The sequence below is a fragment of the Solitalea koreensis genome, assembly GCF_900182575.1.
GTDB classification, from domain to species: domain Bacteria; phylum Bacteroidota; class Bacteroidia; order Sphingobacteriales; family Sphingobacteriaceae; genus Solitalea; species Solitalea koreensis.
Genome location: NZ_FXSZ01000015.1, coordinates 1 through 41,320, shown reverse-complemented (window position 1 = coordinate 41,320; position 41,320 = coordinate 1). Strand labels below are relative to the sequence as shown.

General features: G+C 37.4%; 32 protein-coding genes and 1 rRNA gene. 15 read left to right on the top strand and 18 right to left on the bottom strand.

Translation table 11 applies throughout. The features are described from left to right. The first annotated feature begins 353 nt into the window (after positions 1 to 353). The 6 genes from FN756_RS14070 (at position 354) to FN756_RS14045 (ending at position 6,553) form a co-directional block, all read left to right on the top strand. Positions 354 to 1,259: an outer membrane protein assembly factor BamD gene (locus tag FN756_RS14070; protein WP_185955301.1), complete on the top strand. Its 906-nt coding sequence runs from the start codon at positions 354 to 356 to the stop codon at positions 1,257 to 1,259. A 25-nt stretch (positions 1,260 to 1,284) separates the two neighbouring features. Beyond that, positions 1,285 to 1,608 (top strand): DNA-directed RNA polymerase subunit omega, encoded by a 324-nt coding sequence (locus tag FN756_RS14065; RefSeq protein ID WP_142604755.1) that lies wholly within the window; start codon positions 1,285 to 1,287, stop codon positions 1,606 to 1,608. Positions 1,609 to 1,710: 102 nt separating this feature from the next. After that, a complete protein-coding gene (coaBC, locus tag FN756_RS14060) occupies positions 1,711 to 2,913 on the top strand; it encodes a bifunctional phosphopantothenoylcysteine decarboxylase/phosphopantothenate--cysteine ligase CoaBC (RefSeq protein ID WP_142604754.1) in 1,203 nt (400 codons plus the stop codon). Continuing rightward, on the top strand, positions 2,906 to 3,814 hold the full coding sequence (gene porD, locus FN756_RS14055) for a type IX secretion system protein PorD (RefSeq protein ID WP_142604753.1): 909 nt from the start codon (positions 2,906 to 2,908) through the stop codon (positions 3,812 to 3,814). Before coaBC ends, porD begins: the two co-directional genes overlap by 8 nt. A 43-nt stretch (positions 3,815 to 3,857) precedes the next feature. Then, the gene (gene recN / locus FN756_RS14050) at positions 3,858 to 5,522 is read left to right on the top strand and encodes a DNA repair protein RecN (RefSeq protein WP_142604752.1); all 1,665 of its coding nucleotides are present in this window, start codon (positions 3,858 to 3,860) and stop codon (positions 5,520 to 5,522) included. 215 nt (positions 5,523 to 5,737) lie between these two features. Beyond that, on the top strand, positions 5,738 to 6,553 hold the full coding sequence (locus FN756_RS14045; RefSeq protein ID WP_142604751.1) for an enoyl-ACP reductase FabI: 816 nt from the start codon (positions 5,738 to 5,740) through the stop codon (positions 6,551 to 6,553). A gap of 67 nt (positions 6,554 to 6,620) precedes the next feature. On the opposite strand, the gene FN756_RS14040 is transcribed toward FN756_RS14045, so the two are convergent. Next, positions 6,621 to 7,226: a DUF922 domain-containing protein gene (locus FN756_RS14040; RefSeq protein ID WP_142604750.1), complete on the bottom strand. Its 606-nt coding sequence runs from the start codon at positions 7,224 to 7,226 to the stop codon at positions 6,621 to 6,623. A gap of 227 nt (positions 7,227 to 7,453) precedes the next feature. Here FN756_RS14040 and FN756_RS14035 point away from each other — a divergent pair, with 227 nt between their 5' ends. Then, positions 7,454 to 8,008, top strand: coding sequence for a TlpA family protein disulfide reductase (locus FN756_RS14035; protein WP_142604749.1), 555 nt, complete (start codon positions 7,454 to 7,456; stop codon positions 8,006 to 8,008). 91 nt (positions 8,009 to 8,099) lie between these two features. Here FN756_RS14035 and FN756_RS14030 read toward each other — a convergent pair whose 3' ends face one another. Next, positions 8,100 to 10,637, bottom strand: a complete 2,538-nt coding sequence (locus FN756_RS14030; RefSeq protein ID WP_142604748.1) for an ATP-dependent Clp protease ATP-binding subunit — start codon at positions 10,635 to 10,637, stop codon at positions 8,100 to 8,102. Between the two features lie 229 nt (positions 10,638 to 10,866). Here FN756_RS14030 and ettA point away from each other — a divergent pair, with 229 nt between their 5' ends. The 4 genes from ettA to FN756_RS14010 all read left to right on the top strand — a co-directional run bounded on the left by ettA (position 10,867) and on the right by FN756_RS14010 (position 15,256). Beyond that, complete coding sequence (ettA, locus tag FN756_RS14025) at positions 10,867 to 12,552, top strand: energy-dependent translational throttle protein EttA (protein WP_142604747.1); 1,686 nt, start codon at positions 10,867 to 10,869, stop codon at positions 12,550 to 12,552. A gap of 193 nt (positions 12,553 to 12,745) precedes the next feature. After that, on the top strand, positions 12,746 to 13,618 hold the full coding sequence (locus FN756_RS14020) for a pirin family protein (RefSeq protein WP_142604746.1): 873 nt from the start codon (positions 12,746 to 12,748) through the stop codon (positions 13,616 to 13,618). A 119-nt stretch (positions 13,619 to 13,737) separates the two neighbouring features. Beyond that, positions 13,738 to 14,433 (top strand): aquaporin Z, encoded by a 696-nt coding sequence (gene aqpZ / locus FN756_RS14015; protein ID WP_142604745.1) that lies wholly within the window; start codon positions 13,738 to 13,740, stop codon positions 14,431 to 14,433. Positions 14,434 to 14,782: 349 nt separating this feature from the next. After that, positions 14,783 to 15,256, top strand: coding sequence for a ribonuclease H-like YkuK family protein (locus FN756_RS14010; RefSeq protein WP_142604744.1), 474 nt, complete (start codon positions 14,783 to 14,785; stop codon positions 15,254 to 15,256). A gap of 73 nt (positions 15,257 to 15,329) precedes the next feature. Here FN756_RS14010 and htpG read toward each other — a convergent pair whose 3' ends face one another. The 3 genes from htpG to FN756_RS13995 form a co-directional block, all read right to left on the bottom strand. Then, entirely contained in the window at positions 15,330 to 17,195 is a 1,866-nt protein-coding gene (gene htpG, locus FN756_RS14005; RefSeq protein WP_142604743.1) for a molecular chaperone HtpG, read from the bottom strand. Between the two features lie 164 nt (positions 17,196 to 17,359). After that, entirely contained in the window at positions 17,360 to 18,316 is a 957-nt protein-coding gene (locus FN756_RS14000; RefSeq protein WP_142604742.1) for a TIGR01212 family radical SAM protein, read from the bottom strand. Positions 18,317 to 18,490: 174 nt separating this feature from the next. Further along, a complete protein-coding gene (locus tag FN756_RS13995) occupies positions 18,491 to 19,246 on the bottom strand; it encodes an SDR family NAD(P)-dependent oxidoreductase (RefSeq protein WP_142604741.1) in 756 nt (251 codons plus the stop codon). A 702-nt stretch (positions 19,247 to 19,948) separates the two neighbouring features. Here FN756_RS13995 and FN756_RS13990 point away from each other — a divergent pair. After that, positions 19,949 to 23,320 (top strand): methylmalonyl-CoA mutase family protein, encoded by a 3,372-nt coding sequence (locus tag FN756_RS13990; RefSeq protein ID WP_142604740.1) that lies wholly within the window; start codon positions 19,949 to 19,951, stop codon positions 23,318 to 23,320. Between the two features lie 101 nt (positions 23,321 to 23,421). Here FN756_RS13990 and FN756_RS13985 read toward each other — a convergent pair whose 3' ends face one another. From FN756_RS13985 to FN756_RS13970, 4 genes are all read right to left on the bottom strand, one after another. Next, entirely contained in the window at positions 23,422 to 23,781 is a 360-nt protein-coding gene (locus FN756_RS13985; protein ID WP_142604739.1) for a hypothetical protein, read from the bottom strand. Between the two features lie 105 nt (positions 23,782 to 23,886). Next, positions 23,887 to 24,456: a dihydrofolate reductase family protein gene (locus FN756_RS13980; RefSeq protein WP_142604738.1), complete on the bottom strand. Its 570-nt coding sequence runs from the start codon at positions 24,454 to 24,456 to the stop codon at positions 23,887 to 23,889. Between the two features lie 225 nt (positions 24,457 to 24,681). After that, entirely contained in the window at positions 24,682 to 24,879 is a 198-nt protein-coding gene (locus FN756_RS13975) for a hypothetical protein (protein WP_142604737.1), read from the bottom strand. A 166-nt stretch (positions 24,880 to 25,045) separates the two neighbouring features. Then, a complete protein-coding gene (locus tag FN756_RS13970; protein WP_142604736.1) occupies positions 25,046 to 25,471 on the bottom strand; it encodes an SRPBCC family protein in 426 nt (141 codons plus the stop codon). Between the two features lie 149 nt (positions 25,472 to 25,620). Between FN756_RS13970 and FN756_RS13965 the strand changes: the two genes are divergently transcribed. Next, positions 25,621 to 26,682: a proline iminopeptidase-family hydrolase gene (locus tag FN756_RS13965; protein ID WP_142604735.1), complete on the top strand. Its 1,062-nt coding sequence runs from the start codon at positions 25,621 to 25,623 to the stop codon at positions 26,680 to 26,682. Positions 26,683 to 26,721: 39 nt separating this feature from the next. Here the strand turns inward: FN756_RS13965 and FN756_RS13960 are convergent, their stop codons facing one another. The 4 genes from FN756_RS13960 to FN756_RS13940 all read right to left on the bottom strand — a co-directional run bounded on the left by FN756_RS13960 (position 26,722) and on the right by FN756_RS13940 (position 31,327). After that, positions 26,722 to 27,924, bottom strand: coding sequence for a PAS domain-containing protein (locus tag FN756_RS13960; RefSeq protein ID WP_142604734.1), 1,203 nt, complete (start codon positions 27,922 to 27,924; stop codon positions 26,722 to 26,724). Between the two features lie 95 nt (positions 27,925 to 28,019). Then, complete coding sequence (locus FN756_RS13955; protein WP_142604733.1) at positions 28,020 to 29,219, bottom strand: PAS domain-containing protein; 1,200 nt, start codon at positions 29,217 to 29,219, stop codon at positions 28,020 to 28,022. A gap of 232 nt (positions 29,220 to 29,451) precedes the next feature. Next, positions 29,452 to 30,954, bottom strand: coding sequence for a YfcC family protein (locus FN756_RS13945; RefSeq protein ID WP_142604732.1), 1,503 nt, complete (start codon positions 30,952 to 30,954; stop codon positions 29,452 to 29,454). 151 nt (positions 30,955 to 31,105) lie between these two features. Then, positions 31,106 to 31,327: a hypothetical protein gene (locus FN756_RS13940; RefSeq protein ID WP_185955300.1), complete on the bottom strand. Its 222-nt coding sequence runs from the start codon at positions 31,325 to 31,327 to the stop codon at positions 31,106 to 31,108. 432 nt (positions 31,328 to 31,759) lie between these two features. On the opposite strand from FN756_RS13940, the gene FN756_RS13935 reads away from it, so the two are divergent. After that, a complete protein-coding gene (locus tag FN756_RS13935) occupies positions 31,760 to 32,746 on the top strand; it encodes an N-acetylmuramoyl-L-alanine amidase family protein (protein ID WP_142604730.1) in 987 nt (328 codons plus the stop codon). 405 nt (positions 32,747 to 33,151) lie between these two features. Here the strand turns inward: FN756_RS13935 and FN756_RS13930 are convergent, their stop codons facing one another. From FN756_RS13930 to FN756_RS13920, 3 genes are all read right to left on the bottom strand, one after another. Beyond that, the gene (locus FN756_RS13930) at positions 33,152 to 36,088 is read right to left on the bottom strand and encodes a M16 family metallopeptidase (protein WP_142604729.1); all 2,937 of its coding nucleotides are present in this window, start codon (positions 36,086 to 36,088) and stop codon (positions 33,152 to 33,154) included. Positions 36,089 to 36,306: 218 nt separating this feature from the next. Continuing rightward, the gene (locus FN756_RS13925) at positions 36,307 to 37,368 is read right to left on the bottom strand and encodes an outer membrane beta-barrel protein (protein ID WP_142604728.1); all 1,062 of its coding nucleotides are present in this window, start codon (positions 37,366 to 37,368) and stop codon (positions 36,307 to 36,309) included. Positions 37,369 to 37,484: 116 nt separating this feature from the next. Continuing rightward, entirely contained in the window at positions 37,485 to 38,870 is a 1,386-nt protein-coding gene (locus FN756_RS13920) for an ammonium transporter (protein WP_142604727.1), read from the bottom strand. Positions 38,871 to 39,377: 507 nt separating this feature from the next. On the opposite strand from FN756_RS13920, the gene FN756_RS13915 reads away from it, so the two are divergent. Continuing rightward, positions 39,378 to 39,905, top strand: coding sequence for a hypothetical protein (locus tag FN756_RS13915; protein ID WP_142604726.1), 528 nt, complete (start codon positions 39,378 to 39,380; stop codon positions 39,903 to 39,905). Positions 39,906 to 39,984: 79 nt separating this feature from the next. On the opposite strand, the gene FN756_RS13910 is transcribed toward FN756_RS13915, so the two are convergent. Beyond that, positions 39,985 to 40,965 carry an acyl-ACP desaturase gene (locus FN756_RS13910; RefSeq protein WP_142604725.1) on the bottom strand — a complete coding sequence of 327 codons (981 nt, stop codon included), beginning with the start codon at positions 40,963 to 40,965 and terminating at the stop codon, positions 39,985 to 39,987. Positions 40,966 to 41,242: 277 nt separating this feature from the next. Beyond that, positions 41,243 to 41,320 (bottom strand): 5S ribosomal RNA (rrf, locus tag FN756_RS14815); the annotation flags it as partial.

The following is a 41,320-nucleotide window of genomic DNA, read 5'->3' as shown; positions in this document are numbered from 1 at the left end:
GATGCCTAAACCCGATTGCAATGGAAAGCCCGCTACGAAGGCAGGGGTTCAGCGCGGCGTGAGAACTTGAAATGTAAAGCGGGGCATACTTAGATTGACAACTCTATTAGTAACGTTTACTGCTCCTTGTTATATTATACTAACGACATTACATTCCGAATAAACATGTACCTTAATTAGTCTATAGTGAAGAGATGAATTTTACCATATATATAACATTTAGTACACAATATAATATCACAATAATTACAACCATGCAATTTCAGAATAAAGTATTCGTTTTATGTATTCATTTAACTTATACTAGCAGATTATTACATTGATTTAATCAAATTAAACCATATCTTTGCATGATGTTTAAAAACGTGGATACTAAACGTAAATACATAATTGGTGCTTTGGCAATTGTACTTGCTGGAGGCTGTAAGAGTTCGTATGAAAAGTTAAAAGAAAGTCCTGATAGCTTAATAAAGTATGAAAAGGCTGTTGAGTACTTTAACAAAGGCCGTGAGTTGGTGAAAAATAAAAAAGGCGGAAGCTTTAATTATTTCCAACGCTCGCATGATTTATATGAATCATTATTGACTCCTTATAAAGGTACATCTAAAGCTGAAGATGTTTCTTATGGACTTGCTTACAGTACCTATTATTTAGGTACAGACTTGCTGGAAGCTCGTTTCTTGTTTAAAAATTTGGCAGATGAGTTCCCTACTGGTAAGTATGCTGAAGAAGCTCGTTTTATGGCTGCAAAATGTTTATACGAGGAGTCCCCCTCTTCATATTCTCTTGACCAAGCCAATACTTACAAGGCATTAGAAGCGATTCAGCTGTTTGTTGAGCTTTACCCTAATTCATCTAGAATTGAAGATTGCAATAAGATGATTGATAGATTAAGGGGTAAACTTGAATCAAAATCATTTCAAAACGCCAAACTATATCTGACTATTGGAGATTATAAATCAGCGATAATTGCATTTAAAAATTCATTGCGTGATTATCCTGATACTAAATACAGAGAAGAAATCGAGTTTCTAATTATAAAAAGCAATTATTTATATGCGAAAAACTCGATAGAGATTAAACAGGAAGAACGCTATAATAATACAGTTGATGCTTATGCATCTTTTACCGAAACATTTCCTGAAAGCAAGTTTGCAAAAGATGCCAAAGAAATTGTAGAAAATTCAAATAAGGAATTGGCCATTATTCAAAAACATAATCAATCTGCGCAAGCAGTTAGTCAATTAAATCATCAGTAATTAAATACAAAAATAAATATATAGTATGCCTAACACTAAAAGTAATGTAGCTAGCACAACCGTAACCAGAGACGTTAGACAGTTGGATACCCATACTGAAAACATCTATGAAAGTGTTGTAGTAATTGCTAAGAGAGCTAATCAGATCTCTGCTGCTTTAAAAGAAGAACTAGGTAATAAGCTTTCAGAGTTTGCTACTTCTAATGACAATTTAGAAGAAGTGTTTGAAAACAGAGAGCAGATCGAGATCTCAAAATATTACGAGCGTATGCCAAAGCCAACGCTAATCGCAACTCAGGAATTTCTGGAAGACAAGGTATATTTCAGAAATCCAAACAAAGAAAATTAACTTAAACAAAACGGTTGGCCTATATGTCCAACCGTTTTGTTTTATAGGTAGATCACATAAAGCAAAAAGTAATACCTTTGTTTTAAAAGTAATCTGCACCAAATGCTCAATAATAAAAACATACTACTTGGAATTTGCGGTAGTATTGCAGCCTATAAAGCGGCTGAACTTACGCGTCTTCTTATTAAAGCAGGAGCAAATGTTAAGGTGATCATGTCGGACAGTGCCACAGACTTCATTACTCCTCTAACCCTATCCACCCTTTCAAAGAACCCTGTAAATATTTCATTTGTTAAAAATGAAAATGGAGAATGGACCAATCATGTTGAATTGGGCCTTTGGGCAGATTTGTTTGTGATTGCACCGGCAAGTGCAAACACCATTGCCAAATTTGCGAATGGCATTTGTGATAACCTCCTAACGGCAACTTATCTTTCAGCCAAGTGTCCAATTTATTTTGCCCCTGCAATGGATCTGGATATGTGGAAACATAAGTCGACCCAAAACAATGTTCATCACTTACAATCTTACGGCAACCATTTAATTAAACCGACCTCGGGCGAATTGGCAAGTGGCTTGGTTGGAGAAGGCCGAATGGCTGAGCCTGAAGATATTTTAAACTTACTTATTAATTCGATATCTGTACAACAACAATTAACTGGTAAAAAAATTTTAATAACAGCGGGCCCAACCTATGAAGCCATTGATCCAGTACGCTTCATTGGAAATCATTCAACAGGCAAAATGGGATTTGCTATTGCTGAGGATGTGGCCAAACGAGGTGCAGATGTAATATTGGTAACTGGACCGACATCACTTAAAGCTGAACATAAAAACATAAAAACAATAGCGGTTACTTCAGCAGAAGAAATGTATACCCAAGCTGTTTCATTTTTTAATACAGTCGATGCGGCGATATTAAGCGCAGCCGTAGCCGATTATAAACCAACTCAACCAGCCCAGCAAAAAATTAAAAAGTCGGATGATTCCTTTAATCTTGAGTTAACCAAAACCCGAGACATTCTTGCGGACTTAGGCAAAATGAAAGAAAATGGGCAATTGTTGATCGGTTTTGCATTAGAAACCAATAATGAGATTGAAAACGCAAAAATCAAACTCAAGAAGAAGAATTTAGACTTTATTATTCTAAATTCGCTGAACGACAAAGGAGCAGGTTTTAAAACTGACACTAATAAAATCACGATCATTGATAAAGATGAGAAGATTGAAGAGTATGATCTAAAATCAAAAGCCGAAGTTGCACACGACATTGTAAATAAAGTAATATCGATTATCCATGGCTAAAAGACTACTATTTGTTGCAATTACTCTTCTTGGTTTTACCTTGAGTGCAATTGCTCAAGATCTTTATTGCAGAGTTTCAGTTGTGCATCCGCAGATACAAACCAGTGATGAACGCATTTTCAAGGCATTGGAAAAACAAATACAGGATTTTCTAAATAACAGAAAATGGGCTATTGATAACATCCAACCACAAGAAAAAATTGAAGCCAGCATAACCCTTAATGTGAGCAACTGGGATGGCAACTCAAAGTTCGAGGCTACAGCTCAAATTCAATCATCTCGTCCGGTTTTTGGAGCTTCTTACAATACTCCTGTTTTGAATATTAATGATAAAGACTGGAATTTTAATTACCAAGAAATGCAATCGTTGGAGTACAATGAAAGTGGTAACAATAATAGCAATCTGGCTCTTTTACTTACTTACTACGCGAATGTAATCGTTGGACTTGACTATGATACGTTTGCATTAGAGGGAGGCACATCTTATTTCAACAAAGCACAAAACGTAGTAAATAATGCTCAAAACTCTATTTATGCCGGATGGAAGGCTTTTGAGAGTAATAAAAACCGTTACTGGCTAGCCGAAAATCTGCTAAATAATACTTTTAAACCTGTCCGCGACATGAGCTATACCTATCATCGTCGTGGATTAGATTTGTTTTATTCGAATATTGATAAAGGACGTACAGACCTTCTGACTTCTTTAACTACCATAGAAAGGGCTTACAATGAGCGGCCGACAGGATATTTCTTCATTGTTTTCTTCACTGCAAAATCAGATGAAATAGCGAATATTCTTCAAAAAGCTGATCCTACACAACGTTTAAAAGTTTTGCCAATTCTTAAAACAATAGATCCGGCTAATTCTAATAAATACGAACAGGTTGCAGCGGCTAAATAATCATCATTTTATATTATAACAACAAACTTTATACTGAATAATTGTGATATATAGACTTTCCATTAAAAACTACGCAATTATTGATCAGCTCGATATTTCATTTTCTGATAATTTAACAATTATCACAGGAGAAACAGGAGCTGGTAAATCTATTATTTTAGGCGCATTAGGTTTAATTCTGGGAGAGCGTGCTGATACGAAAGCACTCTTCCGACAAGAAGAAAAATGCGTTATTGAGGGCTCATTCAAAATAGGAAAATACGAGCTTAAAGAATTCTTTCGTGAAAACGATATCGATTACGACCCAAATACTATTATCCGTAGGGAGATTACAACCGATGGTCGTTCGAGAGCTTTTGTTAACGATACGCCAGTAAATCTTACGTTATTAAGAGAATTAGGTGAAAAGCTGATCGATATTCACTCTCAGCACCAGACCCTTCAGATAAACTCTGCCGCATTTCAATTATTTGTAGTTGATGGTTTCGCTCAACATGCGGAACTGCTCCTGGAGTACAAACAGAAATTTAAACAGTATCGTAAACTCAAGGTAAAACTTGAAGAGTTTATTGAACAAAGCAATTCCGGAAAAGCTGAAACAGACTACATACAATTTCAATATAATGAACTCGAATCAGCCAAGTTAATTGATGATGAACAGCATGATTTGGAGCAAGAACAACAAACTTTATCTCATGCTGAAGAAATAAAACGCAACTTAAACCATGCCCATTATTTATTAAACGAAGGCGAAGCGCCTATTATAGTTCAGCTAAAAGAAGCCATCAGTGTAGTTGCATCTCTTGAAAAATTAAATGATCAATTAAATGCTATTGGAGAACGATTAAAAAGTGCTCAAATTGAATTAAAAGATCTTTCAGGTGAAGTGGAACAGTTGGCAGAAAACACAATTGTGAATCCTTCCCGCTTAACTGAAGTTAATGAGCGCCTGGATCTTATTTATCGTCTTCAGCAAAAACATCGTTTAGGTTCAATTCCGGAATTGATTGCCTTAATGAATGAACTCGGCACAAAACTCAATTTATTCAATAACCTGGATGAAGAAATTGAGCAATTAAAAATTCAAATAGGTCAGCTCGCAAAAGAACTTTCAGTCGTTGCTGTAAACATTTCTAAGAATAGAAACAAAGCAATTGACGAGGTTGAAAAAGAAGTCACCTTTTTATTAAAAGAAGTGGGAATGCCAAATGCTGTATTCAAAATTGATAATACTTTATTGCCCGAAGATCAATTCACGCAAACAGGCATCGATCAAATTCGTTTCCTGTTTTCTGCAAATCAAGGATATCAACCGATCGATTTAAGTAAGGCAGCTTCAGGAGGTGAACTATCCCGTTTGATGCTGGCTATTAAAGGCCTTTCAGCTCAATATAGTGCTTTGCCAACAATCGTTTTCGACGAAATTGATACTGGTGTTTCGGGAGAAGTGGCTAGAAAAGTAGGGAACGTAATGCACAAATATGCTGAAAACATGCAGGTAATAACCATTACTCACCTCCCCCAAATTGCAAGCAAAGGACAGACGCATTTCTTTGTTTATAAGGAAAATAAAAATGGTCAAACATCAACAGGTGTACGTAAGCTTAATGAAGACGAACGCGTTCGGGAAATTGCTACAATGTTAAGTGGTGAAAACCCTGGAGAGAATGCGATTCTCAACGCTAAGGAATTGTTGCTAACTAATTAAATCTAATAGAGTTTAACCGGAGTATATAAAAACTGTGTAAAAAAGATTCGGGTCAAAAACCGAATCTTTTTTGGCAAGTAATATCGAATAAAAGTCCAATTATTTGAAAACCAAAAAATTAAAAACCAGCCAGTACTGAGTTTAAATTTCAGCCTCACTTAAACCAAATAATAAGCATATATTTGAGTCGAAAAAACCATAAATAGTTTATACACATGGGATACAATTTATTAAAAGGTAAACGCGGTATCATTACAGGCGCATTAGACGAAAACTCAATTGCTTGGAAGGTAGCTGAGAAAGCGCATGAAGAAGGTGCTACATTTGTTTTAACCAATGCACCTATCGCGATGCGCATGGGCGAAATTAAAGTATTGGCAGAAAAAACAAATTCGCAGATTATACCGGCTGATGCTACCAATGTTGATGAATTAACTAATCTATTTACTCAAGCTCAAGAAATATTGGGCGGCAAAATTGATTTTGTACTTCATTCAATCGGAATGAGTGTTAACATTCGCAAAAACGTTCCATATACAGAATCTAACTACGATTATTTCATGAAAGGTATTGACGTATCAGCAATGTCATTACACAAAATGTTGAGCGTAGCTAAGAAATTAGATGCGATTAACGAATGGGGAAGCGTTGTTGCTCTTACCTATATGGCAGCTCAGCGTACCTATCCGTTTTACACAGATATGGCTGATATCAAAGCAATGTTAGAATCAATTGCGCGTAGCTTTGGATATCATTACGGATTAGAGAAAAAAGTACGTATTAACACTGTATCACAATCGCCAACCAAAACAACTGCCGGAACTGGTATAAAAGGTTTTGGTGATTTTTATGATTTCGCAAATTCAATTGCTCCTTTGGGTAATGCCGATGCTGAATCATGTGCTGATTACTGTATTACCTTATTCTCTGATTTAACGCGTATGGTAACGATGCAGAACTTATTCCATGATGGTGGATACTCCTCAACTGGAGTAAGTAATGAAGTGATGGCTAAATTAGGCGTTGAATAAGATTCAAGACCAAGAGTAAAGACACGAATACAATAAATAAGGCTTTCAGGATATCTGGAAGCCTTATTTATTGTAAAATACCAAATACTTCTGCTTTTACCTTCTTCTGCCATTTAGCTTGTGCTTCTTTATCAAGCCCATGCCGGGTTTCTGTATCGTATGCATCCTGAAGCTTATTCATTTCTCTATAGGCTTCCAAATATTCATATTGCATTATACTATCCGCATCTTGATAGTTAAAATCTTCCCTGACTTTCAATTTATTTTTAAAGTTTTCAGCTGCAATTCTGGCAATGTCAAAATGCAATTGTTCATGGGCCAAAACATAATCAGTATGATAACCAGAAAGCACCCATGAGGCTGATTTCTGAAAATAAACCATAATTTCAATTCTTATCCGTAGTGTGTCTTCCCTTGAAGAAATCCGCGCTTGGTAACCAAACCCTGTAAAGGACATTGCAGCGTTATTATTTTGAGATCTGGATTTCCCTGAAAAATCGTTCCAACTCAGCGGTCTGTCAAATGAATAAAAAACAGTATCACCTACCTCTTTTTTAGAATTATTCACAAAAACTTCAAGCTTAATAGTCTTTGCTTTTAACTCACTCTTTGTATTCTGCCCATATATAGGAAGGCCAATAGATATTAACAAACCTATTAAGAGTATTTTCATTCAATGAATTAATTTATCCAAAATAAAAGTACAAACCAATAAAGGCCATCTATTGAGATGCCCTTTATTGGTAGATAATTATCTTCCCTGTTGACTAAAATCCTTTCATTTATCCATATAAACAGATTAATTTTCTTGTAGCGATATGAAACTATACTCTCCTATTAACAATTTTAATGGAATAATGCTTGCGGGTATAGAAGCTGAAATTGTTTAGGTTGCACCCGATGAGAAAAAAGAAACTGATATTAAGTTTATTAATTCTAGTAATAGTCTGCTCGGTGGGCTATTCTACTTATCGCATATTCAATTACTCAGGCAATAAAAAAATTCATTTTCTTGATCATTCCTTAGCTTCGAAAAACATTGAGGAGGTTTTAAAAAGTCCTGAATTCAAAGGCAAGGTGGTCTATGTAGATATTTGGGCAAGTTGGTGTGGAGAATGCATCAAACAGTTTCCTTATGCAAAGTCTCTAAAAACACACTTCAGGGCTGAACCAATTGCGTATCTCTATATTTCGTATAACAATAAATTTAGAATTGACCATCAGACAAAATGGAAAGCATTAATCAAGAAAAATAATTTAGAAGGATATCATCTCGAAGTAAATAAAGATTTCTATGAAGATTTATGGAGCAGAATAAAAACAAGTACTACTGAGAAAATAACAATTCCTCGGTATTTAATTGTTGGAAAGGATGGTAAAATAGTAAATAAAAATGCAGCTAATCCAGAATCAGAAGCAATAGTTTATGAGCAAATACAGAAAGCATTACAGTAGTTATTGGAGAACGGTTATTAATTATTGACCCTATTTTACAATCGGAAACATAATTTAATAAAAAAGCTCCCGGGTTTCGGGAGCTTTTTTATTAGCTTAAATTATCTTCTTCTTTTTTCTTACGCTTTTTTGATTCTTTGATAAGATTAACAGTTATTAAATCCTTTTCCTTATCGTAATCGACTTCCATTATATCTCCTTCTTGAATTTCTCCTTTAAGGATTTCTTCAGCAATTGGATCTTCAAGGTATTTTTGGATAGCACGATTCAATGGGCGCGCACCGAAACTCGGATCATATCCTTTATCAGCAATGAATTCTTTAGCATTATCGGTAAGCTGAACGCTATAACCCAAAGCGTGAATCCTGCCAAATAATTGACCCAATTCAATATCGATAATCTTAAAGATATCTTCTTTTGAGAGTGAATTGAACACTATTACATCATCAATGCGATTTAAGAACTCAGGAGCAAATGCACGTTTCAATGCCGTTTCAATTACACCGCGAGCATGACTATCAGCATTCATTGCTTTTGTATTCGTTGTAAACCCAACTCCTTGTCCAAAGTCTTTTAATTGGCGAGCACCAATGTTTGAGGTCATAATAATTACCGTATTCCGGAAATCCACTTTGCGACCTAAACTATCAGTAAGAACACCTTCATCCAGCACTTGCAACAGAATGTTATATACATCAGGATGAGCTTTTTCAATCTCATCAAGAAGAATAACTGAATATGGTTTACGACGAACTTTCTCGGTTAATTGCCCACCTTCTTCATAACCAACATAACCTGGAGGCGCACCAACTAAACGTGACACAGCAAATTTCTCCATGTACTCACTCATGTCAATTTGAATCAATGAATCATCTGTATCAAACATGAAACGAGAAAGTGCTTTGGCTAACTCTGTTTTACCTACCCCTGTTGGGCCTAGGAAAATGAATGATCCAATTGGTTTTTTAGGATCTTTCAAACCGGCACGTGTACGTTGAATTGCTCTGGTAAGTTTCTTAATGGCTTCGTCTTGACCAATGATTTTGGTTCTCAATTCATCGCTCATGTTAAGCAGTTTAGTACTATCTGCTTGCCCAACACGTTGAACAGGAATTCCTGTCATCATGGCAACCACTTCAGCAACATTATCTTCTGAAACAATATAACGTTTAGTTTTAGTTTCAGCTTCCCACTCCGCTTTTGCAATTTCAAGTTGTTCTAACAGTTGTTTCTCTGTATCACGAAGTTTTGCCGCTTCTTCATATTTCTGACTGCGTACAACCCGATTTTTTTCAACTTTGATATCTTCTATTTTCTGTTCAATATCAATGATATTTTCAGGAACATGAATATTAGTCAGGTGAACACGTGAACCAGCTTCGTCTAAAGCATCAATTGCTTTGTCTGGCAAGAACCGATCAGTAATATAACGAGCAGTAAGGTTTACACAAGCATTAATTGCTTCAGGAGTATACGTAACACCATGATGATCTTCATATTTCTCTTTAATGCGATTTAAAATTTCCTTAGTTTCATCGATCGTAGCTGGTTCAACCATAACTTTTTGGAAGCGACGATCAAGTGCTCCATCTTTTTCAATGTATTGACGGTACTCGTCTAAGGTAGTAGCTCCAATGCATTGGATTTCTCCACGTGCCAAAGCAGGCTTGAACATGTTTGAAGCATCGAGTGAACCGGAGGCTCCACCCGCGCCAACAATCGTATGAATCTCATCGATGAAAAGGATAACATCAGGAGATTTCTCCAGCTCATTCATTACGGCTTTCATACGCTCTTCAAATTGTCCTCGGTATTTTGTACCGGCAACCAATGAAGCCAGATCCAAGGTTACAACACGTTTATTAAACAATACCCGTGAAACTTTACGTTGAACAATACGCAAGGCTAATCCTTCGGCAATAGCCGATTTACCTACGCCTGGCTCTCCAATTAAAATTGGATTGTTTTTCTTACGGCGCGAAAGGATTTGAGAAACACGCTCAATTTCTTTTTCACGACCAACAATAGGATCTAATTTACCGTCTTCAGCAGCTCTTGTTAAATCACGACCAAAATTGTCAAGTACCGGAGTTTTTGATTTTGAATCCCCTGTCTTTTTACCTGAACCATAATTTTCCTCTTCGCGATAGTTTTCCTCATCAGAAGAACTCTGAGGAGCTTCGCTACGAATGCCGTTAATATTAACTTCTAATTCAGTTTTGAAGATTTCATAATTAATATTGAACTGATTCAACACTTGTGAAGCAATGTTATCTTCATCGCGTAATATTGAAAGCAATAAATGCTCTGTACCAATAACTTCGCTTTTGAAAATCTTAGCTTCCAAATAGGTGATCTTCAATACTTTTTCTGCCTGCTTAGTCAATGGAATATTACCTAAATTAACGGTAGTACCCGAAGTTCCCTTCACAGCATCTTCAATCGTTTTGCGCAACTTATAGGTATCAACAGCCATTCCTTTCAACAACTTGATAGCGATACCATCACCCTCACGGATTAGTCCCAGAAGCAAATGTTCGGTACCTATATAGTCGTGCCCTAATCGTAAAGCCTCCTCTCGGCTGTACGATATGACGTCTTTAACTCTCGGTGAAAATTTCGCTTCCATATCTTATGATATATATGAAATAATAAGTTATTTAATCTTTAAAACGCCTAAATGTATTAAAATGTTTATACATGTCAATAGCGTTTTATTTTTATATTACACAAACAAGTTCAACAATCAAGCCAATGGGACAATTACGTTAAATTATGTCAGAAAGTTACAGAAAATTTATTTTTTGAACCATCTTTCTTATTTACCGATATTTGTCGCCATTAAGTTTCAGTAAAAAATGTCAGACGAAAAAATAATTTTCTCAATGGCGGGAGTAAACAAAATCTACCCCCCTCAAAAACAGGTATTAAAAAACATTTACCTCTCCTTTTTTTACGGAGCAAAAATCGGTGTTATCGGTTTAAATGGTTCCGGAAAGTCATCTTTATTGAAGATTATTGCCGGTTTGGATAAATCGTATCAAGGTGAAGTCGTTTTTTCGCCGGGCTATACGGTTGGATATCTTGAACAAGAGCCCACTTTGGATCCAACTAAAACAGTATATGAAGTAGTTCAAGAAGGCGTACAGGAAATTACGGATATTCTTAAAGAATACGAAGAAATAAATGAAAAATTTGGTTTACCAGAGGTTTATGAAAATCCGGATGCGATGGATAAACTTATGGCTCGCCAGGGTGAACTTCAGGATAAGATTGATGCATTAGGTGCCTGGGAAATCGACAGTAAACTGGAGCGAGCAATGGATGCATTACGTTGCCCTGACCCGGATACCAAAATTGCCATTTTGTCAGGTGGAGAGCGCCGTCGTGTGGCATTATGTCGCTTGTTACTTCAGCAACCGGATGTATTATTGCTGGATGAACCAACCAACCACTTGGATGCTGAATCCATTGATTGGCTAGAACAACATTTACAAAATTATCAAGGAACGGTAATCGCTGTAACACACGACCGTTATTTCCTTGATAATGTTGCCGGTTGGATTTTGGAACTTGACCGTGGAGAAGGCATTCCTTGGAAAGGGAACTACTCATCATGGCTGGACCAAAAATCAAAACGTTTGGCACAAGAAGAGAAAACAGAAAGCAAACGACAAAAAACCCTTGAACGCGAGTTGGAATGGGTGCGTATGGCTCCAAAAGCTCGTCATGCAAAATCAAAAGCGCGTTTATCTGCTTATGATAAATTGGTTAGTGAGGAGACTAAAGATCGCGAAGAACGCTTGGAATTATTTATACCTCCGGGTCCACGTTTAGGAAATGTAGTTATCGAAGTTCAGAATGTTACGAAGGCTTATGGCGATCGTATCTTGTTTGAAAACCTTAACTTCTCATTACCTCCTGCCGGTGTAGTTGGAATTATTGGACCAAACGGTGCCGGTAAAACTACCTTATTCCGATTGATCACCGGTCAAGAACATGCTGATTCAGGTTCATTTAGGGTTGGTGAAACCGTAAAATTAGGCTACGTTGATCAAAGTCACGATAAACTGGATGCTGAGAAATCAGTATTTGAAAACGTTACAGGCGGTACCGAATCAATGATGTTGGGTAACAAATCAGTTAACTCAAGAGCTTATGTATCGAAATTTAATTTTAACGGTGCTGATCAGCAGAAGAAAGTAGGTGTACTTTCTGGGGGAGAACGTAACCGTGTGCACTTGGCGATGACTCTAAAAGATGGAGCAAATGTACTTCTACTCGATGAGCCAACCAATGATATCGACGTAAATACCTTACGCGCCCTCGAAGAGGCAATTGAAAACTTTGGAGGTTGCGCGGTAATTATTTCCCACGACCGTTGGTTCTTAGACCGCGTTTGTACCCACATTCTTGCATTTGAAGGTGATTCACAAGTTTACTTCTTCGAAGGTGGTTACACTGAATACGAAGAGAACCGTAAGAAACGTACTGGAGATATTACTCCTCACCGTATCAGGTATAAGAGTTTGGTAAAGAATTAAGGTTTTGATTTGAGATATGCCTATAGTGTATTGAGACAGAAAAACAGATTAGGTCTGAGATCTGAACTGTTCGATGATTCACAAATGCCCCGAATGATGAGTTTGGGGCATTTTGTTTATACGACAAATTAACAGAATAAAGCATCTGGCACAAAATATGTGTTTAAACACACAATCAAAAAAGGGAATTAAAATGAAAAAGAACAGAACAGTGGCAGCAGTCTTATATGGCCATGAATATGATATGGGAGGAATGCCAATTCGCCAGCTCTTCCCTACTCAAAAACTAGATCAAATTGATCCGTTTATTTTACTTCATCATGCTGAAGTAAAAGCCCCTACTCACCTACCGCCCGAAAAGGCAGGAGTTGCACCTCATCCACATCGTGGCTTTTCTCCGGTTTCTTTCATTTTTAAAGGGGGAGTACATCACCGTGACAGCAGAGGGAATAACAGCGTCATTTATGCCGGCGGAACGCAATGGATGAATGCAGGAATGGGCATTATGCACAGCGAACGTCCTCCTAAGGACATTCATGAGCTTGGAGGAGTTCAGGAATTAATTCAATTATGGGTGAATACTCCAGCCGTACATAAAATGGATCAACCTCAGTATTTTCCATTAAGTGAGGAAGATACTCCACAATTCATAAGTGAAGATGGGGAAGTAAGGCTTAAAATTGTTGCCGGTAAAATTGGGGATATCGCAGGACCAATTCCGACTTTTAGCCCGGTTAATGCATTTGTTGTAACAGCAAAAGAAGGTGGCGAAATCTCGATTCCAATTCCTGAAAATCACAATGCATTTATCTACCTACTTGATGGACAGTTAAAAGTCGAAGGCTTTGGATTAGTAGACGGTCATAATGCTGTGCAATTTAATAATGATGGCAATGCAATTACCTTCATCGCGACAAAAGACACCCGTGCTCTCTTAATGACTGGCGAACCACTGAATGAAAAGGTTGTTTCACATGGCCCTTTTGTAATGAACAGCGAATCAGAAATTATGGAAGCCATGCGTGATTATCAGATGGGGAAAATGGGAATTCTTATCGAAGATTAATTTATAAACATTGATTATTTGTTTTTAAAGGCGAACCTAAAAGTTCGTCTTTATTTTTTTGCTTATCTGAATTAAATAATTATTTGTATTTTAATCATCATACATTAAATCAATCTATTATGAAAAAAAACATGGCCGAATTAATCGGCACTTTCGCGCTTGTCCTTTTCGGTTGTGGCGCAGCCGTAATTAGCGGTGTATCACCTTCAGGACCTTCTGGAATAGGCTTGTTAGGAATTGCATTTGCATTCGGATTAGCGGTTGTTGCTATGGCCTATGCAATTGGACCTATTTCAGGTTGTCACATCAATCCAGCAATTACAATTGCAATGATGGTTGCTGGTAAAACCACAACGAAAGATGGTATTGGTTACATTATCTCCCAGTTCATTGGTGCTTTACTAGGAGCTTTGGCATTAAAGATAATTGCTAATGGCAAACCTGATTTTACTATGCAAGAATGGGCTCTTGGATCAAATGGTTGGGGTGATGGCTATGGCGGAGCTTATTCAATGACCTCAGCATTTATTACAGAAACAGTTTTAACCTTTCTATTTCTCATGGTTATTTTCGGAAGTACGGCTAAAAACGCATCACCTGCTATGGCAGGCTTGGCAATAGGCATTACTTTAGTTTTAATTCATTTAGTAGCAATTCCTATAACGGGCACTTCAGTAAATCCAGCCCGGAGTTTTGGCCCTGCAGTTTTAGCCGGAGGCAAAGCATTAAGCCAATTATGGTTATTCATGATTGCTCCGGTTTTAGGCGGTTTAATTGCTGCACTATTTTGGAAAGGTGTATTTGAAAAAGCATGACTCAACAAAACGGGTATTTAAACCATTAACGGCTGTCCAAAAAGCCGAATTAATCAATTTGGGTCACGTTGAGTCTCGACAACTATCAGGAAAACATCTGTTTCATGACATTACAGACCTTCGTCTCTGCTCAGGGCGACATGGGAAAGTGCCTTTTGGGGGACAGCTGTTTTCTTTTTATTAAGACTTCATTTCCCGTGATTTTTCCAAAAACAAAAAAATAACTATTTGTTAACAAAACTTTACCATAACTAATTGGTTTTTAATGATTAAAAAGACGTATCTTCATGAAACCACGCAAAATTCATGTTTCGTGAATATTTAGGCTCAATTTTAAAAACTCAATTTTATGGCCTGGAAAAAATTTAATGGGGATATACTTAAGCTCTCCATCCTCGATGAAGTGGAACAGACCATCGAGAAAGAAAACTCACTGGGTAACAAACTCAAGGTTTGCATTGGAACTGATTCACAAGTTAAAGCAGATCATACTGATTATGCTACTGTGATCGTGTTTTTGCGCGAACACAAAGGTGGATTTATGTATATCCATCAAGAAAAAGCCCACAAAAAAATGAGTATTCGCGAACGAATGCTTAGTGAAGTTCAAAAATCAATTGATATTGCCTATGCACTTTGTCCTTTACTAGATCTTTATGAAGTCGATATGGAAGTCCATGCTGACATTAATACCAATCCTCATTTTAAATCCAATATAGCTCTTCACGAAGCAATGGGCTATATTTTAAGTATGGGCTTTGTTTTTAAAGCCAAACCTGAAGCGTTCGCAAGTACTTATTGTGCTAATAAAATGGTTCATTAGGTTCGAGGTTGATCAAAAAATAAGATTTAGGCCCAAGGTTTCAGCCCTGAACCTAAATCCTTTAAACCTATAATTAATCTACCATTGCAACTGAGCGGTGAATAAAGTTGCTCAGGGCTTCACCTTTCAGCATTCCTTGGGCTAAAAGTGCCAGATCATAAGCTTGGCGAGCTACTGTTTCTTGCTTATCTTCATCAGCTTGAAGTAACTTACTAATAAGTGGATGATTACCATTTACCATAACTTTCTCTGCTCCAAAACCATTGAATCCAAACATACCGTTGTTTCCACCTTGCAATTCAGCCATTTCCTGCATACGACGCATAAATTCAGGGCGAACAATCATAACTGGAAGTTCATCTCCGCTTAATGCTGTAATTTCAAGATCAAGTTGCTCGTTCTTCACTGCTTTTTTGAAGATTTCAGAAACCTTAGTCTTTTGATCATCTGTCAAAATCGTTTCTACCTTCTCATCTTTCTCCACGAGTTTATCAACCGTATCAGCATCCACACGTTTCATGCGAACTTTTTCAAGTTTGTACTCTACATTGCTGATGAAATGATTGTCGATAATTGAATCCATCTGCAATACATCGAATCCACGGTTCTTTGCAGCGCGGATAAACATATTTTGTTCATCAGGTTTTGAGGTGTAAATAAAGGTTGAATTTCCGTCTTTATCTACCTGATTGAGCTGAATTTTCTCTTTGTATTCATCTAAGGTAAATAATGCTCCTTCAATGTTTTTATACAAACAATATTTTTGAGCTTTCTCGAAGAACTTTTCATCCGAAACCATTCCGTATTTGATAAACAGTCCGATACTCTCCCATTTTTCTTCAAATGTTTTACGATCCGTTTTGAACAATTCGTCCAAACGATCTGAAACCTTACGGGTAATGTAGTTGCTGATTTTCTTTACGTTGCTGTCTGATTGTAAGTAAGAACGAGATACGTTTAACGGAATATCAGGAGAGTCAATAACACCATGCATCAAGCGTAAAAACTCAGGAACGATATCTTCAACGTTATCGGTAATAAATACCTGGCGAGAGAACAGCTGGATTTTATCCTTGTGTAAAGTGATGTCATTTTTCACTTTCGGGAAGTATAAAATACCGGTAAGGTTAAACGGATAATCAACGTTTAAATGGATCCAAAATAACGGATCTTCTGCCATTGGATATAGCTCGCGATAAAAGTTAAGATAATCTTCATCTTTTAAGGTTTGCGGATCACGTGCATATAAAGGCTGAACAGCATTTACAACATGATCTTTTTCAATCGTTTTTTCTTCTTCACCTTCTTTTACTTTCTCAGAGTCTTTACCGAAAATAATCGATACCGGCATGAAACGGCAATAACGTTTCAAGATATTTCCAATACGGAAATCTTCTAAAAACTCTTCTGAATCGGCATTTATGTAAAGAACTATATCCGTACCACGAGTGGTTTTATCAGCAGGTTCGATGCTAAATTCAGTACTGCCATCGCAACTCCAAACTACAGCAGGCTCATCTTTGTATGATTTAGTAACAATCTCTACTTTTTCAGCAACCATGAAGGCTGAGTAAAAGCCTAAACCGAACTTACCAATGATGCTCGTCGTATCGATATCTTTAAATTTCTCAACAAACTCCGTAGCGCCGGAAAAAGCAACCTGATTGATATATTTCTGAACTTCTTCTTCTGTCATTCCGACACCGCTATCAGAAATAGTCAGCGTTTTTTTCTCTTTATCTAGGCTGATACGAATACTTAAATCGCCAAGTTCTCCTTTAAATTCACCGATCCCTGCTAGTTTCTGCAATTTCTGAGTAGCATCAGTAGCGTTTGCCACTAATTCACGCAGAAAAATATCATGATCAGAGTATAGGAATTTTTTAATGATTGGGAAGATGTTTTCGGTATTTACTGAAATTGATCCTTTAACTGACATATAATGAATATTAAGTTATTACGAATGAACAAATATTTTATGCTGTTTATCAAGGAACATACCAAATGAAAACAGAATGAAATTTTGTCAGGTTTAGTTTGACATTAAGAAAAAAGGAAACAACACGATGTCATTTCCTTGTGCATATTTGGCTATGAAAAATTTTAAGCAAGCGTCAATTCGGGATGATAGGCCGAACCTTGTTTAACACCCTTACGTTCCAGATAATTTTCAAAATAACTTTGAATCTCACTTTTCTTCATTCCCCAATTTGGTGCGATTAACAATTCCTGATCAGAAATACCAAACAAACGCTGAACTACAATATCAGGACGAAGACGTGGTAAAAACAGACAAAGGAACTCTGCGTATTCATCAATAGTAAATAGTTTAAACGGCTCACGTTTGTATTTCACGCCCATTATTGAACCTTCAACAATGTATAAATGATGAAGTTTCACAAATTTGATTTGCGGAAAACGATTGATCTCATCGGCATACGCCAGCATCATTTCAGTAGTTTCGCCCGGAAGGCCAAAGATAGAATGTACGCAAAGATCGAATTTGGCATCCTTTGTTTCCGTCAATACTTTTACCAATTCAGCATGGCTACATCCTCTGTTTAACTGAGCTAATGTATCTTCATAAATTGATTCCATACCGATCTCCAAATCCACATCGAAACGATCGGAATAGCTTTCAATAAGCGCGATCTTTTCGGCATCTAAACAGTCGGCACGCGTACCAATGGATAAACCAACAATATCTTCAGTATTATAAGACAAAGCCTCGTCATACATCATTTTCAGATAATGAGTCGGAGCATAGGTATTGGTATTAGGCTGGAAATAAATGATGAATTTATCGGCTTTGTACATTTTACGTGTGCGCGCCATGCTTTCAAGCACCTGCTCACGAATGGTTGGCATTTCGCGCGCTAGTTGTGGCGTAAAGGAATCAACATTACAATACGTACAGCCTCCGTAACCCTTACTTCCATCACGATTTGGACAAGTAAAACCACCGTCCACAATCACCTTGAACACTCGTTGTCCGTTGTACTTTTCACGCAACCACGGGCCGTAATTATTATATGTTTTAAAATTTGAAGTCACTGACATAGAACCGCAAAGGTACAATATTAGTTTAAAGTGGTAAGTTTTAAGTAATAAGTTTGGATTGGCGGGATGCAAGTTACATGTTTATGAGGAAATATTGAGGTTCCATTTCCCATCGTCTATCCTAATTCCCACATTCTATCACTCTTTCATTCTTTCTTTCCATCATTCTATCATTTACTTCGACGGTACTTCATTTCTAAAAAAACGCATCACATTTACAAACAAGCGATTCATAAAGCCTTCTACCGCCACCGTTTTACCTTCAATCATGGAATGGAAACCAAATTCGGCCACTTCCCAATCTTTAGGCAGTTTTCTTTTCCTTAACATTTTTTTCACCTCTTGTTCAGCAATCGCCTCCAGGCCGCACTGACTCGGATCAGGGCAAAGCGCTGTTACCGTAACGCCCGTATCTTTAAGTTCATTGGCGATCGATTCTGAAAACGATAACACGAATGCTTTGGTGGCATGAAAAACCGCCGATTGCGGACCAGGTTGAAAAGCCGCCGTAGAAGCCACATTTAAGATTCGGCCTTTGCCCCTTACGACCATTGCGCTGAGAAACAATTTTGTAAAATGAACCAGATTCACCACATTTAAGTTGATCATTTCTTTTTCACGCTGCCAATCGGTCTCATGAAAATTTCCATAGTCGCCAAAGCCGGCGGTGTTGATCAAATAATCTATCTTAATACCATCCTTCACAACGTCATTATAAACAACGAAAGCTAAATTTTGATGGGTAAGATCGAGGGGAATAAATTTAACGTATGTTCCGTAGCGCTCGTAAAGCATAATGGCAATTTCAAGCAACACCTCTTCCCGGCCCCCAACCAAAACTAAATCAACCTTATTACGAGCCATAATTCTTGCAAACTGATAACCAATGCCGGTAGTAGCACCGGTTATCAGTGCGGTTCGCTTATTCATACTTGAGCGTTTAAGAGCGTATAAATAGCAGAAAGCTATCTCTTAAGTTACGAAAATTATTTACAACTAACTGATAATCAACAGTAAAACAGAATGATCAATTATAAAAGACAGGTATTTGATTGCTTTGAACGAATCAGGATTAGAATAACAAGTTCTTGCTGGCTAAGAGAATTATTAACAGATTTTTCTAAACAAACTTCCTAATGTTCATCATTAAGCCTAAATGAAGCCCTTCGCGGTAATTATTAAATGCTATCGCATCAGTTATTGATCCCTCCAGTACTTAATGTACGCTCTGTATAGGTGATAAACTTCCCGCTGGCGAAATCCGTTTCCATTTTTTCAATTAGAGAAATTAACAAGAGGCCAACATTTTAGGTACTGAGGCTAAAATTTTAGGGCACATAGGGTAAATTTTAGAGCACTGAGGTTAAAATTTTAGAGTACGTGGGTTAAAATTTAGGTTCACGACCAAAAAGATTAGGCTCCAAAGTTAATGCATTAGGTTCCTGAGCAAACTCTTTAGGCTCCCGACTTAACACATTACGATCCAAAGCTAATTCCTTAGGTATTTATGACCTAATGCATTAGGCTCCAATGCTAATTCTTTAGGCTCATGCCCTAATTCATTAGGTTTCAAATCACCACTATCTACAAGCAAAAAATACCTAAATTTGCTCGCGATCAATAGAACCAGTAATGAATCCCGTAGAAGTTTATAAACCTAAAAACAAGATCCGTTTTGTTACAGCAGCAGCGTTGTTTGATGGACATGATGCCTCGATTAATATCATGCGTCGTATTCTTCAGTCATCAGGCGCTGAAGTGATTCACCTTGGCCACAACCGTTCGGTTGATGAGGTGGTAAATTGTGCTATTCAAGAAGACGTTCAAGGTATTGCCATGACCAGCTACCAAGGAGGCCATGTGGAATATTTTAAATACATGCGTGATTTACTCAACGAACGTGGAGCATCACACATTAAAGTATTCGGCGGTGGCGGTGGTGTAATTCTTCCTGAAGAAATCGAGGAATTACATCAATATGGTATCAATCGTATTTTTTCTCCGGATGATGGCCGCACGATGGGCTTGCAAGGCATGATCAACTTTTTAATGAAAGAATGTGATTTTCCGGTAAAAACAAATGTAAACGGTGAATTAAAAGGAATAAAAATTAAAGAAGCAACCAAAATTGCCAATGCCATTTCCGTTGCCGAAAACTTCCCTGAAGAAGCTGAACAGTTTCTGAAAGAAGTAAAAAAATTAATCTCAGATAAAAAAATTCCTGTTTTAGGGATCACTGGAACAGGTGGCGCGGGTAAATCATCGTTAGTAGATGAATTAGTTCGTCGCTATCTATTGGAGACGGATAAAACCATCGCCATTATTTCGGTCGACCCATCGAAACGTAAAACCGGTGGAGCTTTGCTTGGCGACCGTATCCGTATGAACGCCATCAATGATCCTCGCGTTTACATGCGTTCATTGGCAACTCGTCAGGCTAATCTGGCGCTATCAAAATATGTACAAGAAGCGGTTGATATCTGCAAAGCAGCTGCCTATGATTTGATCATTGTTGAAACTTCGGGTATCGGACAATCAGATACTGAAATCACTGAACATTGTGATGTTTCATTATATGTAATGACTCCTGAGTTTGGTGCAGCTACCCAGTTGGAAAAAATCGATATGCTCGATTTCGCCGACTTAGTAGCGATCAACAAATTCGATAAACGTGGCGCTTTGGATGCGGTTCGTGATGTAAAGAAACAATACAAACGCAACCATAACCTTTGGGAGGCAGCTGATGACAACCTGCCTATTTACGGCACCATTGCATCACAGTTCAACGACCCTGGAATGAACAATTTGTTCGTAGCCCTGATGAGCAAAATCAAAGAAAAAACCGGTATTGATTTTCAGGCTCACTATGAACTTACTCCAGAGGTGTCAGAAAAGGTATTCATTATTCCTCCTGATCGTACCCGTTACCTGGCCGAAATTGTTGAAGCCAGCCAGGAGTATAATCAATGGGTGAACAAACAATGCGACATCGCTCAGAAAATGTTCCAATTAAAGGGTACCATTGATCTGCTTGAACAAAACACAGGCAATGAATCAACCGTTGAACAATTAAAAGTCCTTTACACCAAACTAGAAGAAGATCTTGCTGGTGAATGTAAACGCTTATTGCGTGAATGGCCTGAAACCGTTCGCAAGTTCAAAGAAGATTTCTTTGTGTACAAAGTGCGTGACAAAGAGATTAAGCAATCACTGTACTATGAATCGCTCTCGAAATTAAAAATCCCTAAAATTGCTTTACCTAAATATGAAGCTTGGGGCGATATTCTTCGCTGGTTATTAACTGAAAACCTGCCAGGTGAATTCCCTTACGCCGCCGGAGTGTTTCCGCTTAAACGTGAAGGGGAAGATCCTACCCGTATGTTTGCCGGTGAAGGGGGACCGGAGCGGACCAACAAACGTTTCCACTATGTTTCATTGGGTCAGCCTGCGCATCGTTTATCGACCGCGTTTGACTCTGTGACTTTATACGGTGAAGATCCGCATATTCGTCCTGACATTTACGGCAAAATCGGAAACTCAGGTGTATCAATTGCCACGCTTGATGATTGCAAAAAACTGTATTCAGGCTTCGATCTCTGCAATTCTTCAACCTCGGTTTCAATGACTATTAACGGACCCGCACCGATGTTGTTGGGCTTTTTCATGAATGCAGCCATTGATCAGCAATGCGAAAAGTACATTCATCATCACGGAATGGTGAAAGAGGTAAAAGCTAAAATCGAAGAGATTTATAAGCAAAAAGGTGTTGAACGCCCTACTTACAACGGCGATCTTCCGGAAGGTAACAACGGATTAGGCTTGATGCTTTTGGGCGTTACCGGCGATGAGGTTTTACCTGCCGATGTGTATGAGAAAATCAGAGCACATGCTGTATCAACCGTTCGAGGTACCGTTCAAGCCGATATTTTAAAAGAAGATCAGGCTCAAAACACCTGTATTTTCTCTACTGAATTTGCACTTAGAATGATGGGCGATATTCAGCAGTATTTTATCTCGGAGAAGGTTCGTAATTTCTATTCGGTATCTATTTCGGGCTATCACATAGCTGAAGCCGGAGCTAACCCAATTTCACAATTGGCCTTTACGCTCGCTAATGGGTTTACTTTTGTTGAATACTACCTAAGCCGCGGAATGAACATTGATGATTTCGCACCGAACTTATCGTTCTTCTTCTCCAATGGTATCGATCCCGAGTATTCAGTAATCGGACGTGTGGCCAGAAGAATCTGGGCAAAAGCGATCAAAAATAAGTACAAAGGAAATGATCGTTCTCAGAAACTAAAATATCATATCCAAACATCGGGTCGCTCATTGCATGCACAGGAAATCGATTTCAACGATATCCGAACTACATTGCAAGCTTTGTATGCCATTTACGACAACTGTAATTCACTGCATACCAATGCTTATGACGAAGCCATCACCACTCCTACCGAAGAATCGGTTCGTCGTGCAATGGCTATTCAGTTAATCATTAACCGTGAGTTGGGTCTGGCGAAAAATGAAAATCCTTTACAGGGTTCATTCATCATCGAAGAGTTAACAGACTTAGTAGAAGAAGCAGTATTAACTGAATTTAAGCGTATCAATGATCGTGGTGGTGTGTTAGGTGCAATGGAAACCATGTATCAACGCAGTAAGATTCAGGAAGAATCATTGTACTACGAAACCTTGAAACATAACGGTGATTACCCAATTATTGGTGTGAATACGTTCTTAAACAGTAAAGGTTCACCAACGGTTGTACCTTCTGAAGTAATTCGTGCGACTGAAGATGAGAAGCAATATCAAATCTCAACGGTTCATGCGTTCCAGAAACGTAATGAAGATAAAGCCGAACGCTTATTGAAAGAACTGCAACAAGCTGCTATCCATAATGAAAATATCTTTACTAAACTGATGGATGTAACCAAGTACTGCTCACTAGGACAAATCTCGAATGCGCTTTACAAAGTAGGTGGCCAGTACCGTAGGAATATGTAATTTTTTAGAATTGAGATAGGTGTATTGCGATATACGATCTGATATAAAAAACGCCTTGCTGAAAAGCAGGGCGTTTTTTTATATCTATCAACTATATTTATTCAATTAGCTTTTGACATAGTTGCAGGAACTGAACTCATGGTAACCAAATATTTCAAAATTGACTCTTGAGTTTTTGCATCAATTGCTACACCCCCCGCTTTACGGTTCGCTCTTTTCACCATATTTGGCACGATAGTGTTCCATTGTGCTTCAGTTTTTGAAGAAGCACTTTTTAACGCGTGGCAACTGCCACAATAGTTTTCATTTGCTGTTTTACCGGCAGTAAACTCAGCAGCAGTATAGCCTGGATATTTCAATGCTCCCCTGGCCACATCTGCATTAATACTATTTGTTGAAACTTTAGAAGTGCCGCAAGCCACCAACGCAATTGCACTTAAAATCAGTAAACTCTTTTTCATTATTATTTTATTGTTTAAGTTGAATTCTGTTAACCTTGACATAGGAGTTGAAACACTAAATTAATATTTTGCACTTATTATAAAACACAGAAACAACTTTGTTACTTACTCATTTTTCTGGTAATGAAGACAAACAACGCCACTTGGAAACACCATACTCGATTCCAATTTCAGTTGTATTTTTTCTTTTACTCCCTTGAACAAAGAAATACCTTCTCCAAGTATAATCGGATTTACAAATAACCAATAATCGTCAATTAAATTTCCCCGCATTAAGGCATGAGCAACAGATGGGCTACCAAACATTAAAATGTCTTTTCCATCGTTCTTTTTTAGCTGAGCTATCTTATCTTCAATATCATTGCTAATAACCGTAATATTATTCAACTCTGCATCTATCATTGTTTTGGATACAATTACTTTCTCAACCTTGTTGTACCATTGGGAATGTTCAATATCATGCTTAGTTGCATTAGATTGTTCTCCTGCTGCTGGCCAATAACTTTCCATCATTTGATAAGTTATGCGTCCGTACAATGCGGTATCTGCCTCATTTGTTCGTTTACCAGCATAGTCAAACATTTCATCATCAATCTTAATCCAGTCCATTTCGCCCTTAGGGCCTGCAACAAAACCATCTAAGGTGGTGTGCATAAATAAAACAAGTTTTTTCATGATGTATATGGTTATATCCTATCCAATTAATAAAAAAGACTGTCTCAAAAGCGCTTTCCCCTGCCACCTTGAACCAGTCAAAAGGTCTGTAACATTATGAAACAGATATTTCGACTCTGCAACATGTCAAAACAGGTTAGTTCGTCTTTTAAGACAGCCTCTAAGTACTTTTAGATAAAAAAATGAAAAGTTAAATACTGCCCTGGTTTACTCTTTCGCTTATCATCAATGGTTAGTTTTTATGCTATATCCATATGTTAATGTGTCCGATTTTGTATCACTTAATTTTTGTCTCAATTCGGTTTGTTCATATTGAGCATAATGAAATGCATCAGGGTTTTCAACTTTTTGAGTCCAGGCATAGGCAATTACTGCAAATACCATCCAAGCCATTAAATAATAAAATCTTTTTTCCAGAAACATTGTTTTTTTTTCAAATCCCTCAAAACTATTCGCTTGCAATCTGAGAGATTCAAAGCTATAATAGACGTTTTAAAACTCGGAAACACTTACTTTTTTGTCAGTTTTTTTTCAGAATGTAATTAACTATTAATGTTTTAGAAAAACAAATAGATGGCAAAAAATATTATTAATTGGTTTCGGTGTACTCTTTAAAATTGTTTAGAATAGCTTGCCATCCATCACGTTGCATTTCAATAGAATTAACCTCTTCAGCCTCAAAACTTTCCACCACCTTGGTTTCATTGCCATTACCGGTGAACTTAATTTCAACTTTCCTTCCATCGGCCATAGCGTAAGCAATAAGTTCATTTGTTTTTACGTCGCTATAAACACCTTCAAAGTCAAAACCGAAACTACCATCCTTAGCTTCCATTCTGGAGAGAAATTTTCCTGCTGGCCGCAAATCATTTTCTGCTTTGGTTGTATGCCAATCGTTACTTGCCTGATTCCATTTCGTAATGTGTTCAGGAGAGGTCCATACTTCCCATACTTTTTCTACCGGAGCATTTACAATAGCTTGAATTGTGATTGTTGTTTTATTTGTTTTTTCCATTGCTGATGTTTTTTGATAAAAACAAATTTAATAGAATGACAGAACATTCATTATAGCAGCAGGTCACACAAAGATGATTTACAAAATTTGCATTGGCAAACCGAGCATATCACTGAATTTATCATTAAATTCAATCAAATGCTTCTTCTATGAAAATCATCACAAAACCAGTGGCATTTCTAGTTGCCGCCTTAACAGGATTTATCATTTCCTGTTCCAACCAGCCCTCTAAAACAAAAGATTCAGCTAATGAATTGGCCTACTTTTTACCTGTAGATACAGGTGTACAAACGGGTGGCGTGAAAATAATCCCGATAGAAACCCCAAAAGGAAAATTTAACATCTGGACCAAAACCATTGGGAATAATCCCCATATAAAAGTTTTGTTGCTTAACGGAGGACCAGGTGCTACACACGAATACTTTGAATGTTTCGAAAGCTTCTTCCCGGCAGAAGGCATTGAATTCATTTATTATGATCAATTAGGCTGCGGAAACTCCGACAATCCAAAGGATACTTCCATGTGGGATTTACCCCGTTATGTTGAAGAAGTGGAACAAGTAAGAACTGCCTTAAACCTGAATAAGGATGATTTTTACCTGCTGGGTCATTCATGGGGTGGCATTCTGGCTATGGAATATGCACTGAAATATCAGCAAAATTTGAAAGGGCTCATCATTTCGAATATGATGTCGAGCTGCCCTGATTATGGCAAGTATGCAGAAGATGTATTAGCCAAACAAATGGACCCAAAAGTATTGGATTCAATCAGAGCAATAGAAGCAAAAGGTGATTTCGAAAACCCGAAATACATGGAGCTGTTGATTCCGTTTTTTTATGCCAAGCACATTTGCCGCATACCGGTAGCAGACTGGCCCGAACCCATGAATCGTTCGTTCGGCAAGATAAACCAGTCGTTATATGTGACCATGCAAGGGCCCAGTGAATTCGGGCTTGGAGGAAAATTAAAGAATTGGGATCGTAAGGCTGATTTAAAAACATTAAGAGTTCCAACGCTAGTCATTGGCTCCACTTATGACACCATGGATCCGAAACACATGCAATGGATGTCTACCCAGGTGCAAAATGGCAGCTTTTTACTATGTCCCAACGGCGCCCACATGAGCATGTACGACGATCAGAAAACGTACATGAAAGGGGTTATCAAGTTCATTAAAGCATTAGAAGAAGGAAAGAAAAAGGTGGAATAATGAATTTAGAGAGGGTGGAAAATGAAGCCTATTCTTGTTTTAGTCTTTGTGCAAACTACTTTGCACCATAGGCTTAATTTCATTCGTTTTATCGACTATTTCTCGTATAACGGCATCAAGTTCATTTGAGGCTATTTTAAGTTGTGGGATCAATTCAATATTCAATGGATCTGCCGGATCATCTTTGTTAATTAGGTTGATCAATCCAAGAACATTTGATACGGGCCTGCGTACGATATGCGACTGAAGGAAGGCAATGTCTCTTAATTTTTCATTTTGCAGTTTTAAAAGATCTTCAGCCCTTTTACGCTGGGTGATATCATGCACAGTACCCTCAATTGCTTTTGGTTTGCAATTATTTTCATACAGAACATGGCTGGAGATAATTGCATTGATTACATTACCATTTTTAGCCAGCAAGGATACCTCGTCATTAAGAACCTTTCCACTCTCCTTTAACTGTGTAATAAAATCTCTCCTTTTTTTAGGTTCGAGATAAAATACATGTACATTTTTACCAATCACTTCCGACGGCTCATAACCTAAACGTTGCTGTATAGAAGGACTGACTAAAATAATTTTACCTTTTATGTCCGTTTGGTAGTAGATATCCTGAAATGATTCAAAAATTAAGCGATACTTTTCTTCCGATTGTTTTCGTAAAGCAAGCTCTTGCTCAGAAGCATTCAACGCTTTACTCAATCTGTTAACCGACAAATTTTCTATATAGCATAGAAAAAAAATATTGCATATAATATAGATCCAATACATAAATGGTGATTTGCTGAGTGGTTCTGTAACGGGTAGTAGGTGAGCATGATCGGCAACTACCAGGGCCAATGCACAAAGAGCAGAAATTATACCGAATAGCCATACTTCCCTTCTTCCGACTGTTAAACCGGAAAGTAAAACTACTATAGGCAAAAGCCTCATCCCATGGCTCTTAATCCCTCCTCCTGACCAGGAAAATCCAAAAATCATAACTAAAAAAAAGGTGATGTACAGAATGGCTATGGTTCGAATATTTCCCTTTTGCATTGAATAAAGCAGGGCAAGCGATACAAACCATACAAGGGAAGTCATTACAAGGAATCGAGGCAAATATTCCGGTTGTCTGGACAGCGCAATAGAATCGGCAATGGTTATAATCAGGAGAAAGCCCCAAATAACTTTAAAAAGAATATACGCTTTGCTATTCAAGTCAGCACTTTGAAGCTTTGGCGGTGAAAACAGTTGAAACATGACTATAAGAGTTGAATTGCTAATTTAATCGACCTTTAGATACTGTGTATTAATACTAATTCAACATTTCTCAAATCTCCTACTATAAAAATGAATTAATCCTTTGCCAACCCTGATTCAACCTTTGGTCTAATTTCATCCGTTTTTTTGACTATTTCTCGTATAATGGCATCAAGCTCATTCGTTGCAGTTTCAAGCTGTGGAATCAATTCAATATTCAATGGATCAGCAGGGTCATCCATGTTAAGCAGGTTGACTAATCTCTGCACATTTGACGCGGGCCTCCGTACGATATGCAATTGTAGGAAAGCGATATCTCTCAGTTCTTTATTTTGCAGTTTTAAAAGTTCTTCAGCTCTTTTTCGCTGGGTGATATCATGTACCGTGCCCTCAATTGCTTTGGGTTTACCGCCGTTTTCATAAAGAACCTGGCTTGATACAAGGGTATTGATCACTGTGCCATCTTTAGACAATAGGTTTAACTCGTAATTAAGAAATGTCCCATTCTTCATTAGTAAACGCTTAAAGTCATTTTTGTTCTGTTCAAGGTAAAATTCATTTACATTTTTGCCGATCACTTCGGATGGATCATATCCTAAACGTTGTTGTACGGAAGGAGTAACTAAAATGACTTTGCCTTGCATATCCGTTTGATAGTAGATATCCTGGAATGATTCAAATATCAGGCGATACTTTTCTTCTGATTGTTTTCGTAAGGCAAGCTCTTGCACAGAAGTATCCAACGCTTTACTCAATCTGCTAACAGACAGATTTTCGATATAACAAAGCAACAAAATATTGGTAATTAAATAGATCCAATACGTCATTGCAGAATCACCGATGGGTTCGGTCACGGGTAGCAGCTGAGCATTAGCGGCAAAAACCAGAACCAATCCTCCAAGAGCTGCCAAAATACCGAATAACCAGATTTCTTTCCTACCTACTGTTAAACTAGAAAGTAAAACTGCAACAGCCAAAAACCTGATCCCATGCCCTTTAATCCCTCCTCCTGTCCAGGAAGAAATTAAAAACATAGCCAGTATATAGATGATAAAACAAATGGCAATGGTCCGGATACTTACCTTCCTCATTGAATAAAGCAAGGCAATGCATACAAGCCAGTTGATGGCAACTCTTGACATGTAACGAGGCCAAAATTCCGGTTGTCTGAACATTGCAATAACAAAAGTTATTGTAATGACCAGTAAATACCCCCAGATAACTTTAAACAGAACTGAAGCTTTGTCATTCAATTCAGCACTTTGAAATTTGGGCGGTGAAAATGGTTGAGGCATTACTTCAAAAGTTATTGTGCTAATTTAGTCACTTTATGAATAGGATTGTTTACAAAATAAATGGCCGAAATAAGCTTTTCTCTTTAAGTAAGTTTTTATGGAACTCATTTTCCGGTCAGCAAATTTCAACCTTATCCTTGCCTCCTTACCATTTCATTAATCCAAATCGGAGCGAATGGCGATGTACAGCCTTTAGAAAAAGAATAATCACGATAGATGTCTAACTTCTCACCTATAGCAAATAAATACCAATCACCAGTACCAGCATGCAAATGATGGTTAGCACAATTAACAGCGGCGTAATAAACTTAATCCAGGTTTTAAGGCTGATGTTTACCATTGCCAACGAAGGCAATATCAGTCCGGTAGGAGCCAAAAACGACATCAGGCCCATGCCGTACATGTATGAGTTTACAATTTCCCTTCCCGGCAGGTTCACTAAAATAGACAGTGCACCGATAATCGGCATCGTTAATACGGCCATACCTGAAGAGGATTGAATGAAAATTGAAAAGACTACATAAAACAGCAGCAACAACAAGATAAAAAATATAGGCTGTATGCCATTCACCAAATTTGCTGTGTAATATAAAACCGAGTCACTAACATGCCCGTCGTTTAATACGATGGTAACGCCTCTTGCTACACCAATGATGAATGCAACCGATAATAAACTTTCTGCCCCTTTTATAAATTCCCGAACGAATACTTTTTCATTGATGCGCGTTATAACGGCTATCAGGACGGATGAACCCAGAAACAGTGCGGACATTTCGGTTGTCCACCAATCCAAAAACACCACGCCGGCAATCATGCTAAGGAAGGTCGCGATATAGATGAACAGTAACAGCTTTGTTTTCCATTCCAATGTGGGCAAGTTATTTTCATCACTGATATGTACTTCATATAATGGTTTTACGTGGCCATCAATTTTATAGACCAACGAAGCCGTGGGATCTTTTTTTATTTTGGCTGCATAGCGTAAAATGTACCAAATCAATAAAGCCGTAAGAATTACCCATAACAGTAATCTTTCCTGTAATCCATCCATCCAGTTTATACCGGCAGCGTTAGAAGCAATGATGGTTGAAAATGGATTGGAGAAAGCAGGTATTACACCTAAAGAGGTACCACCAAAAATAATGGCCAAGGGGATAAGTAAGTCGTAACCGGCGGCAAGAAACAAGGGTACTAGGATAGGATAAAACACCAGGGCTTCCTCTGCCATTCCGTATGATCCGGCCAAGAATGAAAATATACTCGTAAGTATAATGATCAACCAATATTCACGTCCTTTCATGGCATGGGCCAGCCAGGTAATACCCTTTACCATGGCACCGGTTTCGTTGAACACATACATAAAACCACCAATGATGAGCACGAAGAGAATAATATCAATGCTGTCGACAATTCCTTTTACAGGTGCCTGTAATACGCTGATGAAGCCCTGCCCGTTTCTCTGCTGTTTGGTAAATGTGCCCGGTACCGATATGGGTTTGCGGATATCACCATGAATGAATTTCTCAATCTTTATCTGGATACCCAGGCTGTCTAATGTTTTCTGCGATAGCGGAAGATTTATTTCACTGCTATCGGTGGTCATCTCGAAATTTTTACCATTTACAGATAGCTTATTGTACTGACCAGCCGGTAAGAGCCAGGTGCATAAAGCAGCAAGGATAATAACCATCATTAAAATGGGAATAGGCCCCGGGAAGGATCTCTTTTTTGACATGTTTCTATTTTAATTCTTTTTTGTGTTAATGTTTTTAATCTGCCTTTATTTTAAATAAAAAATCCTTGAAAATTCTCAGGAAAAATTTCCAAGGGCTTTTTTGAGCAGGCTTGTGCGCCCTTGGCTCTATTAAAACTTCCGAAAGGATGTCTTAATAGTTCTTATAAAACAGAGGTCTCCGACCTGGATAAAATGGCCACCAGGTTTCAAGCGGCCAGACAGCCTCTCTGTACGCTCCAACCCCTTCAAAATTTAGTTCAGCTTTAACTGGTCTTGGGAAATTTGATAGATTTGTCAGCCAACCTTTATCTTGTTCTTTACTAATTTCTCTTACTCTTGTTACGTTGTCCCATTTTTTTTTCAGCAGGAGCATTATGTCAATGTAGGTATATGTCGTTAAGCACCAATGTACAAGGGGTAACAACAATGCATAAATTGTCGGAATTAGATGATTTTTAATATTTTAACAATTTTCTGTTTTTCCATTGCCAAATAAACGCAATCCATTGCCTCCATCTCCCAAATATAAAAATTGACACTCCCCTATTCGCATAAGGTTTTCCACATAGTGCTTACCAATTAAGTATATGCCCATTTGAGCACTAAAACTTTTTAATTACACATGTTTCTTTCATATTCCGGCTATATCATCTTTTAAATCTGTACTTGAGGAGAGAACAAATTTTTCAAGCTTGTCTTGTTAATGTAAGATTTCATCATTTTCAATGAATTAAAATGAGATATGCCTAGATTTGTAATCTAAATCAATTAAACTCAATTATTCAAACATTTAATATTCATGTAAATGGTGAAAAAATTTGCTTTCAATGGAAAAACTGCGCTCTCTCTATTATTATCAGCTTTTTCAGTGTTCATTTGTCTTCAGGTATCTGCCCAGACGAGTAAACCCAAAGCAATAAAAACCATCATAATTGATCCAGGCCATGGTTATCCAACCTTAAATGCGCATGGAAAGTACAGCTATGAATCCGACCTTACCTTAAGTTTTGGACAAGCTCTGGCAAAAAAATTAAGAGATTCCATACCCGACTGCAAGGTATTGTTAACACGAAACGACAGGAATGATGCCGGAGGATTCAGTAGTGCGCGCGACGCCAACCGTTATCGTGCAAAATTTGCCAATGAAAATCATGGCGATCTGTTTATAAGCATCCATTGTAACTGGGCTCCTGGGCAAAAGAGTTCTCAAATTGTAAGTTACAAAACCACCACTTATTATACAGGAAAAGGAAGCGGAAGAAAAAAGCACACTAAAAAAGTACCTGTTTATCGTACTTATAGCAGCCCAAGTAATACAAATGGCGTAGAAACCTTTGTTTGGGCCGTTAATAAAAATGATTCGAAAGTACAGTTTGTGCAGACCAGTTCCGATGACTCATTGGAACTAACTGGAGAAGGCGGCAATAATGGCTCAGCTGATGACGTCTTTGACTCGCCTGAAGCCAAAATCATGGCCTCTTTAGTTACCAGAAAATATTTTGATCAGAGCCTGATGCTTGCAGATTTAGTTCAGAACCAATTTGTGAAGCAAGGGCGTGTAAACCGTGGAGTAAAGCAGCGAAACAATGAAGGGATTTGGGTGTTGCAAGCCACCGCAATGCCAAGTATCCTGGTAGAAACCGGTTTCATCTCCAACATGGAGGAGGAAGATTACATGAATAGTGAAAAGGGAAAGAATGAGATCGCTTCGGCCATCTTCAATGCAATAATGGCTTATAAAAAAAATGTAGAGTCAGGCCTTACTTACAATTACGTTCACACTATCGATTAACTCCCTTAAAAGCGAAAGTTTTAACCTAAAACTTTAATCAACCAAAAAGCCGCTGAAAATTGTATATTCAATGCTCAGCGGCTTTTTAATATCATAGGGATTCTGCAGGAATTTCATCCGGGTCAACTTTCGTCTTTGAAAATACTAACATTGGTAACTGATTTAACTTAGTGAATCCCGGAGGGATGGCATGTTTATAGAAAATCAGTACAACAACTAAAATTTCGTCCCTATGGATTTATAGTAGTTTATGTCATTGGTAGACATGAGGAATCTTTAAGTTCAATACATTTAGGCTTAGATGTTTCGTTCCTAAAAGATGACACAAGTAGCACAACGATTTCAAAAGCAAAGCCCTAATACCGAATGGCATTAGGGCTTTTACTTTTGAAAAAATTCATGAGGTTAGTATCCAAAGATTTCTTCTAAACTTAAGGTTTTCAGGTCTCCGATGTTCTTTAAATCTTCCATATTAACCTTTTTATCAGAAGCCATAATGCAATAGGTGTATGGCTTATTGGCTAGTTCTTGTTGATGGAATTTTGTAATATCATCAAGGCTGATTTTATCTAATGCTTCATATTCTTTTTTACGAGGATCGTAATTCAGGCCTTTCTTTTGAACATTCAAGTAAGCGAAAATAACTCCATCCTGCGTAATACGTGAGGTTTCGATGTTATTTTTCTCACCCACTTTAGCTACTTCAAAGGATTTGTTTACCTGCGGTAAGGTATTCAACAACTCGTTCATACCTTTAATCGCCTCTTTCATTTTATCAGCCTGGCAACCCACATAAGCCGAAATGGTATAAGGCTCTTCTTTCTTAGAAGGGGTACGATAGCTGGCATAAGTTGAATAAGCTAATGCTTTTGATTCACGAATAGTTTGGAAAACAATTGAACCCATTCCTCCTCCAAAATAATCATTGAACAAATCAATCATCGGTTGCTTTTCTGCATTGAAGAGTGAAGTGTTACGCACCCAGTTAATTTCTGATTGAACCATATCATAATTAGCAAACAACACTTGATTTGCAGTTTGAGATGTGCGATTAAACTTAACGGCTGCCGGGCAATCTTTGAATGTTGCAGGCATTTTATGTAAACCAGCTAAGGTGGTTGTAAATTTCGATAATGACTCAGGTCCGAAGTAAATTATGGTATGCTTATAATTCATCAAATTATGCAATAGATCAACCAATTGCTCAGCAGTAATATTGGCAATCTCTTGATCAGTCAGGCTATAATTAAATGGATTTTTAGCACCATAAACAGCATAGCTTGTAAGCCCTTTCATGATAGCGCCCTTGTTTGATTTGGCGTCGCTACGTGATTTCATTATACGATTTTTAAATGCTGCAAGTGCTGCATCATTCGCTTTACAATTGTTGATGATCTCCTCAAACATTGTTACCGCTTTCGTAAAATTCTCTTGCAAACCAGTAATGGTTACCATACTCTCATCGCTTCCGGCTGCTAAATTAAAGTTGCTCGCAATGCTATAGTACGCTTTACTAATTTGCTCAGGAGTGTATTTTTCAGTTCCTAAAAACGACAGGTACGAAAATGCAAATGGCAACAATTTGTTATTCCAGCTACCCATATCAAACTTATAATACACACGGTATAACTGGTTATCTTTATTTTGAGTGTACAATACGCTTGCATTTCCAATTTTACCGTGCTGAATGTCTTTGTTAAAATCCATCCATTGAGGCTTAACAGGCGTTGAAGGCATGTTTTTAATCATCGTTACAAAAGCCGATTGTTTACCTGCATTGGTTTCAACAGGAGTAATAGGTGGCTTCTCAACTTTCAAACTGTTTTTATCTTCACCTTTACGTTTATAAAGTATTAAGTAGTTATTCTTAAAGAAGGTATTGGCAAAATCAACCACTTGTTTTTTGGTAATTTTAGCCTCGTCATCTAACCACGAAACACTCTTATCCCATCCTTCTCCTTTGTTTTGGATAAAGCAGGTCATTAAAGCTTGAGCCCTGTTATCATTTCCTTCAAGACCTTGTATTTCTCCAAGCTTACTGTTCGCCACTACAGCTTCAAGCAATGATTCATCAAAATCACCTTTTTTCAGTTTTTCGATCTGCTCCATTAACAGATCTTTCACCTCTTCTAAAGACTGACCTTGTTTTGGACTTCCTGTAAGACAGAAAGCGCCATAGTCTTTGAATTGATTAAGTCCAGCACCTGCACTTTGCAACTTTTGTTGCTTATTCAAATTAAGGTCTAATAAACCAGCTTTCCCGTTACTCAAAATCGTGGAAATCAAATCGATCATTAATACATCATGCGTACCTTCAGCAGGGGTTCTGTAGCAAATGCGCATACTTTCAGCACTAGGACCGTAAATATCGTGAATAATCGGAGCTGAAATTGGTTGTTCAGGAGCCGGTTTGTATTCTTGAACCGGTTTGGCTTGCATATAAGCAAATTGCTTATCGATCTCCTTCACTGCTTCATCCGGATTGAAATCACCTGAAAGAATAATAGCCATATTGTTCGGTACATAGTACGTGTTGTAGAACTGACGAATGGCTTTTATTGAAGGATTTTTCAGGTGCTCAATGGTACCAATAGTAGTTTGCTGACCATAGTTATGGGTCGGGAAAAGATAATAATTTGTGGCTTCATACATTTTCTTACCATCATTATCCAAACCACGATTTTTCTCTTCATAAACAGCTTCCAGCTCGGTGTGGAAAATACGGAAAACAGGATAACGGAAACGTTCGGCTTGTATCAGCAAATACTTATTTAAAGAACTAGCCGGAACATCTTCTTCATACACGGTTTCTTCAACCGAGGTATGCGCATTAGTTCCTTGTGAGCCTATAGATGACATTAATTTATCATATTCATTAGCAATGGCATATTTAGATGCTTCGCCTGAAACCTTATCTATTTCCTTGTAAATTTCTTTACGTTTAGCAACATCAGTAGTAGAATTGTATACTTCATACAAATCTTCAATTTTATCCAATAATGGTTTTTCTTTAGCCCAGTCTAAAGAACCATACTTGTCTGTACCTTTAAATAATAAATGTTCGAGGTAATGCGCCAAACCAGTATGATCTTTTGGATCGTTATTACTACCTGCTCTTACAGCAATTTTTGCAGTAACGCGAGGGTCTTTGTGGTTAACACTTAAAATAACACGCATTCCATTTTTCAAGGTGTAAAAACGTGTTTGCATAGGATCATTGGTTACATACTTATAGGTGTAACCAGCTGCTGAAGCCTGTTTCCATTCATATTTACTTTGAGAGTAAGTAAATTGATACGAAAAGACAAATGCTACCAGGAGTAGTAATGATTTTATTTTCATACTATTTGTAAAAATTGAATAAAGATTAAAATTCAAAAATATACTTAGTAATCATTAATTAGTATATTATTTTGGTTACAATAGAAGAAACGATATAAAATACTTCACAATTTTTCTTTCTAAGGCAGCAGCTTAGGAATATTTCGTAGTCAGTATAACTAACAAATCCGGGCTTAATTCCCTGATTTTCAACAACACAATAGAAAGTATTATCTATTCTAAAACTGATAAACAGCCGCCAGCAAGAAATTAGTGTCGTGATTTTTAACTCCGCCCTCAAGGTTAGAAAAAATCGGTTTGTTGGCATATTCATAACGCATTTCGGGAACGATGGTAAGCGCACTCAATTTAAAATTAAGGGATAAGGTATTGGACAACACGCTTCCACCAGAAGCAGTATTACTAAATACATTTAACCGTTCACTGTCATTGAAGTATTCAGTTCTTAGAGTTGCACCCCACAATTTAGCTGCGTCATAATTTACATACAAGGCCGTTCCCCACCACTTCTTTGTATCCTCCACATCGTATTTCGAATTACTAACCGTAGCATTCAGTCCGAGAGAAAAATGATCGTTAACCTTTTGAGTCATCACCACATCCAATTGAGATACTTTGAGCGAATCGTCCTTTTGTTTTCCGGCTAGCAGATTAAAATACGATTTGAAATTACCATTCCCAGTGGTGTAGCTGTATTGCCCGATAAAATACTTGGTACTGGTACTCAAAGCCGATTTCAAGTCAGTAGGGTTAGTTAGGCCGACCATAAATGCATGCTGCCCAAATGCAAAATCGGCTTTTAAACCCGTATGAAAAAACGGTCCGTAGGAAAACATATACGACATGCTGTAATTACGATTTAAGTAAGGATCAACCAATTCATAGCCTACATGCGTACCCCAGCTCCCCATTGATAATTTTAGAAACGAAGCAGGCGAATAGGTTAAATACAATTGCTTGATCATGATCTGACTTTTGTTATCGTTATAGGTAAATTGCTCTACCCTTTTTCCAAATCCGATATCACCAACAAAACTTACTTTATTCCCTTGATGTTCTACTTTTCCGGAAACCATTCCGAGTTCGAAAGAGCTATGCGACTTAGTAAAGCTGGTATATGTATTGGCAGGATTTTTAAGCATATCATATTTTACATAGACATCAGCCGAACCCGAAAACTTTAAAGCCGTCTTTTTATTTGCATTATCATCAGTTTGCGCCAAAGCTGTTCCATAACAAACCAAGGCTGCTATTATTGTAGCAGAAATTTTTCGTATCATTGTTTTGTAACTTATGTTTGTTCAGGTACGTCAGAGCACTATGTTCCAGATAGTGTACATCTCCGACGTACCTTTTTTATATTCTCATAGAAAAATAATCTTGTTACATTTTTTAATTAGAGCGATACGCTAGAGGGAGCTTTTGTTGCAACCAAACTTCCGTTGTAATCAACCAATAAGGTACCTTGAAGATATTGTTCACCGTGTTGGGTTTCGTCCAAACCGGTTTCTTCTTCTCCATTTGATACTCTGATTGGATTTAATACATTAAGAAGTTTAAAAATTCCGAATGCCACAGTAAAGCTGTAGGCAACTACAATAAGAAGACCTTTTAGCTGGGCGATAAACAGGGTGGTTTCACCGTACCATAATCCAATTCCACCAGCACCATTAACAGTTTTGGTAGCAAATACGCCGGTTAAAATCATACCTACTATTCCTCCCAAACCATGACAAGCAAAAACATCCAATGTATCATCAACGCCAGCTTTATCTTTCCAGTGAACAGCGATGTTAGAGATAATAGCAGCTGTAAATCCGATAAATGCACTTTGAGGAATGGCTACAAAACCTGCCGCCGGTGTAATTGCTACTAAACCCACGACAGCACCTATACAGAAACCTAACACGCTCGGCTTCTTACCTCGTGCATAATCAAATAACATCCATGCTAAACCAGCCACGGCGGCTGCTGTATTCGTAGTTGCAAAAGCTGAAACGGCTAAATCATTTGCTGCTAAAGCAGAACCCGCATTGAAACCAAACCATCCGAACCATAACAATCCTGTTCCAAGCAATACATATGGAACATTGGCTGGTTGTACAGCAGATGATCTTCTCTTTTTTAATACAATAGCCCCGGCTAATGCAGCACATCCGGCAGAGATATGTACAACTGTACCTCCTGCAAAATCGAGCACACCCATTTTAAATAGTAAGCCATCTGGATGCCAGGTCCAATGAGCTATTGGTGCATACACTAAAAGTCCAAATAATACAATGAATAATAAGTAAGAAGTGAATTTAATACGTTCAGCTACAGCGCCAACTACCAAGGCTGGAGTAATAATAGCAAACTTCATTTGAAAGAGTGCGAACAGTAACAATGGAATAGTGGGAGCTAAGTTCCATGGATTTGAGCTATTTACATCCTTAAAAAAGAAATGAGAAGCAGGGTTTCCTACAAACCCACTTATTGATGGACCGAATGACAATCCAAAACCAACAACAACCCATAAGAAACTAATAACACCAGTAGCTACAAAACTTTTTATCATGGTGCTGATTACATTTTTACGATTTACCATTCCTCCATAAAAGAAAGAAAGTCCAGGTGTCATCAGAAAAACTAAGGCGGACGCAACAGTAACCCAAGCAATATCTGCACTGTTATACTTTGAAGTGTCCGAAAAATTAGGCAATGAAGGAATAAAAATTGAAAAAATAGCCGCGAAAGCCAAAACCGCGAATGGAATCACTCGACTTAGTGTAAATGTTTTCATATTATAAAAATTAAAAGGTTGAAAAAATGTTTTTCATTCATTTATTTTATAAAAAAAGACAAATTGTTTTATAAAAACAAATAACATGCCAACCAAATTAAAATAAATAATATAAAATACACAACAAACAAGCAATTAATATCAATAATTAGCCATTTTAACAAACAAACAAGACACATAACAAGTATAAAATCATAAAAAAATATATTTTTTACACAAAATATTCTAATTTAAACCAAAATTATACGAAATAGATATCAAAAAACAGATATAAAATCATTTTAACTACACTTCAATACCTAATTAGACTACAAATATCATCTTCATCTATAGATCAAATAACATTCACCCATGTTTTTAAATAGAATGCTATAAAAAGAGCACGTAAAGGAGATTGCAAATTAGTTATTAACCAATGGTAATTATTTTAAATTATTACTACAGATATTTTTTAATTATAGATTATATTACTAACTTCAAACTACAACACAACCAAACCAACCAACTATGAATATCATTAAAGAACTATTAACAAAGGGGGCTCTACGTTCAAATAGAAGAAGAGGTAGCAAAACGCCTGAAAGGAAAGGCTTCGGTCTTGTTAAATTAATCGAAAACGGTGAACTTACACCCGACAACCTACCCGACGAAATACAATACATGGTAGGTATTAAAAGAGATGTTATTCCTCTTGATCTGGAAGAACTCAGAAAACATCTTTCTAACCTGGTTGCACAACCCAATTTAGTAGAGGGCTTTGATTTTAAATATGTGGCCAAAATTTGCAACCAACGCATCTATTTAATAATTGAAAATCAAGAACGGAAATATGTTGTAACCTCATTCGGACATAAGGAAACCGTTCATACGATCCAATCATGCTATATTTTCAGAATTAATTATATAAAACACCAGTTTGAGTTATATTCAACTCCATACCATTCAGCCGAAACCAAGCTTGCACAAAAGAATTTCTGCTCAACTTTCTTCGACTATCTTAATACAAAAAGAAATACAATAGAAGCTGTGGCTTAAAACAAAGAGGATATAAAACAAAAAACCCGCACTAATAACTAATAGGTACGGGTTTTTTATTTTATGTTCGATAAACGACTTAGGCATTTATCCAGCTAAACTTATATTCTAAAGTTGGGCTTTTCATACGCTCAGCAACACGATTTAAACGATCAGGCAAAGCCATCAAATAATCGCGAGCTTTTTCTCCTGCCTCATTAAGGTTCTGCAATTGATCGATTTTCCAATCATCAATTAAATCACGTAATATATCTGTATAATCATTCGCTGTATACACCCCTAAACGTTGTGCGGCATCGGTGAAATGACCGAAAGTTTGACCAATTTTCAATCCCATTTCACGCAAAAAGTGAGCCGGCATTACAATTTTCTTACGCATCATATCTTCAAATGCCAGTAACATTTCATTTGGATCAACTTCAAGAATCTTTTCAACAAATGCTTTATATGCGCGTGCATGACGAGCTTCGTCCGCAGCGATATGTCCACACATTTTAGCCAACAAGGTATCACCTTCTTTTTTAGCAAATTGAGCTACACGGCGATGAGATAAATTGGTGGCTGTTTCCTGAAAACTAGTGTAAATAAAATTGCGATAGGGGTCTTTACCTGTGCCAATATCAAAACCATCAGCAATGAGATATTGTGTTGAAATTTCCATTTTACGCATATCAACACGACCTGACAAATACAAATATTTATTTAATGCATCACCGTGGCGATTTTCTTCTCCAGTCCATGCACGTACCCATCTACTCCAGGGCCCATTATAATCATCAGAAACATTCTCCAAACTTGATAACCATGATTCATAAGTTGGCAATGCTTCTTCTGTAATGGTATCCCCTATTAAAACAGCGACTAAATCATATGAAAGTTCTTTGGCGCTACTTTGCAGCTCTTTAACTTCTTTAAAGAAGTTATCGCCGGTTGCATCAGGCAATAGATCAGCTGGTTGCCAAATTTTATCGACAGGGGTTAAAAACTCACTGAGTGCTTCTTCGATATACGACTCAATATGCCTCATAACCTCAAGCCTCGATAGTGATAATACACTCATGGTTGGATTAATTAATTTTCAGTTAAATATATTTATAGTATTTAAATACAAACAGCTAAGTTACTTAATTCAAAATCGGCTAAAGAATTTATTTTAAAAATGGATAATAAGTTTAACCGGGATACAGTATAATGTTTAGATAGGTACAAAAATAACTTATACTTCAATAACTTATACTTCGTTATCCATTATAGAAAACTGAGTATCCTGATACTTTTAAATGGAACGGCCTTAAACAAAAGAACCCCTTGAACAAGGTTCAAGGGGTTCGAATAAAGATCGGCACCGACCTACTCTCCCACGTTTTACCGCAGTACCATCGGCGCTGTTGGGCTTAACTGCTCTGTTCGGAATG

Excerpts from the sequence above, each read along its gene's own strand:
- FN756_RS14070 (WP_185955301.1), top strand. The coding sequence starts at position 354 with ATGTTTAAAAACGTGGATACTAAACGTAAATACATAATTGGTGCTTTG.
- FN756_RS14065 (WP_142604755.1), top strand. The coding sequence starts at position 1,285 with ATGCCTAACACTAAAAGTAATGTAGCTAGCACAACCGTAACCAGAGAC.
- coaBC (WP_142604754.1), top strand. The coding sequence starts at position 1,711 with ATGCTCAATAATAAAAACATACTACTTGGAATTTGCGGTAGTATTGCA.
- porD (WP_142604753.1), top strand. The coding sequence starts at position 2,906 with ATGGCTAAAAGACTACTATTTGTTGCAATTACTCTTCTTGGTTTTACC.
- FN756_RS14045 (WP_142604751.1), top strand. The coding sequence starts at position 5,738 with ATGGGATACAATTTATTAAAAGGTAAACGCGGTATCATTACAGGCGCA.
- FN756_RS14040 (WP_142604750.1), bottom strand. The coding sequence starts at position 7,226 with ATGAAAATACTCTTAATAGGTTTGTTAATATCTATTGGCCTTCCTATA.
- FN756_RS14035 (WP_142604749.1), top strand. The coding sequence starts at position 7,454 with ATGAGAAAAAAGAAACTGATATTAAGTTTATTAATTCTAGTAATAGTC.
- FN756_RS14030 (WP_142604748.1), bottom strand. The coding sequence starts at position 10,637 with ATGGAAGCGAAATTTTCACCGAGAGTTAAAGACGTCATATCGTACAGC.
- ettA (WP_142604747.1), top strand. The coding sequence starts at position 10,867 with ATGTCAGACGAAAAAATAATTTTCTCAATGGCGGGAGTAAACAAAATC.
- FN756_RS14020 (WP_142604746.1), top strand. The coding sequence starts at position 12,746 with ATGAAAAAGAACAGAACAGTGGCAGCAGTCTTATATGGCCATGAATAT.
- aqpZ (WP_142604745.1), top strand. The coding sequence starts at position 13,738 with ATGAAAAAAAACATGGCCGAATTAATCGGCACTTTCGCGCTTGTCCTT.
- FN756_RS14010 (WP_142604744.1), top strand. The coding sequence starts at position 14,783 with ATGGCCTGGAAAAAATTTAATGGGGATATACTTAAGCTCTCCATCCTC.
- htpG (WP_142604743.1), bottom strand. The coding sequence starts at position 17,195 with ATGTCAGTTAAAGGATCAATTTCAGTAAATACCGAAAACATCTTCCCA.
- FN756_RS14000 (WP_142604742.1), bottom strand. The coding sequence starts at position 18,316 with ATGTCAGTGACTTCAAATTTTAAAACATATAATAATTACGGCCCGTGG.
- FN756_RS13995 (WP_142604741.1), bottom strand. The coding sequence starts at position 19,246 with ATGAATAAGCGAACCGCACTGATAACCGGTGCTACTACCGGCATTGGT.
- FN756_RS13990 (WP_142604740.1), top strand. The coding sequence starts at position 19,949 with ATGAATCCCGTAGAAGTTTATAAACCTAAAAACAAGATCCGTTTTGTT.
- FN756_RS13985 (WP_142604739.1), bottom strand. The coding sequence starts at position 23,781 with ATGAAAAAGAGTTTACTGATTTTAAGTGCAATTGCGTTGGTGGCTTGC.
- FN756_RS13980 (WP_142604738.1), bottom strand. The coding sequence starts at position 24,456 with ATGAAAAAACTTGTTTTATTTATGCACACCACCTTAGATGGTTTTGTT.
- FN756_RS13975 (WP_142604737.1), bottom strand. The coding sequence starts at position 24,879 with ATGTTTCTGGAAAAAAGATTTTATTATTTAATGGCTTGGATGGTATTT.
- FN756_RS13970 (WP_142604736.1), bottom strand. The coding sequence starts at position 25,471 with ATGGAAAAAACAAATAAAACAACAATCACAATTCAAGCTATTGTAAAT.
- FN756_RS13965 (WP_142604735.1), top strand. The coding sequence starts at position 25,621 with ATGAAAATCATCACAAAACCAGTGGCATTTCTAGTTGCCGCCTTAACA.
- FN756_RS13960 (WP_142604734.1), bottom strand. The coding sequence starts at position 27,924 with ATGTTTCAACTGTTTTCACCGCCAAAGCTTCAAAGTGCTGACTTGAAT.
- FN756_RS13955 (WP_142604733.1), bottom strand. The coding sequence starts at position 29,219 with ATGCCTCAACCATTTTCACCGCCCAAATTTCAAAGTGCTGAATTGAAT.
- FN756_RS13945 (WP_142604732.1), bottom strand. The coding sequence starts at position 30,954 with ATGTCAAAAAAGAGATCCTTCCCGGGGCCTATTCCCATTTTAATGATG.
- FN756_RS13940 (WP_185955300.1), bottom strand. The coding sequence starts at position 31,327 with ATGCTCCTGCTGAAAAAAAAATGGGACAACGTAACAAGAGTAAGAGAA.
- FN756_RS13935 (WP_142604730.1), top strand. The coding sequence starts at position 31,760 with ATGGTGAAAAAATTTGCTTTCAATGGAAAAACTGCGCTCTCTCTATTA.
- FN756_RS13930 (WP_142604729.1), bottom strand. The coding sequence starts at position 36,088 with ATGAAAATAAAATCATTACTACTCCTGGTAGCATTTGTCTTTTCGTAT.
- FN756_RS13925 (WP_142604728.1), bottom strand. The coding sequence starts at position 37,368 with ATGATACGAAAAATTTCTGCTACAATAATAGCAGCCTTGGTTTGTTAT.
- FN756_RS13920 (WP_142604727.1), bottom strand. The coding sequence starts at position 38,870 with ATGAAAACATTTACACTAAGTCGAGTGATTCCATTCGCGGTTTTGGCT.
- FN756_RS13915 (WP_142604726.1), top strand. The coding sequence starts at position 39,378 with ATGAATATCATTAAAGAACTATTAACAAAGGGGGCTCTACGTTCAAAT.
- FN756_RS13910 (WP_142604725.1), bottom strand. The coding sequence starts at position 40,965 with ATGAGTGTATTATCACTATCGAGGCTTGAGGTTATGAGGCATATTGAG.